46 protein-coding genes and 2 pseudogenes (1 of these 48 only partly in view) are annotated in these 57,671 nt (G+C 51.2%); 23 read left to right on the top strand and 25 right to left on the bottom strand.

Going from position 1 to position 57,671, the window contains the following annotated elements; all coding sequences use genetic code 11:
• Positions 1-21: 21 nt before the first annotated feature.
• The 5 genes from PSCS_RS10030 to PSCS_RS10010 all read right to left on the bottom strand — a co-directional run bounded on the left by PSCS_RS10030 (position 22) and on the right by PSCS_RS10010 (position 6,538).
• Positions 22-1,743 carry a SulP family inorganic anion transporter gene (locus PSCS_RS10030; RefSeq protein ID WP_068811969.1) on the bottom strand — a complete coding sequence of 574 codons (1,722 nt, stop codon included), beginning with the start codon at positions 1,741-1,743 and terminating at the stop codon, positions 22-24.
• A gap of 17 nt (positions 1,744-1,760) precedes the next feature.
• Positions 1,761-3,056: an NAD(P)/FAD-dependent oxidoreductase gene (locus PSCS_RS10025; protein WP_229694630.1), complete on the bottom strand. Its 1,296-nt coding sequence runs from the start codon at positions 3,054-3,056 to the stop codon at positions 1,761-1,763.
• Positions 3,057-3,069: 13 nt separating this feature from the next.
• Positions 3,070-3,951, bottom strand: coding sequence for an MBL fold metallo-hydrolase (locus PSCS_RS10020; RefSeq protein WP_068811993.1), 882 nt, complete (start codon positions 3,949-3,951; stop codon positions 3,070-3,072).
• Positions 3,952-4,172: 221 nt separating this feature from the next.
• Entirely contained in the window at positions 4,173-5,165 is a 993-nt protein-coding gene (locus tag PSCS_RS10015) for a cytochrome d ubiquinol oxidase subunit II (protein ID WP_068811968.1), read from the bottom strand.
• Complete coding sequence (locus tag PSCS_RS10010; RefSeq protein ID WP_068811967.1) at positions 5,165-6,538, bottom strand: cytochrome ubiquinol oxidase subunit I; 1,374 nt, start codon at positions 6,536-6,538, stop codon at positions 5,165-5,167. Before PSCS_RS10010 ends, PSCS_RS10015 begins: the two co-directional genes overlap by 1 nt.
• Before the next feature lie 204 nt (positions 6,539-6,742).
• Between PSCS_RS10010 and PSCS_RS10005 the strand changes: the two genes are divergently transcribed.
• Together PSCS_RS10005 and PSCS_RS10000 are read left to right on the top strand one after the other, a co-directional pair.
• Positions 6,743-8,050: a sigma-54 interaction domain-containing protein gene (locus PSCS_RS10005; RefSeq protein WP_068811966.1), complete on the top strand. Its 1,308-nt coding sequence runs from the start codon at positions 6,743-6,745 to the stop codon at positions 8,048-8,050.
• An 85-nt stretch (positions 8,051-8,135) separates the two neighbouring features.
• Positions 8,136-10,118, top strand: coding sequence for a sensor domain-containing diguanylate cyclase (locus tag PSCS_RS10000; protein ID WP_068811965.1), 1,983 nt, complete (start codon positions 8,136-8,138; stop codon positions 10,116-10,118).
• Here PSCS_RS10000 and PSCS_RS09995 read toward each other — a convergent pair whose 3' ends face one another.
• Entirely contained in the window at positions 10,119-10,775 is a 657-nt protein-coding gene (locus PSCS_RS09995) for a DUF2959 domain-containing protein (RefSeq protein WP_068811964.1), read from the bottom strand.
• A gap of 15 nt (positions 10,776-10,790) precedes the next feature.
• A complete protein-coding gene (locus PSCS_RS09990; RefSeq protein ID WP_068811963.1) occupies positions 10,791-10,991 on the bottom strand; it encodes a YqaE/Pmp3 family membrane protein in 201 nt (66 codons plus the stop codon).
• Positions 10,992-11,122: 131 nt separating this feature from the next.
• On the opposite strand from PSCS_RS09990, the gene cueR reads away from it, so the two are divergent.
• Positions 11,123-11,530 carry a Cu(I)-responsive transcriptional regulator gene (gene cueR / locus PSCS_RS09985; protein WP_397387303.1) on the top strand — a complete coding sequence of 136 codons (408 nt, stop codon included), beginning with the start codon at positions 11,123-11,125 and terminating at the stop codon, positions 11,528-11,530.
• Positions 11,527-13,974 carry a heavy metal translocating P-type ATPase gene (locus tag PSCS_RS09980; protein WP_068811962.1) on the top strand — a complete coding sequence of 816 codons (2,448 nt, stop codon included), beginning with the start codon at positions 11,527-11,529 and terminating at the stop codon, positions 13,972-13,974. The genes cueR and PSCS_RS09980 overlap by 4 nt, the downstream gene beginning before the upstream one ends.
• Positions 13,975-14,027: 53 nt before the next feature.
• Here PSCS_RS09980 and alkB read toward each other — a convergent pair whose 3' ends face one another.
• Positions 14,028-14,699 carry a DNA oxidative demethylase AlkB gene (alkB, locus tag PSCS_RS09975; protein WP_068811961.1) on the bottom strand — a complete coding sequence of 224 codons (672 nt, stop codon included), beginning with the start codon at positions 14,697-14,699 and terminating at the stop codon, positions 14,028-14,030.
• 82 nt (positions 14,700-14,781) lie between these two features.
• Here alkB and PSCS_RS09970 point away from each other — a divergent pair, with 82 nt between their 5' ends.
• The 5 genes and pseudogenes from PSCS_RS09970 to PSCS_RS09950 all read left to right on the top strand — a co-directional run bounded on the left by PSCS_RS09970 (position 14,782) and on the right by PSCS_RS09950 (position 20,161).
• Positions 14,782-15,897 (top strand): ABC transporter permease, encoded by a 1,116-nt coding sequence (locus PSCS_RS09970; protein ID WP_068811960.1) that lies wholly within the window; start codon positions 14,782-14,784, stop codon positions 15,895-15,897.
• Positions 15,891-16,661, top strand: a pseudogene (locus tag PSCS_RS09965) (ABC transporter ATP-binding protein); the annotation flags it as partial. The gene PSCS_RS09970 and the pseudogene PSCS_RS09965, both read left to right, overlap by 7 nt.
• Positions 16,662-16,760: 99 nt before the next feature.
• Positions 16,761-17,678, top strand: coding sequence for an MlaD family protein (locus PSCS_RS09960; protein ID WP_068811959.1), 918 nt, complete (start codon positions 16,761-16,763; stop codon positions 17,676-17,678).
• Positions 17,675-18,268: an ABC-type transport auxiliary lipoprotein family protein gene (locus PSCS_RS09955; RefSeq protein WP_068811958.1), complete on the top strand. Its 594-nt coding sequence runs from the start codon at positions 17,675-17,677 to the stop codon at positions 18,266-18,268. Before PSCS_RS09960 ends, PSCS_RS09955 begins: the two co-directional genes overlap by 4 nt.
• A 111-nt stretch (positions 18,269-18,379) precedes the next feature.
• Positions 18,380-20,161: a thioredoxin domain-containing protein gene (locus PSCS_RS09950; RefSeq protein WP_068811957.1), complete on the top strand. Its 1,782-nt coding sequence runs from the start codon at positions 18,380-18,382 to the stop codon at positions 20,159-20,161.
• Here PSCS_RS09950 and PSCS_RS09945 read toward each other — a convergent pair.
• From PSCS_RS09945 to nirB, 9 genes are all read right to left on the bottom strand, one after another.
• Positions 20,139-21,200 carry a methyltransferase gene (locus tag PSCS_RS09945; RefSeq protein WP_068811956.1) on the bottom strand — a complete coding sequence of 354 codons (1,062 nt, stop codon included), beginning with the start codon at positions 21,198-21,200 and terminating at the stop codon, positions 20,139-20,141. The genes PSCS_RS09950 and PSCS_RS09945 overlap by 23 nt on opposite strands.
• Positions 21,190-21,954 (bottom strand): pseudouridine synthase, encoded by a 765-nt coding sequence (locus PSCS_RS09940; RefSeq protein ID WP_068811991.1) that lies wholly within the window; start codon positions 21,952-21,954, stop codon positions 21,190-21,192. The genes PSCS_RS09945 and PSCS_RS09940 overlap by 11 nt, the downstream gene beginning before the upstream one ends.
• Positions 21,914-22,594 carry a molybdenum cofactor guanylyltransferase MobA gene (gene mobA, locus PSCS_RS09935; protein WP_157885689.1) on the bottom strand — a complete coding sequence of 227 codons (681 nt, stop codon included), beginning with the start codon at positions 22,592-22,594 and terminating at the stop codon, positions 21,914-21,916. The genes PSCS_RS09940 and mobA overlap by 41 nt, the downstream gene beginning before the upstream one ends.
• 4 nt (positions 22,595-22,598) lie before the next feature.
• Positions 22,599-23,813: an alginate export family protein gene (locus PSCS_RS09930; protein WP_157885688.1), complete on the bottom strand. Its 1,215-nt coding sequence runs from the start codon at positions 23,811-23,813 to the stop codon at positions 22,599-22,601.
• A 107-nt stretch (positions 23,814-23,920) separates the two neighbouring features.
• Complete coding sequence (cobA, locus tag PSCS_RS09925; RefSeq protein WP_068811954.1) at positions 23,921-24,718, bottom strand: uroporphyrinogen-III C-methyltransferase; 798 nt, start codon at positions 24,716-24,718, stop codon at positions 23,921-23,923.
• Positions 24,712-27,420, bottom strand: a complete 2,709-nt coding sequence (locus PSCS_RS09920) for a nitrate reductase (protein ID WP_068811953.1) — start codon at positions 27,418-27,420, stop codon at positions 24,712-24,714. Before PSCS_RS09920 ends, cobA begins: the two co-directional genes overlap by 7 nt.
• The gene (locus PSCS_RS09915; protein ID WP_082866593.1) at positions 27,420-28,736 is read right to left on the bottom strand and encodes an NAD(P)/FAD-dependent oxidoreductase; all 1,317 of its coding nucleotides are present in this window, start codon (positions 28,734-28,736) and stop codon (positions 27,420-27,422) included. Before PSCS_RS09915 ends, PSCS_RS09920 begins: the two co-directional genes overlap by 1 nt.
• Positions 28,737-28,740: 4 nt before the next feature.
• The gene (gene nirD / locus PSCS_RS09910) at positions 28,741-29,100 is read right to left on the bottom strand and encodes a nitrite reductase small subunit NirD (protein WP_068811951.1); all 360 of its coding nucleotides are present in this window, start codon (positions 29,098-29,100) and stop codon (positions 28,741-28,743) included.
• The gene (gene nirB / locus PSCS_RS09905) at positions 29,100-31,622 is read right to left on the bottom strand and encodes a nitrite reductase large subunit NirB (protein WP_068811950.1); all 2,523 of its coding nucleotides are present in this window, start codon (positions 31,620-31,622) and stop codon (positions 29,100-29,102) included. The genes nirD and nirB overlap by 1 nt, the downstream gene beginning before the upstream one ends.
• Before the next feature lie 642 nt (positions 31,623-32,264).
• On the opposite strand from nirB, the gene PSCS_RS09900 reads away from it, so the two are divergent.
• From PSCS_RS09900 to PSCS_RS09890, 3 genes are all read left to right on the top strand, one after another.
• Complete coding sequence (locus tag PSCS_RS09900; RefSeq protein WP_082866592.1) at positions 32,265-33,656, top strand: CmpA/NrtA family ABC transporter substrate-binding protein; 1,392 nt, start codon at positions 32,265-32,267, stop codon at positions 33,654-33,656.
• 126 nt (positions 33,657-33,782) lie between these two features.
• Positions 33,783-34,700 (top strand): ABC transporter permease, encoded by a 918-nt coding sequence (locus PSCS_RS09895; RefSeq protein ID WP_188619140.1) that lies wholly within the window; start codon positions 33,783-33,785, stop codon positions 34,698-34,700.
• Positions 34,701-34,729: 29 nt separating this feature from the next.
• Entirely contained in the window at positions 34,730-35,509 is a 780-nt protein-coding gene (locus PSCS_RS09890; protein WP_068811948.1) for an ABC transporter ATP-binding protein, read from the top strand.
• Between the two features lie 83 nt (positions 35,510-35,592).
• Here the strand turns inward: PSCS_RS09890 and PSCS_RS09885 are convergent, their stop codons facing one another.
• Positions 35,593-36,870: a nitrate regulatory protein gene (locus PSCS_RS09885; RefSeq protein WP_082866590.1), complete on the bottom strand. Its 1,278-nt coding sequence runs from the start codon at positions 36,868-36,870 to the stop codon at positions 35,593-35,595.
• A gap of 332 nt (positions 36,871-37,202) precedes the next feature.
• Here PSCS_RS09885 and PSCS_RS15990 point away from each other — a divergent pair, with 332 nt between their 5' ends.
• On the top strand, positions 37,203-37,358 hold the full coding sequence (locus PSCS_RS15990) for a hypothetical protein (RefSeq protein ID WP_188619137.1): 156 nt from the start codon (positions 37,203-37,205) through the stop codon (positions 37,356-37,358).
• Positions 37,359-37,382: 24 nt separating this feature from the next.
• Here the strand turns inward: PSCS_RS15990 and PSCS_RS09880 are convergent, their stop codons facing one another.
• Positions 37,383-39,812: an MMPL family transporter gene (locus PSCS_RS09880; protein ID WP_082866589.1), complete on the bottom strand. Its 2,430-nt coding sequence runs from the start codon at positions 39,810-39,812 to the stop codon at positions 37,383-37,385.
• A complete protein-coding gene (locus PSCS_RS09875; protein WP_068811946.1) occupies positions 39,799-40,680 on the bottom strand; it encodes an MlaA family lipoprotein in 882 nt (293 codons plus the stop codon). The genes PSCS_RS09880 and PSCS_RS09875 overlap by 14 nt, the downstream gene beginning before the upstream one ends.
• Before the next feature lie 422 nt (positions 40,681-41,102).
• On the opposite strand from PSCS_RS09875, the gene PSCS_RS09870 reads away from it, so the two are divergent.
• Together PSCS_RS09870 and hrpB are read left to right on the top strand one after the other, a co-directional pair.
• Positions 41,103-41,678 (top strand): TMEM165/GDT1 family protein, encoded by a 576-nt coding sequence (locus tag PSCS_RS09870; RefSeq protein WP_068811945.1) that lies wholly within the window; start codon positions 41,103-41,105, stop codon positions 41,676-41,678.
• A complete protein-coding gene (hrpB, locus tag PSCS_RS09865) occupies positions 41,678-44,203 on the top strand; it encodes an ATP-dependent helicase HrpB (protein ID WP_068811944.1) in 2,526 nt (841 codons plus the stop codon). Before PSCS_RS09870 ends, hrpB begins: the two co-directional genes overlap by 1 nt.
• Positions 44,204-44,211: 8 nt before the next feature.
• Here the strand turns inward: hrpB and PSCS_RS09860 are convergent, their stop codons facing one another.
• The gene (locus tag PSCS_RS09860) at positions 44,212-44,991 is read right to left on the bottom strand and encodes a DUF748 domain-containing protein (RefSeq protein ID WP_068811943.1); all 780 of its coding nucleotides are present in this window, start codon (positions 44,989-44,991) and stop codon (positions 44,212-44,214) included.
• Between the two features lie 253 nt (positions 44,992-45,244).
• Here PSCS_RS09860 and PSCS_RS09855 point away from each other — a divergent pair, with 253 nt between their 5' ends.
• Together PSCS_RS09855 and PSCS_RS09850 are read left to right on the top strand one after the other, a co-directional pair.
• Entirely contained in the window at positions 45,245-46,129 is an 885-nt protein-coding gene (locus tag PSCS_RS09855) for a dienelactone hydrolase family protein (RefSeq protein ID WP_068811942.1), read from the top strand.
• Between the two features lie 179 nt (positions 46,130-46,308).
• A complete protein-coding gene (locus tag PSCS_RS09850; RefSeq protein ID WP_082866588.1) occupies positions 46,309-47,472 on the top strand; it encodes a peptidyl-alpha-hydroxyglycine alpha-amidating lyase family protein in 1,164 nt (387 codons plus the stop codon).
• A 116-nt stretch (positions 47,473-47,588) separates the two neighbouring features.
• Here PSCS_RS09850 and PSCS_RS09845 read toward each other — a convergent pair whose 3' ends face one another.
• A complete protein-coding gene (locus PSCS_RS09845) occupies positions 47,589-48,218 on the bottom strand; it encodes a LysE family translocator (protein WP_317621802.1) in 630 nt (209 codons plus the stop codon).
• A gap of 88 nt (positions 48,219-48,306) precedes the next feature.
• Here PSCS_RS09845 and PSCS_RS09840 point away from each other — a divergent pair, with 88 nt between their 5' ends.
• Positions 48,307-49,239 (top strand): SMP-30/gluconolactonase/LRE family protein, encoded by a 933-nt coding sequence (locus PSCS_RS09840; protein ID WP_068811941.1) that lies wholly within the window; start codon positions 48,307-48,309, stop codon positions 49,237-49,239.
• Positions 49,240-49,324: 85 nt separating this feature from the next.
• Here PSCS_RS09840 and chrA read toward each other — a convergent pair whose 3' ends face one another.
• From chrA to selD, 3 genes are read right to left on the bottom strand one after another with little or no spacing between them, the layout of a single operon-like run.
• The gene (chrA, locus tag PSCS_RS09835; protein ID WP_068811940.1) at positions 49,325-50,548 is read right to left on the bottom strand and encodes a chromate efflux transporter; all 1,224 of its coding nucleotides are present in this window, start codon (positions 50,546-50,548) and stop codon (positions 49,325-49,327) included.
• A gap of 57 nt (positions 50,549-50,605) precedes the next feature.
• A complete protein-coding gene (gene mnmH, locus PSCS_RS09830) occupies positions 50,606-51,721 on the bottom strand; it encodes a tRNA 2-selenouridine(34) synthase MnmH (RefSeq protein WP_068811939.1) in 1,116 nt (371 codons plus the stop codon).
• A complete protein-coding gene (gene selD / locus PSCS_RS09825) occupies positions 51,714-52,811 on the bottom strand; it encodes a selenide, water dikinase SelD (RefSeq protein WP_106387102.1) in 1,098 nt (365 codons plus the stop codon). The genes mnmH and selD overlap by 8 nt, the downstream gene beginning before the upstream one ends.
• 285 nt (positions 52,812-53,096) lie before the next feature.
• Here selD and PSCS_RS09820 point away from each other — a divergent pair, with 285 nt between their 5' ends.
• The 5 genes and pseudogenes from PSCS_RS09820 to PSCS_RS09800 all read left to right on the top strand — a co-directional run.
• A complete protein-coding gene (locus PSCS_RS09820; RefSeq protein ID WP_068811938.1) occupies positions 53,097-54,035 on the top strand; it encodes a hydrogen peroxide-inducible genes activator in 939 nt (312 codons plus the stop codon).
• 71 nt (positions 54,036-54,106) lie between these two features.
• The gene (gene gmk / locus PSCS_RS09815; protein WP_068811937.1) at positions 54,107-54,733 is read left to right on the top strand and encodes a guanylate kinase; all 627 of its coding nucleotides are present in this window, start codon (positions 54,107-54,109) and stop codon (positions 54,731-54,733) included.
• A gap of 165 nt (positions 54,734-54,898) precedes the next feature.
• Complete coding sequence (rpoZ, locus tag PSCS_RS16460; protein WP_068811936.1) at positions 54,899-55,219, top strand: DNA-directed RNA polymerase subunit omega; 321 nt, start codon at positions 54,899-54,901, stop codon at positions 55,217-55,219.
• Between the two features lie 19 nt (positions 55,220-55,238).
• Positions 55,239-57,365: pseudogene (gene spoT, locus PSCS_RS09805) on the top strand (bifunctional GTP diphosphokinase/guanosine-3',5'-bis pyrophosphate 3'-pyrophosphohydrolase); the annotation flags it as partial.
• A 101-nt stretch (positions 57,366-57,466) separates the two neighbouring features.
• A protein-coding gene (locus PSCS_RS09800; protein WP_068811935.1) for a RidA family protein crosses the window boundary here: on the top strand, positions 57,467-57,671 show its 5' portion. Its footprint extends 182 nt past the window's final position; only the first 205 of its 387 coding nucleotides appear in the window; it begins with the start codon at positions 57,467-57,469; its stop codon lies off the right edge, out of view.

Here is a 57,671-nt window from a genome sequence, read left to right as displayed (position 1 = left end):
GAATGTATCAGCTTGTTTATATCATTGTGTATGCTTAATAATATATTGTTCAGCCTGATGTTGAGACAGCCATACCCTCCCACTCAGGTCTTCGATGAAACGGGTTCTTTCCAGCACATCCATCACCGGGCCTTTGATTTCGGAAAGGTGTAAATCTATACCTGAATCCATAAGTCTGTGATTCACGGATTCAAGAACCTCCAGGGCACTTAAATCTATTTCATTCACAGCAGTGCACATCAATATGACATGTTTAACTGTTGGCTTCTTCTCCAGCAGTTCATAGATCTGGTCCTCGATGTAAGTTGCATTGGCAAAGTACAGACTTTCATCAATACGGATCGATAGAATAGACGGATAAGTCACAACCTGATGCCGGTTCACGTTGCGATAATGCTCGGTTCCCGGCACTTCGCCAACCACAGCAATATGCGGCTGGGACGTTTTGAATAAATGCAGCGCAAGTGATGCCAGCACGCCACAGGCAACACCAGTTTCCACACCCATGGTCAGTGTCACCACAATCGTTGTTGTCACCGCGACAAAATCCGATTTGGCATACACCCAGGTGCGTTTCAAAATGGACAGATCGATCAGAGACAGCACCGCCACTATGATCGTTGCCGCCAGCGTGGCATTAGGCAGCCATGCCAGCAAGGGTGTTAAATACAAAGCGGCCAGGGCAATCCCGACGGCTGCCATCATGCCAGCTGCGGGGGTCTGTGCACCCGCATCAAAGTTCACTACAGAACGGGCAAAACCGCCCGTCACCGGGTAGCCACCGCTAAACGATGAAGCAATATTAGCCGCACCCAACCCGATCAGTTCCTGGTCCGGAGAAATTCGCTGGCGCCGTTTTGCCGCCAGTGTGTGTCCCACTGATACGGATTCTACGAAGCCAATGACAGAAATAAAAATGGCCGACACCAGTAATTGTCGCCAGGCAGGATGAGTCAAGTCCGGCACACTCAGCACCGGGAGGCCAACTGGTACCTGCCCAACCAATGCGACACCCTGTTCACCTAGCTGAAAGCGATAGGCAACAAAGCTGGACACCAGCACACCTGTTACCGGGCCAGTTTTGGCAATCAGGTTAGCGACATAGGCCGACAGACCAACTGCTCGCAGAACCCTGGCCAGACCACTGCGCACCCAGAATAAAAACAACACTACCGGAACACCAATGGCTACGGTTGCCAGATTTGCATCTGACAGATTACTTATCAGGCTGCTGATCAATACCGGCAGGTTTTCACCATGAGCTTCTATGCCAAGAATGTGCTTAAGCTGACTGCAAGCGATAAGGATACCTGACGCGGTTATAAATCCAGCTATGACCGGGTGAGATAAAAAATTTGCCAGAAAGCCCATGCGAAGCAACCCCATCAACAGCAGAAATGCGCCTGACATAAATGCCAGCAACATGGCTGCCTGCAGGTAACCTATCGTCCCGGTCTGAGCGATTTGGCCAATAGCTGTCGCTGTCATTAATGAAACCACGGCAACAGGGCCAACCGACAAAGTGCGGCTACTGCCGAAGATGCCATAAGCGATTAGCGGCAGCATGCTGGCGTATAAACCGACTTGGGCAGGCAAACCGGCCAGCAGCGCATATGCTAATGACTGAGGGATCAGCATAATAGTGACTATCACGGCTGCTAGCAGATCACTACTGACTGTCTGACGGTTATAGGTTCGCCCCCAGTCAAGTATGGGCATAAACTGTGCAAGGCTACGCTTCATTAAATGCGCTCACCGGATTACTTGCTGACCGGCTTGGGTTTTACTAATAATTCATGCCCCTTTAACATACCGTGCCAATACAGTGGCGGCATTAATTGTTCCTTCATCAGCCAGGCCAGTGACGTGGCTTTCTTGCCATTTAACACCCAGGTTGGAAAACTGGGCAGCAATTTTCCGCCGTACCCAAATTCAGCCAGAACAATTTTTCCACGCTCAACTGTCAACGGGCAGGAGCCATAACCATCGTAATGAGCCACGCCTGGTCCTTTACCCATATCAGCCATCATATTATTAGCAACAATCGGTGCCTGCTTACGTGCTGCTGCCGCTGTTTTTGCATTAGGTGCATTCATTACATCACCTAATGACCAGATATTCTCATAACGTTTATGCCGCAAGGTGAACTGGTCCACATCCACCCAGCCGCCCTCATCTGCCAATGGGCTGTTGCTGATAAAGTCAGGTGCCGTTTGCGGCGGCACCACATGAATCATGTCGAAGTCCCGGCTAACGGTTTCTGTATTTCCTTCACCATCACTGACTTCGAACCAGGCTGTCTTCTTCTCGCCATCAATCCTGATCAGTTTATGATTGAATTTAAGCTGAGCATGATATTTCTCGACATACTCCATTAATGCCGGGACATAATCTTTCACACCAAACAGCACGGCACCGGCATTGTAGAATTCGATATCAATGTTATTCAGACGCTGTTTTTTACTCCAGTAATCGCCCGACAAGTACATGGCCTTCTGGGGGGCACCTGCACACTTGATTGGCATCGGTGGCTGAGTGAACAGGGCCCGACCTGATTTGAGTTCCTGTACCAGCTTCCAGGTATAAGGTGCCAGATCAAATCTGTAATTTGATGTCACGCCATTTCGGCCCAGGGTTTCTGTTAATCCTTCTATGCCACCCCAGTTCAGCTTGATGCCAGCAGCAACTACCAGTCTCTCGTAGTGCACTCTGCGGCCATCAACCAGTACAACGACGTTTTCTTCCGGGATAAACCCTGCCACCTCAGCTTTGATCCAGTTCACACCATCCGGGATACAGGATGCCATCGTTCGTACTGTATCTTCAGCGGAGAAAATGCCACCACCGACCATGGTCCAGCCAGGTTGATAATAATGAACGTCTGCTGCATCAATAATGCTGATTCGGATGTTGCCATCACGCTTGCGCAAACTCGCTGCAACCGCCCCTCCGGCTGCGCCACCACCCACAATGACAACATCAGCAGATTCTTCCGCACGGCCATTCCGGGTCAGATCATGTGTTACTGTCGCTACTTGTTCAGTATTGTTTGTCATGTTGATTCTCCCGTTAAAGCACATTGAGTGGCAGCTTGAGATATACCGTGCCATTGTCTTCAGCATCTGGCAGATGGCCTGCGCGCATATTGACCTGAAGCGAAGGCAGAATCAGTCGTGGCATATCCAGCGTAGCGTCCCTTGCCTCGCGCATCTCAACAAACTGCTGCTCAGTGGTTCCGGCATGCACATGGATATTGGCTGCTTTTTGGGCACCTACCGTAGTTTCATATTCCACTTCTCGCCCACCAGGCATGTAGTCATGACACATGAACAACCTGACCTGGTCTGGCAACGACAACAACTTATCTATCGACTGATACAGAACCCGGGCATCACCTCCTGGAAAATCGGCTCGCGCCGTGCCTGCATCGGGCATGAACAAAGTGTCACCAACAAAGGCAGCATCACCCATCACATGCGTCATGCATGCGGGTGTATGACCAGGCGTATGGATAGCAAAACACCGCATTTCTCCGACCATATACTCATCACCGTCCTCAAAAAGATGATCAAACTGAGAACCATCACGAGCAAACTCTGTATCGGCATTAAAAATCTTTCCAAAGGTTTCCTGCACAACAGTGATCTTCGCTCCAATACCCAGCTTGCCTCCTACTTTCTCCTGGATATAGGGCGCAGCTGAAAGGTGATCAGCGTGGACATGTGTTTCAATTAACCATTCAACTTTCAGGTCATGACGCTTCACATAATCAATGATCTTATCGGCCCCATCCAGAGAGAGGCGGCCTGCGGCATAATCTATCTCCATCACGGAATCAACAATGGCACAGGCATTCGATGCAGGGTCTTTAACAACATAGGAAAAGGTGTTGGTATCCTCATCAAAGAAAGGAACGACCTCTGGCCTGCAATTCAGGTTCGTTTCGGGCATTGTGCGCATAACCATTACCTCGCTTATCTCAGTTAATCGTGATGTCTTAACAACTACCTATCAGTATTCGTACCAACTTTATTATTTTCCGAAAACAAACCTAACATATTGATATTAGATAAAATAATTACACATCTTTGTCTTCAGTTATATTTTTAGAGGCAACACTTGGTCTTCCGTATGTCAAAAATGACAGACGGTTATGACAAAACTGGCAATAATCAGTCGTAGCTGAGATCCGCCGCTTTACCGTGGAAAATGCGATAAATCACAATGGTATAGACGATGATGGCTGGCAGCGTCAGGGCTACACCGAACAAGGTAAAAAGCAATGACTTGACAGAAGCCGAGGCCTCCCAAATGGTCATCTGGCCAATAATGATATCGGGATACAGGCTGTACCCCAGCCCCAGGCTCACCAGCAGGCAGACAGCAACAGTGGCTGCATAGAGAATCCAGCCCTGCCCTTGCTCGACACGGGCTGGGTTTTTTAACAACCACAGCATGATCCCGAAACAGGCCGCTGTGAATATCGGAATGGGTGACATCATCAACAAATTTGGCCAGGTAAACCATTTATCGGCAATGGTCTGGCTGACCAGTGGTGTGGCAATTGAGATCAGCAGAAGACCAACACCCATTGGCAAAATAGCGACCCTGGCCCATTTAATCGCTTTCTGCTGAAGGTCTGCCTCCGTTTTCATCAACAGCCAGGCAGCACCAAGCACAAAATAGAGAGCGGGTAATGTCAGCGCGATCAATCCAGCAAAAAGGTAACTGGTCAGATTGGATTGCAGCCCTGTCACATACGCGCCGAGCATCCAGCCCTGGGAAAGTGATGCCAGCGATGAGCCAGCAAAAAAAGCCCGATTCCACAGCCCCTTGCGGTGGTCACCAGCTTTAACCCGCAAGTCAAACGCAACGCCGCGCAATGTCAGCCCGATTAGCATTAACGTTACCGGGATATACAGATGTGTCAGCACAATGCCATGTGCCATGGGAAAGGCAATCAATAATATCCCCACGCCCAACACGATCCATGTTTCATTGGCATCCCAAAATGGGCCAATTGACGCAATCATCGTGTCTTTTTCGTCTTCTTCTGCCCATGGCAACAACATGCCAACACCCAGGTCATAACCATCGAGAATAACGTAAATCAGCAGGGCAAGACCCATAGTCGCCATGTAGATAACAGGTAACCAGAATTCCATTATGCCCCCCCCTTTTGGGCTTGCTGACGACTATGACTATCCTCTGTAAATACAACGGGTCCCATGGCCAATGACTCAGCGGGTTTGGTCGCCAGACGTCTTACAGCTGCCACATACGAGATCAATAACAGCACATATAGCAATACATACCCAAACAGTGTACTGACAACAGTTGCAGCGCTGTGGCCAGCGACGACATCCTGAACCCGAAGCACACCGCTAACGATCCAGGGTTGTCGGCCAATCTCTGTCACATACCAACCGGCCAGCACAGCGACCCAGCCAGAGAATGTCATCAGGGAAAGCGCTCTGAGTACCAGGCGATCCGCGCGGTTGCCTTTTCGCAGCCGCCACGCCGCCCACCACGACACACAGAGCATCAACACCCCAACCAGTAGCATGACCCGAAACGACCAGAAGACCATCGCCACCGGCGGGTGATCACCCTCAAAGTCATTCAAACCCTGCACCTCGCCATCCATGTGATGAGTCAATACCAAGCTGGCTGCATAGGGCACTTCTACCGCAAAACGGTTGCTGCGAGCCTCTTCATCCGGCATCGCAACCAGCGTAAAAGGCGCACCACGCTCGGTTTCCCAGATAGCCTCCATGGCGGCGACTTTCGCGGGTTGATGCTCCAGGGTATTCAGTCCGTGCATATCGCCGACCAGAATCTGTAATGGCGCGGCAATGGCGGCCACCATGACACCGGTGCGCATGACCTTCCAGGTCGCCGGCCCATCGACCTTTTTCAATGCCCGCCAGGCACTCACACCCGCTATCAGAAAAGCACAGGTAAGTACCGATGCCAGTAACATATGCGTGAAACGGTAAGGAAACGAAGGGTTGAAGATAACGGCCAGCCAGCTATCAACCATGACCCGCCCATCTTCAATGAAATACCCGGTTGGTGTTTGCATCCAGGAGTTCAGGCTCAGTATCCAGAAAGCTGACAGGGTTGTGCCAAAGGCGACCAGAAACGTACTTATCAGATGAATGTTGTTCGATACCCGGTTTTTGCCATAGAGCATAATGCCAAGAAAGGAAGCTTCCAGGAAAAAAGCACTTAGTACTTCATAGCCCAATAACGGCCCAGCTACATTACCGGCCTTTTCCATAAATCCCGGCCAGTTTGTCCCGAACTGGAAACTCATGGTGATACCAGAGACCACCCCCATGGCGAAGGTGAGGGCAAAGACTTTTACCCAGAAAAAGTAGGCATACTCCCAGGCCTTATCCCCTGTTTGGGTAAAGCGAATGCGGAAGAAAAGCAGAAACCAGGCAAGACCAATTGAAATTGCCGGAAATAAAATATGAAAGCTGATATTTGCGGCAAATTGGATGCGAGCCAGCACAAAAGGGTCGATATCCACCAGTTCCTCCCGGATGCAGACGAAGCAAAGACATTGATACCTGAGCAATACAGCAATGCCTGTGCCATCCTACAACAATGGCTGGCAAATCAGTAAACACTATACGTTATCGACCTCTGCCCGCTTGCTCTGGATCATTCTGATTGTCTAAAACAGCGAGGTCATGTCATTATCGACAATATTACTGACAGAAATGACAAACTAATGAATGTAATTGCAAGCGACAGTGAACTGGACTTTCGTTCCTTGCTGGATGGTCTTGACCATCCCGCTATCCTTTTGACGCCTGACTATCAGATCCTGGCGAACAACCAGCTTTATCAGGACACCTTTGGTGAAATCACCTATGGGGATAATTGTTTCCGGGTTTCTCATGGGTATGACCGGCCCTGTGACCAGGCTGGCGAAAGCTGCCCATTGCTCGCCTGCACACAATCCGGCGAACGTGAACGTGTGCTGCATATCCACAACACACCGCGGGGACGTGAGCATATTGATGTTGAAATGCTGCCTCTCAAAGACAGGAAAGGGAAGCTGCGTTATTTCATTGAAATACTCAAACCGGTAAAAAATGCCAGCGCAGAAATCAGCAGTGAGCACATGGTCGGGCAAAGCCCTGCTTTCAACCACATGCTCGAATTAATCAACCTGGTTGCATCACATGAAACATCTGTTTTGCTGCTGGGAGAATCTGGCACCGGCAAAGAGCTGGCAGCCAGAGCTATTCATGACACGAGCCCTCGGGCCCATGGTGCCATGGTGACAGTGGAATGCGCTGGGTTAACTGATACATTATTTGAAAGTGAACTTTTCGGGCACGTCAAAGGCGCCTTTACTGGTGCGGTGAATCACAAACCCGGTTTACTCGAATCAGCTCGAGGCGGCACACTCTTTCTGGATGAAATCGGCGACGTTCCGCTTACTATGCAAGTCAAGCTGTTGCGATTACTGGAGACTGGCAGCTACCGTGAAGTCGGCAGTACACAACCAAAACTGGCCGACTTCCGACTCGTCTGTGCTACCCATAAAAACTTGTTATCCATGGTTGAAAAAGGCGAGTTCCGGGAAGATCTCTATTACCGGATCAATGCTTTCCCTATTACACTGCCGCCCTTGCGGGACCGTCGTGATGATATTTCTCTGATCGCCCAATCCATTATCAGAAAACTCAATCCTGGCGCCCGCTATCGTCTAACAGGCTCTGCAGTTAACCACTTACAGACACTCTCTTTTTCAGGAAACATTCGAGAACTTCGCAATATACTGGAACGCGCAACCATATTTGCACATTCCAATATCATTGATGAGTCAGTTATTGCTCGCTCCACGACACAGCAGCCTGGCATGTCAGAATTATCTGACACAGAAGAACATCTTAATTATCCTGATCTCAAATCAAGTGAAACCCGATACCTCGAAGAACTCTTACGTTATTGTGCAGGAAATAAGCATAAAGCAGCTCAAATAGCGGGTATAAGCGTACGCTCGCTCTATCGGAAACTAGCCGAATAAGCTGCCCCTCCATACGTTTTCAGCTTTGAGCAGCGTGAATAATTGTTATAACCTAACAAACTGATTCAATATTGGATTTCCTCCCATGGCCAAATCAAGCAAGACTGAGTTCGAATACCAGCCACTGTCTGCTTATTTCAGAAAATTTATACTTTGGTCAACAGGCTCATTGCTTATCTTGTTTCTGGTACTGGGCATCGTGCAGCGTGTGTTCGAGTCCGGCTTGCGTGAAAGAATGCTGGTCAGTCATGGGCATGGTCTGGACATGGCAGAACAACTGATCAATGTTGAATTGCTGCGCGCCGTCCAGGATGCCCACCTGCTGGCTGAGCTGAATGATATTGAAGCGTTCTTGCAGGCACCTGATAACGTTGAAGCACGAATGGCTTTGGAAAACACCCTGGCCACTTTCGCTGACAGCTATGGCTATTACGATCAAATCCGACTCATTTCACTGGATGGCATGGAAATGGTCCGGATTAATTATGAGGACTCAACTGCCCATGTTGTGCCTGTTTCCGAACTGCAGGATAAATCAGGCCGTGACTACGTTACCCAGGGCGAACAGCTCGCTAATGAAGAAGTCTACATCTCCCCCCTGGAACTGAATGTCGAACTGGGCCAGGTTGAAATCCCTTACCAGCCCGTCATTCGGATCGTAGAACGCGTAGCAGCCGATATCCCCAATACCAGCGCATTGCTGGTTCTGAACTATAAGGCCAATCATTTACTGAACAGTTTCCGTAGCCTGTTCCGCGAAGACGAACGTGGCATGCTTCTCAATACCGATGGCTACTGGATGTCCAACCACGAACGTGAAAATGAGTGGGGTTGGCAAACGGAGCAGCCTTCCTTGACGATGGAAGACTGGAAGTCACCATTGTGGAGCGCCATGCAATCTAATGACAATGGACTCTATAACGAAGGTGAACTGTCCTTCAGCTATCGACGCATCGAACCTGCCGGGGCAGATGAACAGACACTGGACGGACGCTATGCCACTGACCTGGGTGTTGTGCCCAGCATACAGAATGGTAGCTGGTACGCTGTGGTTCAGACCGATTTCTCCAGTCGTATGGACGGGACATTTTTCCGCAGCTGGGCGGGTTATTTACTCGTGACGTTACTGGTTGCCGCCTGTCTCATACAGGCATTTCTGGTGACACGGTATCGCGCGACGCGTACCCATTTCATCCGCGAGATGAAAGACCTCTATGACAACGCACCGATCGGTTATCTGACATTTGATGCGGATGGCTATGTCAAACGGGTCAATCGTGCTCTGGTGGACCTGGTAGGCTATAAGAAACAGGAAATGATTGGCAAAATGCGCTTGAGTGATTTATTGGACGACCCCGGCGCCTTTGATCTGCAAAAACTAAAATCAGGTGATCAACAGCCAAAGCGTATCAAGCAACGACGTTTGACCATCAAAGCAAAAAATGGTGCAGCCATTCCATCAGTTTGCTCCTTTACCCCTCGCTTCAATGGCAGTGGGGCATTGGTACTGAGCCGTTGCAGCGTCCAGGATTTCAGCGAACAGGCAGAACTGGAAGATGCCTTGAAGGAACAGGCACGGACTGATCCGTTAACCGGGGTCTTCAATCGCCGGTATTTCTGGGAGCTAGCCTCACAGGAAATGGGTAAAAAAGGTGTCGAGTCATCACCGGTTTCTGTATTGCTGCTGGATATCGATCATTTTAAACAAATCAATGATACTTATGGGCACACTGATGGTGATACTGCACTGGTATCTCTGACACACATCTGTGCCGAGAAATTACGTAAAAGTGATATCCTGGCACGTTTTGGGGGAGAAGAGTTTGTCGTGCTTTTGCCTGGTGCGAGTAAAGAAGAGGCCTTGCAAAAAGCTGAGAGCATACGGGAGCATATCGCCAATACCAACACTCGTCTCAGCAACGATGTGGCATTACAGATGACAGTGTCGATAGGCGTGGCAACGATGCCAAAGCGTGATATAGACGAACTTGATGAGCTGCTGAACCTGGCAGATACCCGGTTATATCAGGCTAAAGATGCCGGACGTAACCAGGTATGTTGCGAATGATCAGACCTGCATTTCACTGATAAACCGATCTGATTCTGCGATTGCGGCTTCCATGGCCTCAATCAATCGATCTACATCGGCATTGATGGTGTCCAGCTCACCGCGAATTGAAGCAATCGCTCGTGCATTCAGGTTGTGCTTTAAATAAAGCACATTGTCGCGCAAATTATCCATGACCGGATCAATGGTTGCCTCCGCGCGCTGCATGGCAGTCAACAAGCGTTGATAACGACGCTGCGTATCTGCTAACTGGCGCTCACTGTCACGACGCAGGCTTTCATTGGAATACAGATCCAGCTCGTCTTCCCACTCATCAAACAGCGCATCAGCCACATCTTCTACCGCACGAATTCGGTTTCTGATCCGGTCAGCCGCCGCTTCGCTGTCCTGGAACTCCGCATCCAGACGATCGTAAACTGACTGCAGCTCGCCACCGTCGAAATTAACCACACTACGGAATTGCTCCAGGGCATCCTTGAATTGTTCCTGACCTTCTTCCTGCGCCTCTTGCGCCTCGGAAATGCGGCTGACCATAATTTCCCGTTTCGGTACGCCCAACCTTTCCATGGTGCCGTAATAAGCTGACTGGCATGATGCCAGTGCAGCGGCGAGTGTTAATATCATTAAGCCTCGCAGGCCAAATTTGCGATTGATCATCGTTTAACGTCTCCCTTAGCGTTTATGACTGCCAACCGCCTTGATGATGCGATCGGCACGCTTGTCTTCCAGGTGATTGTGAACAACCAGCACGGCGTGAATCATGCCCGGTACCCAGAAGCACAGGGTCAGAATAATATTCAGAATACCCTGAAAGGGCTTGCCGCAAAGAAATACGGCAACCGGCGGCAGCAACAAAGCTAACAGGTATCGCATGTCATGTCCTCAATGGTACGTCCTGCCAAGTTTAACGGCATTTGCAAAACTTTGCTTGACCTTGACATAGTGTCAAGGTTGAAACTCAGTTCAACTATCAATCGTACCTGATTAACAGGTGAGGAATCACGATGTCGATGATCAACATTGGAGAGGCAGCAAGGCAAAGTGGCGTCAGTGCCAAAATGCTTCGCCACTATGAGCAGATCGGCCTGATTGAGCCGGCTACCCGCAGTGACTCAGGATACCGGCTGTACACGCCGGCGGCGATTTCTACTTTGATATTCATCAGACATGCACGCGACCTGGGTTTTTCCACCGCTCAGATAAGCGATTTGCTGCATCTGCGCAATGACCCTCAACGCGCCAGCAGTGAGGTGAAATCGGTTGCCGAAGATCACCTGCAGGAGCTGCATGAACAGCAACAACGACTGACACAAATGATTTCCATGCTGCAAGAAATGATCAGCCAGTGCCCCGGCGGCAATAATCCCGATTGCGCCATCTTAAAGAAAATCGATTCTATGGAGGCATCATGAGCCAGGATGTTCGTATACCCGTGCAAGGCATGCACTGCGCCTCTTGCGTCAGTCGGGCGGAAAAAGCACTGGCAGCTGTCGATGGTTTCAGCCATGTCGCCGTCAACCTGGCCAGTGAGACTGCCTCGTTCCAGTCAGAATTGTCCTCTGCAGCTACCCTGTCAAACGCTCAGCAAGCCTTGTCTGAGGCAGGCCTTGCGATACCAACGCAAACCCTTCGCCTGGAGATTGAAGGCATGCACTGTGCATCCTGCGTTAATCGCGTGCAGTCTGCACTGGAGAGCTTGGATTCAGTAGTATCGGCACAGGTCAACCTGGCTACAGAATCAGCAACCGTGGAGCTGCTTGCGAAAGCCCCTGACACTCAGTCATTGATCAAGGCCATTGCGGGCCAGGGGTATCAGGCGCACATCAAACGCTCTGAGCAAAACAGTCCCGGGCCGGATCGCCGAGAAGAGGAACAACGCGCTTTAAGACGGGATTTACTGGTAGCGGCCATACTGACTTTGCCCATATTCATTGCCGAGATGGGTGGCCATCTCTATCCGCCGCTACACCACTGGATTTTGCAGCAGCTGGATCAGTCTGCCTACTGGACAGTGCAATTTGCGCTGGCTTCCGTCGTCCTGTTTATTCCCGGCTGGCGATTCCTGAAGATCGGTTTGCCGCTGCTGGTTCGGGGCAGCCCTGACATGAACTCTTTGGTTGCGCTGGGCGCCCTGGCGGCGTGGAGTTATTCGACGATAGCTACTTTTGCCGGCCAGTTACTCCCTGAATCTTCGCGTTTCGTTTATTTTGAGGCATCAGCCGTGATCGTGACCCTGATACTGGCCGGACGCTGGCTGGAAGCCCGGGCCAAAGGACGCACCGGAGACGCCATCCGCCACCTGATGAGCCTCCAGGCACGGCAAGCCAGGGTTAAACAGGGAGAGGACTACTTGGATATTGATATCGCTGAGGTGCAAAGCGATGACCAGGTACTGATCCGTCCCGGCGAGAAAATCCCGGTGGACGGAGTGATCATTGAAGGCAGCAGCTATGTCGACGAATCCATGATGACCGGTGAACCTGAACCGGCTGCCCGTGGCGAGGGCGACAAAGTCGTTGGCGGTACCGTCAACCAAAGCGGCAGCCTGTTGATCAGAGCGACTGATGTCGGTGACGATAGCGTGCTGGCTGGCATCATCCGCCTGGTTGAAGATGCGCAATCGACCAGTCTGCCTGTTCAGGCACTGGTAGACAAAGTCACAGCTGTGTTTGTCCCTGTGGTCATGTCCATTGCTGTGCTGACCTTTGTGATCTGGTTTTGGTCAGGCCCTTCCCTGGCGATGGCCATGGTAAATGCTGTCGCCGTGCTGATCATTGCCTGCCCCTGTGCCATGGGTCTGGCCACACCAACTTCCATCATGGTCGGCATGGGACGAGCAGCAGAGCTCGGTGTGCTGTTTCGCAAAGGCCAGGCGTTACAGCAATTGCGAGAGGTGCAGGTCGTCGCCCTGGACAAAACGGGCACCGTCACCATTGGTAAGCCAGCCTTACAGTCATTGATTCCCATCAGCAGTGATGACAAATCCTCACTCCTCGGTATTGCTGCTGCCGTAGAACAGGCATCAGAGCACCCGATCGCACACGCTATCGTTCGCGCAGCTCAAAATGAGAACCTGACTCTGCCGCGAGCGACAGATGTTCAATCAGCGACAGGACAAGGCATTCAGGCCAGGGTTAACGGACAGGCCATAAACATCGGTGCCCCGCATTACATGACACAAGTCGGGATTGACCTGGGGAATGCTGATGAGACACTGGCCGCACTCAATGCTAAAGGTCAGACCACCGTCTGTCTGGCCGTGGACGGTGAATTAAAAGCGCTGATCGCGGTGGCTGATCCGATCAAAGACAGCAGTGCATCAGCAATTCAGTCCCTGCATGAACTGGGCCTTCATGTCGTCATGATCAGTGGTGACGCCCAGGCGACCACTGAGGCCATTGCATCTGAGCTTGGTATTGATGAGGCACTCGGCGACGTGCTTCCCGATGGTAAAGTCGACAACGTAAAACGGCTGCAGAAGCGCCACGGCACCATCGCTTTTGTCGGGGACGGCATCAATGATGCGCCAGCGCTGGCAGCCGCAGATGTCGGCATTGCGATTGGCAGCGGCACTGATGTAGCAATTGAATCAGCCGACGTGGTGCTGATGCGAGATGATCTGAATGGCGTAGTAAACGCCTTCGCCATCAGCCAGGCGACCTTGCGTAATATTCGCCAAAACCTGTTCTGGGCCTTTGCCTACAATACAGCACTGATTCCCGTTGCTGCAGGCATGCTGTACCCAGTGACCGGGCTGCTGTTATCTCCCATGCTGGCAGCCGGAGCCATGGCCTTCTCCAGCGTGTTTGTGATTACTAATGCACTGCGGCTGCGCCGCGTTTCTCTTGCCACGTGACACCTGTATGCCCTGCTGGTCCTGCTGGGAGAGCATACGGTGTTGATCGGCATTCACCTGCATGTATCCAGGCTGCCTGTTTGGCGAAAGGTGATGTTGATCCGGCAATCTTTGGTCAGTGGGTGCTCACCTGCCTTCAGCGGCGCCACTCCATGGAAACGCAAGCGATCTTCGCCACCCCAGACAACGGCATCACCATGTTCAAGAATAAATCGCTGAGTGGGGCCGGATCTTTGTAATCCACCCCAGATGAATGTCGCCGGCAACCCCAGTGATAGCGAGACAATGGGTGCTGTGACATTGCCTTCATCTCTGTCCTGGTGCAGCCCCATACGATCACCGGCGCGATATCGGTTGATCAGGCAGACATCAGGATTAAAATTGCCAAACCCTGCACGCGCAGCCAGACTCTGTGCAGTTGCCAGCAAAATACGCGGCATCACGGGCCAGGCATTACCGGTCAGTGGATCAGTGGTCTGATAGCGATATCCTGCATGATCAGATACCCAACCCTGACGACCGCAGTTGGACATAGCGACAGACATGCGCCGCCCGCCTGGTGTTATCAGGTGGCGAAACTCGGCCTTGGCCACAACATCGTTAACCGCCCGAATAATCTCGACGCCATCCTGGATGATCGCGCCTTTAAAACAAAAAGCGCCGGGGCCAATAGCCAGTTGCTCATCCTGGTCTGTACTAAGAAAAAAATCGCTCTGCTGTTGCATGTTAATCCTGCAATGTCTGTCTTGATCCCGTGATCATGCCCCGATACTATGATGATTCGATTGCATTCGGAAGTTGCCTTTCATGACGACAGCACCTCTGTCGACAGACCCTGCCAACCCGACACGACTCGTCATAAGCGGGGACTGGACATTGGACAACTATGTTCAACTCCACCGCCATGCTATTGTGCCAGACTCCACTATCAGCGCGTTGGATGCCAGTCAATTGACAGGCATTGATACAGCAGGTGCGGGGCTGCTGGTGCAATTGCTGGGGTCAGCCCGGGTGACTGAACTGGTCAGTGAATGTGAAAGTCTCTCCGCATCACAACGAGGGTTGTTACTTAGTGTCGCCCGCCATATGCCAGAAGACAAAGAAGCGAAAGTAAGTACTCGCTTTTCCTTGATTGATCAAATTGCTTCTCTAGGCGAACAGGTCATCAATGCCTGCCGGCAAACTATGCAATTCTTTGGTTTTTTTGGTCTGACCCTGACCCGGCTTGCTGTCACACTGCTCACACCGTGGCGCTGGCGACTGACAGCGCTGACGGTGCAAATGCACCAGGCAGGGCTGAATGCCGTTCCCATCGTTGCCCTGCTCAATTTTTTGGTTGGTGCCGTGGTGGCCTTTTTGGGGGCCACTGTCCTTGAGTCATTCGGCGCCACACAATACACGGTCGACCTGGTCGCCTACGCATTCATGCGTGAACTGGGTGTCATGCTGGCGGCCATCCTGCTTGCGGGACGGACCGCGAGTGCATTTACTGCTCAAATTGGTGCCATGAAAGTGAATGAAGAAGTCGATGCTCTGGAGGTAATGGGCCTGAACCAGATTGACATACTGGTCCTGCCCCGCTTCATCGCCTTGCTTATCGTCATGCCTTTGCTGTCATTCCTCTCCATTATGTCCGGGTTGGCAGGTGGTGCAGCAGTCGCTATCCTCTCCCTGGACATCAGTCTGGCCAGATTCCTCGGTATCCTGCAGGAAATCCCGATTCGCCATATGTGGCTCGGTCTTGCCAAAGCGCCTTTATTTGCAGCTATCGTCGCCCTGATCGGTTGCCTGGAGGGCTTTAAAGTTACCGGTAGTGCCCGCTCCGTTGGTGAGCGCACAACCTCTGCCGTGGTTCAGTCGATTTTCTTTGTCATTGTGGTCGATGCCATCGCCGCCCTGTTTTATATGGAGATGGGATGGTGAACCCGGACAACAATGCTATTGTCAGTATTCGTGGCCTCAGTAATGCCTTTGATGGCCGTTATGTTCACCGTGATCTTGACCTGGATGTCCGGCCTGGAGAAATCCTGGGTATTGTTGGTGGTTCCGGCACCGGCAAATCCGTGCTGTTAAGAAGCATTGTCGGCTTACAACGCCCCGTTGCCGGTGAAATCAGTCTGTTTGGCAGTGATATGGCCAGTGCCAATGAAACAGAACGGTTGCAGATTCGGCAACGCATCGGCGTCCTGTTTCAGCAAGGCGCTTTATTCTCTTCACTGACGGTGACAGAGAATGTTTCCTTGCCGTTGATAGAGCATCGCGGTCTGTCTACTCGGATGGCTGCTGATATCGCAGCTGTCAAAATTGCCATTGCCGGTCTGCCGCCGCATGCGGGTGACCTCTACCCGGCCGATCTGTCTGGCGGTATGATCAAACGGGCAGCACTGGCGCGAGCGCTGGCATTAGACCCGGATATTCTGTTTCTGGACGAGCCAACAGCCGGGCTGGACCCCATTGGTGCGGCTGCCTTTGATCAACTGCTGCTGACGCTGCGCGACGCCTTTGGCCTGACAGTACTGATGGTGACACACGACCTGGACTCCTTGCACGCAGCCTGTGACCGTATCGCCGTCTTGTCACAGCAACAGGTTTTAGTGGTCGGACCACTGGCCGAAGTTGCACAAACCGACGATTCGTGGATACAGTCATACTTTGCTGGCCCTCGCGGGCGGGCAACAGCAAAAAGTTACCCCACGGACGACAACACGGCATCTAGTGGGTCGCACGTGAAATCCGATGGCTTTGGCTCACCTCCACGGCGCACTAACGATTAGCAGGGTACATTCATGGAAACACGGGCACACCACATACTTATCGGCCTTTTCACCCTAAGCGGCATTGCTGCGCTGCTGGCAGTTGCGCTGTGGCTCAGCCAAAGCGATGGCGATCAGGCCTTTGACAATTACGATGTCGTATTCCGGGAAGCCGTCTCCGGATTAAGTGTCGGCAACCCGGTGCAATACAATGGTATCCGGGTCGGTGAGGTCAGCACCTTAAGCCTGGACCCCGAGGATCCCCGCCAGGTCTGGGCCCGCATCCGGGTGAATGGTCGCACCCCTATCAAAACAGATACCGCCGCCCGCCTGACACTGCTGAACATCACCGGGGCGGCCGGCATATCACTGTCCCAGGGCATGCCAGAGAGCCCTTTACTGTTGGAAACAACCAGCGGTGTACCGGTTATTGTTGCTGAACCTTCCTCTCTGGAACAGTTGCGCGGTGATGCGGATGAGCTGTTGATGGAGCTCTCTTCACTGGTCGGTCGCGGCAACAATATTCTTTCTGACAACAATGTCACTCATATCAGTGATGTATTAAGTAATCTCAGCGCCATGACTCAGTCCCTGGCGGCGGAACAGGAAAGTCTGCATGAAGCGCTGGACAGTATGGCCACCGCAGGCCGTGATATCAGTAAGCTGGTCACACAAATCCAGACAGAAACGGCAGGCCATACCAGTGCCATACTGGAAGAAACCCGAGCCTCCGTTGCCAGTGCCAACCAGCTGGTTGAACGGCTGGACCAGTTGGTAAATGAAAATGCCGAGGCGGTTAACGCCGGTATGCAAAGCCTGACCGGGCTGGACCCAGCCATTCGCGATCTGCGCGACACCATGGCCCGCTTTAACCGGATGGCTCGAGACTTTGAAAACAGCCCCGGCAACTTCCTGCTGGGCGGCGAATCCATTCAGGAATATACCCCATGATGTATCGATCAGGCCTTATCTTACTGGCGGTGTTACTCAGTAGTTGCTCTGTACTGCCGGAGCCGCAATCCGTGCGCCTTTTCACACTCGAACCAGCGAACTGGAATACTCGACCCGCAACACCCGAGCACGATGGCGGCCTGCGCATTGTCAGACCAGAAACCTCTGACATGCTGGCCACCAGCACCTTGCTGATTCAGGATAGCGAGCTGAGTTTTCAGGCCTTTGGCGGGGCACGCTGGCAAAGTGACATCCCATCATTATGGCGTGAATGGCTGCTCAACATGTTCTGGGAAGATCAGCGTATTGCTGGCATAAGTAGCGATAGTGATGGGTTGCAAGCCGATCGCGAACTGAATAGCCGGCTGTCTGCTTTTCACGTCAGAAGCGATCAGCAGCCCTGGCTGGCGATTATTCAGCTGGACACCATGCTGGTGGATACCAGCACCCGGCGCATTATCGCCAGCCGACGCTTTCGAGCCGAAGCCCCTCTATCCGGTAACAGTGCAGAAGACGCTGCCGAGGCATTGTCCCAGGCAAGCAAAGAGATTGCTCCGGCACTGACACAATGGGTAGCAGACTCTTATTAGCACTTAAATAGCCACTTTTTCGGAATTCGTCAGCTTATTTCGACTTCCCGCAAGCCCTGCTGCTTCCGGTCATGGTTAAATGGTGCTGTGTAAAACTGAAAGCTAATAATAATGATGTTACCGCACAGCACTGATCACCAGCGAACAACCATTGTCTGCCGTCCGGCAGCAATAGCCATTCACTCTGTATTCACAGCAGTACTCGCGCTGTGCCTGTTATTTCTGTCTCCGGCACCACTCCACGCTGAAGACTTCGGGTTGCTGGATCAGCACGGTAAGTTTCACCAGCTCAGCCGCTACAGCAATGACAACCTGGTTTTGATCATGCCGGTATCCATGAATGATCCGGACAGCCTGGTTAACGCCCACGCCATGCAGTCTCTTGCTCATGAAATGGCAGACCAGGGTATCGTCGCTCTATTTCTGGAATCAGATGCGGCAGCACTACACGATCCGGAAACCCGAACCCAGGCAATAGCAGACTGGGCAAGCGCACAGGATCTGACGCTGCCCGTGTTAATTGATGGTTCGCAAACCGCTGCAGCGACACTGGAAGTCGAAGCGCTGGGGGAAGTCATTGGCATGGATCCCGGCGGGCTGTCCCCCTATTTTCGTGGCCAGTGGGATGAAACCGCCGTACGCACAGCCATCAGCGACATCCTGGCCGGGCGGCCTGTCCGCCCCACTTTTGCTGAACCAGCAGGGCCGACACTGACATACCATTACCAGGAAACATTTACCGAACGGGGCATTTCCTATGTTGATGATATCGCCCCTTTACTGACAGAGCGCTGCGCCTTTTGTCATATCGAAGACGGACTGGCTCCCTGGGCCATGAATCGCTATCTGATGGTGATGGGCTGGAGCCCTATGATGCGAGAAACCCTGGTCACCAAGCGCATGCCGCCCGGCCAGATTGACGGCCAGGTTGGCAACTGGCAGAAATCGCACGAACTCAGTGATGAAGAACTGGCCATGCTGGTGACCTGGATCGATCAGCGCGCCCCTCGCGAAGGGGAGGAGGACCCCTTGGCTGAGCCTCGACCGGAGCCTCCGGAGTGGGAAGCGGGAGAGCCGGATCTTATTGTCGACCTGCCAGCACAACAGATTCCTGCCACCGGTACAGTTGATTTTATGGTCGAGCGAGTACCGTTGTCATTACAACAGGATCGATGGTTATCCGGTATTGCCTATAATGTTGGGGAAAAAAGTGTACTGCACAGTGTGCTGGTTTATACCATCGACAAAGCCAATGGTACAAATGATCCTGTCGAGCTGATCAGTCCTGACAATTCAGACTATTTCAGCGTCTTCGTGCCAGGTGAAACAGTTGATAAGTTCTCACCGGACACCGGTTTTCTGTTGAAGGCCGATCAGGATTTGGTCGTGAAATTGCGTTACCTGACCTCAGGCCGGGAGGAGCTGGATGAAACCCGGCTTGGCCTGTATTTCCGGGATACGCCACCGCAGCGGCGTTTACGCACTATCACACTGCAGGATGAAGAGCTGGCCATTCCACCTAACACGGCCAACCACAAAGTGGTGATGCGCAGCGAAACGCTCAGTGAAGATGTTCGCCTGGAAAGCTACTCTCCCCATGCACATAGTCGCGGCACCCAGATGCGACTTTATCTGGAAACGCCAGAACAGGGTGACGAAGATGAATTACTGATCAATGTCGCAAATTTTAATTTCAACTGGCAACTCGATTATCGCCAGGCTAATGAAAACTGGCTGCCCGACGGATCACGTTTACGGGCGGAAACCATTTACGATAATTCAGAAGCCAACCCATTCAATGCCGACCCGGATCAAGAGTTGTCACATACCTATAGCGATCAGGGGGAAATGTTCAGTCACTTTATTCGTATCAGCGAGGCGAGGCCGGACTGAGCAGAAAAACCTTGAACCCGTCAGCAGCCAGTAGTTCCCGACAGGTAGGAAAGTACTTCTCTGCCACTTTGGGCAGTGGAATAAACTGATTCACAACAAAGCCAACGCGGGTATCACGCCGGCAAAGTCTGGCTGCAGCAGCAACAAATTTTTCAGTCATGGAGTCACTGACTGAAAAACCCTGATGGAAGGGCGGGTTGCACAATATCAGATCAAACCGGCCACTGATCTGACTGGCGCAATCATCGGCAACGCATTCTACGGCCATGCCCGCTTCTTTAAAGTTGTATGCTGCGGTACTGACTGCTGCAATATTATTGTCAGTGGCAATGCGACGCTGGAACGGCATATCAGCCGTCGCCAGCATCAGGTAGCCCCAGCCACAACCCAGGTCGAGCACATCATTCTGCTGCTTTTGGTATTTGCAAATCTCGGGCAGCATGGAAACCAGTAGTTCACTGCCCCGGTCAACCTTGTTCCAGCCAAACACACCGGGTTTGCTATGGAATGACACGCCTCGATGCGACACTTTACGCAGCTTTGTATAACTGTCATCAGGCAATCCGGGGAAATCCGGCTGAGCATGCAGGCGCTGGTAAAGGCTATCCTCCATTGTGCAGGTGGCAACATAACTGGTGCCGTGCTTTTTAATCCGGGTTTTGCTGCCGTAGATTTTATCCAGATTCTTTACAATGGATTTAATGCCATCCTGTTTGCCACCGAGCAGAATCAGCTCACCACCTCGTTTCAGATTTCGCAGTGATTGGTTGATGCAGTGATGAGCCAGTAATTTCTCCTTGGATATACGATAGACAACTTTTGAAGAAGCTGCCATTTCGTCCAGATTGAAATCACTGAAATTGACTTGTGTTTTTTTCAATCCCAGCGCCTTATTCAGGTCACTTCGATTTGTCACTGCTTGCAACCCGGTCGGCAAATGCAAAACACCGATATCGTCTGCCGTCAGATTTTCATCCACCAGCCATGTGACGCCATCTGCCAGATAAGTCACAGCAAGTGACAACAGATTATCTTTCATTTAAAGATACCTGGCTCTTAAACACATCTGAAACTTCCTGCTCACTCAAGTAACGGCTTTGTCCTTCCTGCAGTTCGCTGTCCAGCACAACATGACCAATGCGTAATCGATGTAATTTCAGCACTTTTAATCCGCAGGCGGCAAACATGCGTTTAACTTGGTGGTAGCGGCCTTCGATCAGTGTCACTTCGACCTGATAATCTGTCCCGGTCTCATCCTGCCCAATCACCGCCAGGCTGGCCGGTGCTGTTGGATGTTTCTCACTACGCAACATAATACCACTGGCGAACTGGTCAATAACCGACTGATCCGGCTTGCCATCAAGGGTGGCGAGGTAGGTTTTCTGGCAACTGCGACGGGGCGAAATGATACGATGAATCCAGTCACCGTCATCACTAAGCAACACCAGACCCGTCGTATCCAGGTCCAGTCGACCTGCCACTGATAAACCTTCCGGATTATCCAGCAGATCCATCACGGTGGGATGTTCACCATCCGTGTTGGCGCAAACAACACCATAAGGTTTGTGCAACATCAGATAACGCGGTCTGGCAAGGTGGCAACGCTGACCATCCAGCTCCACAATATCCTGCTCGGGGTCGACCTGTCGGTCGGATTTTTTGACAACCTCCCCATTTACCGTCACACGGCTGGCATGCAGTAAACGCCTGACTTCTTTGCGGCTGAATGGGCTGGCATGACTGAGGAATCGGTCAAGGCGTTGCTGGGATCTGGCGGAATCTGATGCTTTCATGCCGCGGATCATAGCCGAAATACGCCTGATATGCACTGTCGTCATTGATATTGACGAAGTGCTGAGGCTGGCCAGCGTAGCGGACCTCTCTGACTTCATGCTGTTTCAGCCACTGAAAAACGCCACGCCCCCCCTTGTCCAGAAAGGCTGTCAGATCATGTCTTACCGTTGATGGATAAAGTGCCATGCATAAGGGCTGGGCGCGCTCGCCATCATTGGCAATAACGACCGATTCCTTGGGGCTGTTCAACAGCTGCGTCAGCAACCGTGTAGCAAGGTCAGCTGGCAAGTCTGGCATATCACAGGGGATGACCAGTAAAGGCAGATCCGGATCGGCAGCCAGCAGCACGGCTTCCAGGCCGGCTAATGGCCCCAGGAAACCGGCGCGTTGATCAGCAACAACCTTGGCACCTAATGCTTCGTATTGATGCAGGTTACGATTGGCGCTGATAATCACGGCAGGCTCTGACAAAATCTGGCTGCAGAAACGATGCATGGCTCTCTCGACAAAACTGCTGTCTCCGGATGACAGCCACCCCTTGTCCACGCCACCCAGCCGACTGCCCTGGCCACCGCAAAGGATGGCCAGTGTATAAATCAGGCATGAAGGCTGGAAATTTGAACAGCGAGCTGATCGCATGGCATTAAAACCCGGTCGCAATAGTAACCCAGAGTTTACTGCTGTCCTGGCTAAACTCATCAGCCTGATAATCAGCGAATTTCAACGCCAACGAATAACGATCAATCTGTTTCGCAATCTGGAAGTTCCACTCACTGCCAAGCTCCATACCACCGGTATCACTGCGATACTGGTGCCAGTGCAACTGTGTATTCGCACCAAACAACGTACCGCTGATTGTGAATTGCGTATCCCTGATACCAAACCCAGGCGTTGTCAGAAAACGATCAGCCCAGCCCTGGAAGGCATGTAACGTTGCCAACGGTGTCTGAAATGCACGATTCGCATCTTCATCAGCACCCAGGCTGGTTTCTGTCACTGCAACAGTGAAGCTGTCCAACTTGGCCGACAATGATGCAAGCCAGTAGCTGGCAGAGTAGTCAAATGGATTACCGGCACTATCACTTTGTTCAGCAGCCGTTAACCGATATCCCCAGATGTCTGCAAACCCGCCTTTAACATCCAGTCCGACTGTTCGGCTGGATAATGCCGCTGCGTCAGAAAAATCCAGATCATATGAGAACAGTGCAACATTAACACTGTCCGAGATTTTCCAGTCCAGATTCATGACGTGATGATCACTCTCCAGTGATGCAGGGGGACTCCCTTCATCAGGGCCAAATATGCGCTGTGTTTCATCTATCCAGCCGTACTGTAGCTGAATATTGTCACCCCATTGTTGTTGCCATGTCAGAGCGTCGTAAGTCTGCTCATTCTGGCGCCAGCCAACACCGCCGATAAACCGTTGGTCTGCGTGAAGAATACGTTGCCGACCCGCTTTCAGTGTTGTGCCATTGTTGTTGTACTGAACATACAACTGATTCAGGTCACTGCCTTTCGGGTCTGCAATAACCGGATACTGCACCTGACCGTTGCGTGTATTGTTAAAACGTTCATCACCCAGATAAGTGACATTATCCAATTCGACTGCCACAGATAGTTGATTCCAACTGGCACTATCAAATCTCAACCGGGTTCGTAGCGACGGGGCGAATGCATCTTCCGATACGCCCTCATCACTGACATGTTCAGTCCGGGCTCGGAAATTGATGGCAAAACGACTGGCATTTTCTGCTGCCGTTTCGCCATCATTTTGCGCCGACACCGACAGGCTGTTGATGAGCGCACTGGCACCCAATACGGTGGCTAAGGTCAGTCGCTGTGATATTAAGCCTGACAAAATCTTTCCTTTGATATTTATACTGTTCATCTGTTCCCCGCTTACTGTCGTATGCTTAGTGATACTGATTCTCCACTTTCCACTGGGGGCTGTTGGTATCGTATTTTTTATGCAGCAGTTGACTGTCTTGTGTTTAGTTTCTGACGATTTTCTGCTGCCATTGCGGTGACTTCACCGACAACAAGCAGACAGGGTGTTTTCAGCTGTTTCGTTTTTGCTGTTCTGTCAATATCAACTAGCGCACAGTGAATAACACGTTGATTTTTCTTACTGCCATTTTCAATCAGCGCTGCTGGTGTCGACGCCGCCAAACCATGCTTGACTAACTGTTTCCGAATTTCTGCCAATGAAGACAGGCCCATGTAAAATACCAGCGTGCGATTTTTATCGGCGGCCAGCGATGCCCAGTGACTGTCCTCAGCACCTTCACTATGGTGGGCTGTGCTCAGACAGACATTGTCGGCAACCCCGCGCTGAGTCAGCGGAAACCCTGCGGCAGCAGCACAGGCTGAAGCAGCCGTGATACCCGGCACGATATGTACTGGAATACCGGCATCTTCCAGTCGCATCATTTCCTCGCCAACCCGTCCGAACACAGACGGATCCCCGCCTTTGACGCGAACAACCGAGCGACCTAACCTGGCTTGCTCTACCAGAATACTTTCGATTTTTTCCTGCGGTACCGGATGATGCCCAGGCTGTTTGCCGACATAGATGCGAATTGCATCAACGCGCGCTTCATCAATCAGTTCAGGTGCAACCAGCCGATCGTAAACCAGAACATCAGCCTGGCGAATCAGTTTCAGCCCTCGCACACTGATCAAATCGGGGTCCCCAGGACCTGCGCCAACCAGCCATACTTCGCCACCAGGCAATCCGGGTTTGTGTTCTGCCAGGGTCAACATAGGACCTCCTCCTGCTCATCGCTGTTAACACGAGTTAACAATTTTCGAATTTCCGGGATACAGGAGCCACAAGTGGTACCCGCCCTGGTCTTTTTACCGACACACTCTACAGTGCTGCATCCTTTGCTAATCGCTTCAGTAATGCGGTCTTCATCAACCTGATTACATGTGCAAATCTGAGCACTGCCTTTATTTAAACGGGCACCTAATGGCATACCCAGTAACAGCGCTCGCATTGACGTTTCCGGATTCTTAATGGCATCCAGTAACCAGTCTTCGTTCCATTGCGGCATTTCTTCATGTAATGCCATCCATAGTGTGGGCCTTCCCTGGCGGCTACCTACTAAACGCATCATGGCCTGATCACCGGCATCAACTTCTGCCCACTGATCGCATTGCTTGCGCCACTGTTTCTTCATTTGCTTGATATCCAGGCGTGCGTTACCGGCCAGGATATACATATGCCAATCACCCAGCGCTCGATATGCCCAGTAGTCATTGCCTGGCAGCGGCAGCCGTATACTGAATAACAGAATTGCCTGCCACCTGACTTTAACGGACTTGATCTCAACGGGTGTCTGTTTAAATGCGGGTTGACCGGAAATTGGATCGCAGATGGCAGCTACCAGGGTGTCAGTACGAGCCGCAGAAGCGAAACTGTCACTCCAGTGAATCGGCATAAAGACATCGCCTTTTCTTAGCCCGTCATGCTCACTGACCCGAACGGTACAGCTACCCTGTGGACTTGATACTGAGGCCAGTTGACCAGACTGCAGCTCCAGCGCCTTCATATCATCCGGATGCATTTCAACAAACGGTTCGCTGTAATGCTTCTGCAGCCGCCGACTCAATCCGGTCCGTGTCATGGTGTGCCACTGATCACGGATTCGTCCGGTATTGAGCATGAAAGGAAATGCACCCTGTCTTCTGGGTGAAGTGTCCAGCACTACATCATGAAATTTAGCTTTTCCTGATGGGGTGTAAAATAAACCATCGGTGAACAATCGTTTGGTCGATACAAAGTTGCCGTCACTGTCACGATCAATGACCGGCCACTGAACAGGCTTAAGTTGATCATAATCCATATCACTCATGCCAATCATACCGCCGATATTAAATGCCCGGTCTCCTTTGTTTTTATAAGCTGACAAGCGGGCATGCTCACGGAAAATGTCCGCGGGCTTGGCAAAGTTGAAATCTGAAGCGAACCCCAAACGCTCAGCTACCTGGCAAATGATCCACCAGTCCGGTTTCACTTCAGCAGGTAAATCGAGGAAGCTTCGCTGACGTGAAATCCGGCGCTCGGAATTTGTCACTGTGCCATCTTTTTCACCCCAACCCGCTGCCGGCAATTTGATGTGAGCCAGGCGAACCGTGTCGGTCTCTGCCATACAGTCAGAAACCACAACTGTCGGACAACGGCTTAACGCGCTTTTGACCCGCTCGGCTTCGGGTAGTGAAACAACCGGGTTAGTCGCCATGATCCAGACAAACTTGATCGTCCCCTCTTCAATCTGCCGGAACATATCAATCGCTTTAGCGCCGGGTGACTGACAGATTGTCGGGCTTCCCCAGAACGTCTGAACAATTTCTTTATGCGCTTCTGATTCAATATTCATGTGGGCCGCCAGTTGATTGGCCAGACCACCTACTTCTCGGCCACCCATGGCATTGGGCTGTCCGGTAATCGAGAATGGACCACTGCCTTCCTGCCCGATACGCCCGGTTAACAGGTGGCTGTAAAGAATCAAACTGGCCTGATCGACACCACGTGAAGACTGATTAATACCCTGGGAGAATACAGATACGGTTTTCTCGGTATTGGCAAACCATTGATAAAATCGCTTCAGGTTCTCAAGAGAGATATCACACGTTTCTGCAATGTCAGACAGATTCGAACTTCGCTCTATGATTTGCTGGCAAACAGATTCATAGTCTTCGGCATGCTTCTTAAGGTATGCCGAATCCTCATGCCCTTCGTTGATCAGATAGGCCAGTAAACCATCGATTAACTCGATATCAGTGCCGGGTTTAATCGGCAAGTGCAGATCAGCCAGTTCTGCTGTAGAGGTACGACGAGGATCAATAACAACAATTTTCAGTTCCGGCCTGGCCGCTTTTGCTGCCGCAATACGCTGATATACCACCGGGTGTGTCCAGGCCATGTTAGAGCCGTAAAGAATAATCAGATCTGCCGATTCAAGGTCTTCATAACTGGTGGGTACTGCATCGGCACCAAATACCCGTTTATGCGCCGCCACTGCCGTTGACATACACAGCCGGCTATTGGTATCGATATTGGCAGAACCGATATAGCCCTTCATCAGTTTATTGGCGACGTAATAATCCTCGGTCAAAAGCTGACCGGAGACATAAAATGCCACTGCATCCGGTCCATACTTTTCGATGGTTTCCTGTAAGCGTTGCGCTACCCGGTCTAAAGCACTGTTCCAGTCCGTCTGTTTGCCATCAACTTCCGGGTGCAGCAATCTGCCATTCACCCCGATTGTTTCGTGCAGTGCGCTGCCCTTAACACACATACGACCGAAGTTAGCCGGATGATCCTCGTCACCAATCGGCATATCCTGATTTCGCTGCCGACTAAGTGTGACACCGCAACCAACTCCACAGTACGGACAAGTGGTATGAACACGCGAAGAAGACACTGAAGCACTCAGATCCTGAACCGGGATATTACGCATCAGGAACTTACCTCCTGCTCAGGAGAAAGCTCTGCTTCCAGCCCTGCGGGATCCAGTAGCACCTGCATTTGCGGGGCTACATTTTTTTGTTCCGCAATCATGTCCACATAACATTGGCTGTCTTCGGTATCGCCAAACATGACTGCGCCGATCAAGCGGTTGTCCTGCCACCACAGGCGGCGGTACCCCCCCTGATCATCGCGCATGGCCATAGACACCGGAGAGCTTTTGTCGTCAATAGTATTGTTTTCTGATTCAACCAGAGTGCCGGCTGAGAACACATGTACGCCACTGACTTTCAATTTTGTTGGCAGCGCCTGTGTGACATACCCCTGGCAGTCTGCTAGTAACAGTAATCGTCTTGCTTCACTTTCTGTGTTGGCATAAACCGCAAATACATTGGCAAGTACCGCTGCCTGCTGGTAAATCGGTGCCACCAATCCAAATAATTCTTCTTCAATCTGACAACACTCGCCAATGGCAAACACATCGTCAACTTGTGTTCGCAATTTGTCGTCAACAACAATGGCACGCTCACAGGGAATGCCGGCAGCTTTTGCCAATGTGATTTCCGGAACAACGCCAACAGCCTCTACCACCAGTTCACAAGGAAAAACCTGGTCATCTGCCAGGGCAAGCCCTGCCACTGCCCCCTGTTCATCTTCCAGATAGCGTTCACATTGTGCATCCGCCACAAAGGTTACGCCTTTTTCATGTAGTGCTGTAACCAGCCTTTCTCCGGCCTCACTATCCAGCTGTCGATTCATAGGCCAGGAGGCATTGTGAACAACTGTCGTATCGATGTTATGCGCTTGCAGTGCACAGGCAGCTTCCAGTCCCAGCAAACCACCACCAATCACAACAGCTTTTTTAATGCTGGAAATACTGCCTAACAATCGTTCTGCATCAGCCATGTTACGCAGCGCTTGTACACCTTTCAGCGACTCTCCAGGCAATTTCAGTTTGCCCGGTCGTGAACCTGTTGCGAGTACAAGATAATCCCAGGCCAGCCGCTCACCTGATGCTGTTGTGGCGCGTTTTCGGTTTGTATCCAGAGATGTAACGGGATCACCAGTAATGACCCGGATACCATTCGTTTCATACCAGGCACTGTCATGAAGTGCGAGATTATCTGAAGGTATCTCACCAGCCAATAAAGGGGAGAGCAGGATTCTGTTATACGCGGCCAGAGGTTCTTCACCCACCACGATAATTTCAAAAGCATTTTCTGCTTTATCAATAATCTCTTCCAGTAACCGCCCGGCTGCCATGCCGAACCCCACTATAAGAATGACTGGTTTATTACGACTTACCATTGGTTTATTCCGCTATTCCTACCAGAATTCGTTCATCTCGTAATGTCACCGGATATGCTCTTACATTGACTGTCGCATCCTCCAGGCACTCACCGGTTTTGAGACAAAAATGCTGTTTATAGACTGGCGAAGCTACACAGATCCTGCCCTTCATATCTGCCAGCAACCCTCTGCTCAGCACATTGGCGTCACTGAATGGGTCGAGATTATCAATGGCATAAATATTTGTTTTATCCCTAAACACCGCAATTTGTTTGTCTCCTAAACGGGCTGGAGCACCTGTTCCTGGAATAATGTCGTCAACACCTGCAATATCAAACCATTCAAGCGCTTCTGACCGTTCTGCATTCGATGCCATACTCATCACGCAATCTCCTTGACTTTTAACTGTTGTTTTTCTTCAGCACGAGCCGGTCGTTTCTGTCCGCGTTCACGCACGTACACAATGTCTCCATCAGGCGTATCATCATTCAGGAAGGGTTCAAAACGCTTCAATGCAGCCGGATCATTAATCGTTCTTTTCCACTCACATTCATAGGTATCGATAATGCCCTGCATTTCTGTCTCGAGTTCTTCACCGATTCCCAGTGAATCGTTAATCACTACATCCTGTAAATATTCGAGCCCACCTTCCATGTTGTCGCGCCATACAGATGTGCGCTGCAGCCGGTCAGCCGTTCTGACGTAAAACATGAGGATGCGGTCGATATATTTGATCAAGGTTTCATCATCGAGATCACTGGCGAAAAGTTCAGCGTGGCGAGGACGCATGCCGCCGTTGCCGCATACATAAAGATTCCAGCCTTTTTCTGTCGCAATGACACCCACATCTTTACTCTGTGCTTCAGCACACTCGCGCGTACATCCTGAAACGGCCATTTTTATTTTGTGCGGCGAACGCAGTCCGCGATACCGCTTCTCAACATAAATGGCCATGCTCACCGAGTCCTGCACACCAAAGCGGCACCAGCTAGAGCCGACACAGGATTTGACCGTTCGTAAGGATTTTCCGTAGGCATGACCTGATTCAAATCCAGCGTCTGTCAGGTCTTTCCAGATTGCAGGCAACTGATCAACACGGGCACCGAACAGGTCGATACGCTGACCACCTGTTATCTTGGTATACAGGTCATACTTAATCGCAACATCTGCCAGGACAGCCAGCATCTCTGGACCAATTTCACCGCCCGGAATCCGGGGAACAACCGAGTAGCTACCATCTTTTTGCAGGTTGGCCAGGAAATTGTCATTCGTGTCCTGCAAACCGACGTGTTTAGGGTCCAGGATAAAATCGTTCCAGCATGAGGCGAGAATAGAGCCAACAGCGGGTTTACAAATCTCACAGCCATTGCCACTGCCAAAGCGTTCTAGCAGTTCTTCAAAACTGCGAATACCGTGCATACGGACCAGGTGATACAACCCCTGGCGCGTGTAGGAAAAGTGTTCACAGATATCATTATTGACTTCGATGCCCTGGCTTTTTAGTTCGGCGTCGAGAACCTGTTTGACCAGCGTGGTACATCCGCCACAGGTAGAAGAGGCACGAGTTTCGGTTTTAATCGCGCCCATGGTTGTGCAACCTGCTGCAATCGATGCACAGATATCGCCCTTACTGACATTATTGCAGGAACAGATTTGGGCTGTGGCTGGTAACGCATCAACACCCAGCACAGGTTTATCACCGGACTGAGGACTGATCAGGCTGATCGGCTCCTCAGGTAAGTCGATATCATTCAGGCTATATTGCAGCAGCGAATCGTAGTCTCCTGTGTCGCCAACCAGCACAGCTCCCAGCAGTTTTTTACCATCGTTGCTGATGACCAGTTTCTTATAGACTCCACGTGAGGCATCTGAGATAGAACAAATGCGTGACCCTTCACTCCGGGCGTGGGCATCGCCAATTGAACCCACTTCAACGCCTAACAGCTTCAGTTTCGTGCTCATGTCAGCACCCGAAAATGTTTTGGCTTCATCCGTCAGTGTGGAAGCCAGATTCCGGGCCATCTCATAACCGGGCGCTACCAGTCCGTAAATTTTCCCTTGCCACAGGGCGACCTCACCAATGGCATAAATACTGTCATCACTCGTTTTGCAGTGATCATCAATAATAACGCCGCCTCGCTCACCAATACTTAATCCACTGCTGCGCGCCAGTTCATCACGCGGGCGTATACCCGCGGAGAAAACGATCATGTCTGTTTCCAGATCACCTTCTTCAAAGTTCAACCGGTACCTGGCTGTCGTTCCTGTACCGATGTTTTGAGTGGCTTTCCCGGTATGCACTCGCACATCCAGTGCTTCAATTTTCTCTCTCAGTAATGCACCGCCAATATCATCAAGCTGCACTGCCATTAACTGAGGCGCAAATTCCACAACATGTGTCACCAGGCCACTATCTTTGAGTGCCTTTGCAGCCTCAAGGCCAAGCAGGCCACCACCGACAACTACCCCGCTCTGACTTGAGGAAGCTGAAGCCTGTATGGCTTCGAGATCCTCAATGGTGCGGTAAACATGACAATGCGCTTTATCATTGCCAGGGATTGGCGGTACAAAGGGATATGACCCCGTTGCCAATACCAATGTGTCGTAGCAAAGTTCCATACCGGTATCAGTCTTAACTATTTTTGCAGTACGGTTAATGGAGACTGCCTTCGTCCCGGTCAAAAAAGTGATGCCGTTATCATGAAAAAAGTTTTCATCACATAGCGTCAACTCTTCGACCGTTGTACCGGAGAACCAGGCGCTAAGCTGAACACGGTCGTAAGCAGGGCGAATCTCCTCACCTATGACTGTAATGTCATAGGCCTGCGTTTTGGCTACCAGCTCTTCCAAAAATCGCTGGCCTACCATCCCGTTGCCGATAACCAGCAATCGTTGCTTACTCATGGGTCACTCCTGTTTGCTGTCTCTTGCTGACTCGCTCATTAACGTTTCGGTCAGCCATAAAAAAAGCGCCTGATACCCGAGCGATGCTCGAGTCCCAGGCGCCTTTGCCTTGATTCTGTATTAAGCCCTTTAAATCGCCGTTGGTTCTGGGCTGCTGTCCCGCTGCCATAGCGCGACATTAAAGTGTTCAGCAAAAGGTGTGCCAGGCATTCATAACACAATTCATGAATTAACATATCTCATTGAATATTAAGATTTTATTAAGGGTATCTTATTAGAATAACTATACCGAATCACAAACCGTTCAACGGCTAAAGGTAACCGTCCTGTGCCAGCAAAGAGTGCACAGCGCACTGAAATGATGCACAAAAGTTATCCGATAGCTCATATACACAAAGTGCTGTGCAGTGCCCGCAAACGGATAAAAACTGTTGTAAATAAAGGGGGTTAGAGAATCTTCAAGGTCGCAACAATAATTTGGCACACTAAATGCATTACCCTTAGCGAACCGATGTATCTCACGCCCAAAGACGGGTGACATGATACGTTTTAGGGCAATGGCGTCCATTTCTTTCGGCTACTAATCCGGCCGATCATAGAAGTGGGCGCTTTTTTTTGAGCTAACGATAGAGGGTGATATCCATGAGCAGCGTACTTAAAGCAACCAAACATCAACTCACTAGATGTCTGCAAGCCGCGTCACTGGCAATTGGCACTTCTGTCATCATGGTAACGGGCACCCAGGCAGAAACAGGTTGGCCCGAGAAGGAAGACCTGACTATCGGTTTTATCAAACTTACGGACATGGCACCGTTAGCGATCGCCTATGAGAAAGGTTACTTCGAAGACGAAGGCTTATATGTCACGCTTGAGGCCCAGGCAAACTGGCGTGTTTTACTTGACGGCGTCATAGATGGCCGACTTGATGCAGCCCACATGCTGGCTGGCCAACCTCTGGCCGCTACCATCGGCTATGGCACTCAGGCTGATATCGTTACGCCATTAAGTCTGGATCTCAATGGTAATGCCATCACTGTTTCCAACGACATCTGGGATGCCATGCTGGAACACATACCAACTGAGGACGGTGAGATTGTCCGTCCGGTTTCAGCTTCATCCCTGAAACCCGTTGTAGAGGAATATAAAGCTGCAGGCACCCCCTTTAATATGGGCATGGTGTTCCCGGTATCAACGCATAACTACGAACTTCGCTACTGGCTGGCTGCTGGCGGCATCCACCCTGGCTACTATGCACCGCACCTGGGTGATATATCCGGTATGCGACAGGCTGATGCGCTACTTTCTGTGACACCGCCACCACAAATGCCAGCAACGCTGGATGCTGGCACCATTCTCGGGTATAGCGTGGGCGAGCCCTGGAATCAGCAGGCTATTTATCGTGATATCGGTGTGCCCGTTATCACTGATTATGAAATCTGGAAGAACAACCCAGAGAAAGTTCTCGGTTTGACGGCATCGTTTATCGAGGAAAACCCCAATACTTCTGTGCGACTGGTTAAAGCCGTGTTACGTGCCAACAAGTGGCTGGATGACAACAACAATGCTAATCGCGAAGAAGCTGTAAACATCCTTTCTCGCAGTGAATATGTTGGCGCCGATGAGGAAGTTATCGGTAATTCCATGACGGGTACATTTGAATACCAGAAAGGGGAAGTACTTGAGGTACCTGATTTCAATGTTTTCTTCCGATACAACGCTACCTACCCATACTACTCTGACGCTATCTGGTATTTAACCCAGATGCGTCGCTGGGGTCAGATATCTGAACCAAAGAGTGATGAGTGGTACTTTGATACCGCTAAAAAAGTCTACCGACCTGATGTGTATGAACTTGCCGCAGAGGAACTGATTGCCGAAGGATTAATGTCGGCAGAGGACTTTCCGAATTTCGACACAGAAAGCGGTTATCGCCCAGTGCAGGACGACTTTCTCGATGGTATTCCTTATGACGGTTCCAAGCCCAATGCTTATCTTGAGTCACTGGATATTGGGTTAAAAGACGAAACGCTCTAATTGAACATCTTAAGTTTAGACAGTATTTAACAGGTTGATATTATGGAAGCCATTTTGAATAAAATCCGACTGACACTGCCATCGGCAAATAGTTTTGACTTTGCTTCTGGTAGCGCTATTACCAAGATGTTTCGCTCCTGGATTTTAGCCGGCACAGGCATCCTGGTCTTTCTCTTCATGTGGCATGTGGCTGCCAGTAATATCAATACATCGCTTGGTCAGTTCCCGGGCCCCACCCAGGTCTGGGAGCAGGTTGGTTCACTCAAAGCTGATTATCAGCGCGAGAAGCAACGCGAACGCGACTTCATGGTTCGTCAGCAAGAAAGAAATGCTGAACGTCTGGCCGTAGATCCTGACTATGATGCCCGCATACGACCTTATACCGGAAGACCGACGTTTGTAGATCAGGTTCAAACCAGTTTGCTTACTGTAGGATTCGGATTTTTCATTGCCACAATTATCGCCATCCCCCTGGGAATCATTTGTGGTCTGAACTCATCCATTTACAGTGCCATCAACCCGCTGATTCAGGTTTTCAAACCAGTTTCACCACTGGCCTGGCTGCCACTGGTCACCATGGTTGTCAGTGCCCTTTATGTCAGTGACAGTGAAGTATTTACAAAGGCTTTTGTCACATCAGCTATCACGGTGTCACTGTGCAGTCTGTGGCCGACATTGATTAACACCACCGTTGGTGTCACCAGTGTTGATAAAGACCTGATTAACGTTAGCCGTGTTATCCAGCTTCCGGCTCATTTACATGTAACCAAGATTGTACTGCCTTCCGCTGTGCCAATGATTTTTACGGGGATGCGTATGTCGCTGGCGACTGGCTGGATGGTACTGATTGCTGCCGAAATGCTTGCACAAAACCCTGGGCTGGGTAAATTCATCTGGGACGAGTTCCAGAATGGAAGTTCTGATTCACTTGGAAGGATTATGGTCGCTGTCATTGCAATCGGCCTAATCGGTTTTGCCCTGGACAAAATCATGTTGTTGATTCAGCGCAAAGTCAGCTGGGATAAAACGGCTGTCCTACGTTAAATCAATCGTATTGTATTTGGAGAATAACCATGCAGTGTTATCTTGAACTGAGCAATGTTGGCATCGAATTCAACACCAATAATGTCCCATTCAAAGCGCTCAGCAATGTAAACCTGAAAGTCAATAAAGGTGATTTCGTATCGCTGATAGGACACTCCGGTTGTGGTAAATCCACTATCCTGAACATTATTGCCGGCCTGCACCAGGCAACAGAAGGTGGTGTCATTCTGGAGGGTCGTCAGGTAGATTCGCCCAACCCTGATCGCGCTGTTGTCTTTCAAAATCACGCGTTATTACCCTGGCTGACTGTCTACGAAAATGTGGAGCTGGCTGTTAAACAGGTCTTCAAAGGGCGTCGCCCGGCATCAGAAGTCAAAGGCTGGGTTGAACACAACCTGGACCTGGTCAGCATGACACACGCAAAAGATAAACTGCCTCATGAAATTTCTGGGGGCATGAAGCAACGCGTTGGTATTGCTCGCGGTCTTTCGATGGAACCCAAAGTGCTACTAATGGACGAACCGTTTGGTGCTCTGGATGCATTAACCCGCGCACACTTACAGGATGAGTTGATGCGTATTCACAGTTCACTCAATAATACCGTCATTATGATTACGCACGATGTCGACGAGGCCGTGTTGCTGTCTGATAAAATCGTTATGCTGACTGTCGGACCAGAAGCTTCCATCGGGGAGTTACTGGAAGTCAATCTGGAAAGACCCCGTGACCGCTTGGCATTGGCTGATGATACGGCTTACATTGGCTATCGAAATGATGTCCTGCGATTCCTGTATGGTGGGACCCATTAATACTAAGACGCATTAATACTAATCAGGCGCTGCTGAAAATGGTACCGGCAGCAGCGCTTTTTGAGAGCCTGCCCTCTTCATTTCTACCCCTTCCATAAAACTGACATTTCGATGAGAGAACGCGCCACATCAATTAACCGGCGGCTTTGATTCATCGCCGTCTGCCTCATCAGCTGATACGCTTCATCTTCTTCCAATCCACGATGTTTCATTAAAATATATTTGGCCCGTTCCATTATCTTACGTTCTTCCAGAGCGGTTCTGGCCAAATCCAGTGATTGCTCTACTTCCTGTAAGCGTTTGGATTGGTACTGCACAAGATCCATCAAAGTACGGGATTGGCCTGGAGATGTTACATTATTGTTAACCGGTGTCCGGAGCAGCGAAAACGTTTCAATCGAGCTGGTAGGTTCTTCTTCGTTCAACGACATAAAATGCTGAACAGCATCTTCATTGGCTGACAGACGATTCTCAGCCTCTTCAAGTCTCAGTTGGCATTGCATTGACAGGGCTTCATAACATGCTATTTCCAGCTCCCTGATCTTATCCTGCTTTTCACTTTGTACCGTGAACCATTGCCGCGCCAGATCCTCACCGGTCAAACGACCTTTGGCTGTTCCACAAAGATGATCTCGCAAGGCTGCTATCTGCAGGCAACATGGTGAAGACTCTAATGCACGCCAGACGGCTACTGCCTGCTGATCAACATGTTGGAGATAGGTCGAAAAACAGGTTTCCTGATAATCGATAAGATGTTCAATTCTGGATTTGATTTCAACCGGCGCCATGCCACTGGCAAAGGCGAGTGAACCCGCCGCTCTTTCCTGACCCGCCAACTCCTTCCCCTGCATCAGATTAAACAGACCGACCAGAATCTCTGTGAGTTTTGGATCGCGAGCAATGTCAGCAGCCTCAAAAACGACCGCTAACAGCGAGCTGATTATTGCACTATAAGCCTGGGTCAGGGCCTGACCATCCCAGGCACATTGCCAGGTTTGCGTCCGTAACGTGTGAATTTCTTCCATGGCCTGTATGGCAAGAGAAAGGCGGCTGAAAAGCACCGCAGAAGACGCCCCCATCCCCTGGATGGCAGGTATACTTTGATCCAGACTGTGCTCCAGCACCGATCGCTTCTGGTCAGACTCTTCCCTGATTGCGATCAGTTCCGCCTGGTAGTCACTGCCCTGACTGCCAACAAATAAGTTACTGGCACCTCTCTCTCGCTGCAATGAATGTACGAGATCGCCGATAACGGATATCAATCCGCTAATAACGTTAAAGTCCCTTAATCCTTGAATTTCGCACCGTTTCGATGCGATAAGAAACTCTACCGCGCGATTATTGTGCAGTATATCAGGCATACCTCCCCCATGAAGTGCACCAAAATCACTGTAATTTTCAGTAATATGTAGCTAATTGGCTGTTATATGTCCCCATAATCCGCCCGGGAGCACAAACAACTCTTCCCTTTAGAAAAGTCCGGCAGCAATTACCCCTGCTGTATACTGGTGCACAGCTGCAAGCTTCAGGCCATATCCCATTATACGCTGTTTGTTGTTTGGAATAGATGAGTGTCGCGCTCGTTATCAAGGGTAGAGCCTTAGGAACTATCAAGAATGTCACTGGACACTGAGTCCAGGATACGTTTAGATAGATGCGCAAGGCCAAAATTCAATCACTAAGGAGAGTTGTGATGAAATCGATGACAATACTGAGTTTATTCAGCCTGATGTTGGTGCTGGGAGCATGTAACGACGGTCCTGCAGAACAAATGGGAGAGGATATTGACGAGGCTGCTGCAGATATGTCTCGTGCAGCTGAAGATGCTACTGAAGAAATCACTCAGTAAGTTGAACCGGCAAAATCCGCAGCATTATTTGCTGCGGATGTACCGGGTCAGTAACCAGGGAAGGATGGTCAAATCCGCCAGCAATGCAACCAGCATAGCCAGTGCGGTTAACAGACCAAACGTCATACTCGGTACAAAGTCTGAAAATGCAAGCATGGAAAAGCCACCAGCAACAAGAATTGATGTGTATAACACAGCCATACCAACGGAACGGTAGCTATTATCAATCGCTTGATTTGCTGGCTGGTTTTTTCGCTCTTCCAGGTAACGATGTACAAAGTGGATAGTGTCGTCAACCGCGATACCCATGACAATCGCAGCGATTGTTACACTCATTAAGTCCAGCGGTATCCCCAGCCAGCCCATGACACCAAAGATCAGCGCCGTTGAAATGATATTTGGCACAATGGCTATCAGCGCGACTTTGAAAGACTGAAACAAGACCAGGAAAGTCAGCGTCAGCACCACATAGACAATACCCAGTGTCATGACCTGACTGTCAGCCAGTCGCGACATAATGTCCTGATATAACACAAACAAGTTGCTTAATTGATAACTGTCCCGAGGTACATCAATAGCAGCCAGTTCCTGTTGCATATCCGCCAAAAACGCTTCTCTGTCCAGGCCTGGTGTCAGGTCTTCTATCCAGACATTGAACCGCACTTCCTGACGCTCTTCGCTAAAGAATGAACCAATCAGATCCTCTCTGAAATTTTCATCCATCATCCAGTAAACAGCTGTCAGCTCATATTCTGTCAGCGGTTGTCCGTTATTCACTTCTCTTGCCAAATCCGTAAGATTAACCGGAGAAAGAATGCGACCTGTTGCCTCATAATCTGCCAGCACCGCCTGTATCTGTTGCAGCTTCAACACAGATTCGGCCGTCATAATCAGATCCGGATTATCCGGTTTGTCGGGCAAAGGGTAGACAATATCCATCGGCGTAGAACCACCAAATGCCTGATCAATATAGGCAAGCTCCTGATGAATCTGCGTATCTTCAGCAAAATAGTTGATAAAGCTATTCTCTGCACTTAGCCGCATGGCACCAAGCCCACCTGCGATCACAGCGGCGACACTGCCTAAAATAACCAGGGGAGCGCAGCGTTTCGTCAGTCTCTGAAAACCATTAACAACACTTTTCAACAAGCCAATATCATCGCGCTGCTTGTCTGAAGGTATTAAGGTAACCAGCACTGGAAACAGAATCAGGCTTACCATGATTGAGAAAAACATGGCGATAATCATCATCCAACCGAAACTGATGACCGGCTGGATCCCACTGAAAATCAAAGATCCAAACCCGACTGAAGTTGTGATACCGGCAAAAAAACAGGGTCCGATTTTTCTTCGTAATGTTTCTTCTATCAGCTTTTGATGTTTTTTACTGCTGTCAGCTGAGGACAATTCCCGGTAGTCCACGATCAAGTGTATGACAATGGCCAGGGTCAGGATCAATTGCAATGCGATAAAGTTTGATGAAATCACCGTGGCTTTAATATCCAGCAATGCAAACAGCCCCATGGTTGGCAAGACACTGCAAATACAACAGAGTACTGGAATTGTTACCCAGCGAAAGCTGCGGAAAAGAATAAATAACAACAGGCAAATCATCGCAGCAATTGCGCTACCGAAGACGACCAGGTCGCTGCTGATGATGTCAATCAGCTGATAGGCCAGCACATGGACACCACCCATGTGCAACTGTGCACGTGCCTGGTAGGGCTCTAAAATTTCCCGAATCGCTTCAACTTCCTGCTGACGTTGTTGAGACAACTCTTGCAGCAACGGCTCGCGCTGTGACTCCAGTCGTTTCAGTTCAGACTGTTCGCTCTCGCTAAGCCCATCCTGCGCCATTCGCTGGGCGTTCAGCGCAGTGATATCCTCATTAAGTGATTGCAATTCGGGATTGGATTGAAACAGCACCTGCATGGCTGTGGCATCCATTGCCGAGTTCACCAGCAAATTGGTGTATACCGGATGATCGGTGAAGGCCTCCTGTAACGTTGCCTGATCGAAATCACCTCCGGCGATGGTGAGATCACTCAATGAACCTCTCAGCCCGTCTATGGAAGTATTCTCGGTAAAGATGGGTACGTTGAGAATCGAGCGGACAGAGTTGACCCGATCGAGCTGCTCAATGGCATCACTGATCGCTGCAACATCATTTAATGTGCTTTGCGAAAACAGATTTGCGCTATCTGGCTGGTAGGTCACCAGCAAAAATTCCTGGGGGGCATACTGTTGATTAACCTGCTGGGTTTGGACGTACAGCGGGTTATCTCGTGTCAGTAATGTATCGGGTGAAGCGTCAATCTGAAAGTTCTGCGCCTGCCATCCCAACGCACCAACAATCAGCAGAAAGACTGCCAGCACTGCCAAAGGGAATCTGAGTAACGCATGTATCGCTGAAGTCAGAAAGCCCTTCGGTGCATCACTTTCACTGTTCGACATTCGCAGCCCCTTCCGTGCTCGCTTTTGATGGCTGCTCAGGATACTGCTGATCACGCAATAGTCCCTGCACATGCAGGTTTCTCATGAACAAATACAAGTCTTCACTCTCTTCACGTAAATCGGTGTAAGACATGATCGTAGGGCCGTACTCCTGGAAATTATCAAAAATACGTACCCCGGTGTCTTCGGGACTATCCATCAGATACTGAATTGGGTTGAGCTGACCATCAATGAACATCCCGACCCCGCTGCGCGCATTACTGGGGCCTATGAATGGCAGCACCAGATAGAAACCATAACCCACACCATAGCCTGCCATCGTATCACCGGCCCGTGCCAAATCCTCTTCTATCTCAAACCAGTTTGTGGCTGGATCACCGAAGCCGGCAACGCCTATCGTGGTGTTAATAGCAAATCTGCCGATATCACGCCCGGCACCTTTAATGTCACCGCGAAGCAAATGATTGATCAGATAGATCGGCGTTTTGATGTTGTCAAAGAAATTGCCTATGCCTCGCTCAACAGGGTCAGGTGTAACTGAAACGTAAGCATCAGCCAGAGGAATAAGCACATAACGATAAGTCACATCGTTAAATTTATGCATGACCCGGTTGAAAGGCATGAGGGGGTCAGCAATGACAAGTTGATCGGTTGTTGCGACAAATTGGCTGCCACTTCCATCAGGCGAGTCATTATCCGATTCAGATTCAGGAAAGCCGACAACATTGGGCTCAATGTTCTCAACGGCCTCTGCCTGCGACTCTTCAATATCTGACCCAGACCCATCATCCGGTTGTGCTGAGAGTGTGCCAGACAACAGAAGACCAGCCAGCCACAGATACCTATACTTGCATTCCCTTTTTTTCAATGCTCGCCTCCTGAATTTTATACTTCAACGTAGCAGGCGAGTGTTTATTCTCTATGACGCCTGTCTCGCCTTGCGTTTCCTGAACATACGCCTGGTGTCCTGCCGGATTCGACGGAAACTCATCCAGGTACCTGTCGCTACCAGACAGGTTACACCGAAAAGCAGGACAATCACTAGCACGTCCCACACAGGACGTGACTTAAGTCCCGGATAATCCAGTCGCTCGCCTTCATCTATACTGGTTTTGATAACAGGCAGATCAATCGGTGTTTTATGTTCTTAGTATTAGATGTCCTCCTCTGTCATCAACAAGTTGGTATTAGCGCTTCTTGCCCGGCCACTCTGACCTCAGTATCATTGCCGTCTTTTCCTGATCATGTGCTGCTGACAATGTTTAACGCTATCGATTATTGGGGCCTGCCATGGATGCCTTTCTGATTTCTACCGGTCTGGTGACCTTGGCAGAGATGGGCGATCGGACTCAGCTTCTGGCTTTTTTACTGGCCGCTAAATTCCGCCGCCCTGTCCCCATCATGCTGGGCATACTGATCGCTACGCTGGCCAACCATGCTTTTGCCGGTTTCATTGGTCAGTGGTTTGCTGAACTTCTTACCCCTGAAATCTTGCGCTGGGTGCTGGCGGTGACGTTTTTCGCCATGGCTGCCTGGATGATGATTCCGGACAAACTGGACGATGATGCACCGGATGCCAGCCAGTACGGAGTGTTGTTAACTACCATCATTGCATTTTTTCTGGCCGAAATTGGCGATAAAACCCAGGTGGCCACCGTCGCGTTGGCAGCACGTTTCGATGAGCTGCTCTGGGTCATTGCTGGCACCACGGCGGGCATGATGATCGCCAACATCCCCGCCATTTATCTCGGCGACAAGTTTGCTGATCGCTTACCAGTTCGCTTGATCCACCTGGTTGCGGCCCTTGTCTTCGTTGCCCTTGGCTTGTTGACCCTGCTTGGTGTCGGCGAAAAGCTGGGATTCTGATGCAGTTCCCGGTTGATGACGTCCTGGACGATATCAATGCCGCTTTAAAGACGCATAACCGTTGTTTGCTGATTGCCACACCAGGTGCCGGTAAAACCACGCGCGTCCCCCTCGCTTTGTTAAAGGAGCTGCCCACAGGTAAGCGCTGGCTATTGCTGGAACCCAGGCGGGTCGCCGCTCGGCTGGCTGCGACTTATATGGCAAAACAACTCGATGAGCCTTTGGGCCAGCGAGTCGGTTACCGCGTTCGCGGCGAACATAAGGTCAGCTCGCAAACACGACTGGAGGTCGTCACCCAGGGCATTCTGACCCGCATGCTTCAGGATGACCCCATGCTGGAAGGTATCCAGGGCATTATCTTTGATGAATTCCATGAACGCAGCCTGGATGCTGATGTCGGCCTGGCTTTGTCACTGGATGTTCAACAGGGATTGCGAGAGGATCTGCAGATTCTGATAATGTCGGCAACCCTCGACAGCAACAGCCTGCTGGCTGTGCTGGGATCGGACACGCCGGTTATCGAAAGCAGTGGCAGACTGTATCCAGTCAGTACTCACTACCGCTCTGCCCGCCCGCAGGAAAACAGTACTGAACATCAGGTTCGTGTCATACAGGAAGCAATCCTGGCCCACGATGGCGACGCGCTGGTTTTCTTACCCGGGCAGCATGAAATTCGTCAGCTGGAGCGCGCTCTGTTCGCCAAACTGGCTGGCGCTATAGACATCATGCCTTTACATGGCCGGCTGTCATTGTCACAGCAACAAGCCGTGCTAAGCCCTGATAAAGACAATACGCGACGGATTATCCTGACTACCGCACTGGCAGAATCCAGCCTCACCGTGCCGGGTGTCTCAATCGTTGTTGATGCTGGCTGGGAGCGGCGTGCCGACTATCAACCCCGCAGTGGCATGACGCGCCTGATCACCACACGTGTCAATCAGGCCAGCGCTGATCAGCGACAAGGTCGGGCGGCCCGCACCGGGCCTGGGTTTTGCTATCGGCTGTGGCCCGAGGAAAGTATGCTGGCCGCCCACCGTACGCCGGAGATTGACTGCAGTGATCTGGAAAGCCTGCAATTCGAGCTCAGCCGCTGGGGCGTTGAGGATGCCCGCAGTCTGTCCTGGGTAACACCTCCACCCAGTGCCGCCATGCAATCTGCAAAAGATGCACTGTTTCGTTTACACCTTCTATCCGGCAAAGGCACGCTTACCCCCTTAGGCAATCGCTGCACAGCCTGGCCCACCTCACCGCGACTGGCAATAGTTTTGCAAACCGCTCTGGATGCTGCCCACAGTCACCCTCAACAACAAGATATGCTCAGCGAACTGGCATGCCGACTGGTCACTACGCTGGAAACACCGGGCAGCTTGACAAGTGAGGACCTGGGCTCAGTACTGGATCTGGACACAAACGCCAATACCAGGCAACCCAACCTTCGGCAATGGATACGCACCTTCCAGCAATGGCAGACTCGTTTTCAGCGCCAGCTGAACCAAAAGCCATCGCCATCATCTCCTCCTCAGCAACATGAAAAAAGCGCCCACGCCTGGCTTGCCCGGCTACTATTACATGCCTGGCCAGAACGGCTGGCCGTTAAGCGCCAGCCTGGCATCTTTCAACTGGCAACGGGTCATCAGGTAAAACTAGATCCTCACCATCCCCTGAGTCGACATGAGTTGCTGGTCGTCCCTTCGCTAAATGGAAATTTGCAAGGCGCCCGCATTTACCTTGCCATTGGCATAGAGGCGGAAACGCTGACATCGCTGCAGCCGGAGACAGCAAATTGGTCGCTGTCAGCTGGTTGGGATGAACGACTGCAACGAATTGTTGCCAGAGAAAGTCGCTGTTATCGTTCAGGTAATGACTCACTGACGCTACAAAGCCGAACCGCCTCGTCGGGACTGCACGCGGTTGATAGTGAAGCCAGGCAAAATGCCTGGATGGAAGGCATCCGAATTCATGGCTTGCCCTGGCAGGATGCCGATTTTCAGACGATACAGCGTCTGCGCCTGGCACACCGGCACCTGGATGGCGACTGGCCGGATATTCAGCAAGCCGAACTGGAGGCAAGCGCCAGACACTGGCTGCTACCACACCTGGCATCACTCAGCCGATTTGAGCAGCTCAATTCACTGTCTTTGATGACCCTTTACTTGCAGCAACTGGACTGGTCACAGCAACAAACGCTCAATGATTTACTGCCTCTGTATATGAGAGTACCCAGCGGTTCAAATATCAGAATCGACTATAACCATGACACACCGGTGCTGGCTGTAAAACTGCAGGAAATGTTTGGCCTGGATGATCACCCCAGCCTGATGGCTGGTCGCCTGCCACTCAGCGTTCACTTATTGTCTCCCGCCAGAAGGCCAGTTCAGGTCACCCAGGATTTACCAGGGTTCTGGCGCAGCAGCTACTTTGCGGTCAGAAAGGATATGCGGGGCCGATACCCCAAGCACCCCTGGCCGGAAGATCCGCTTGAGGCGCCAGCGACCGCTGGCACCAAGCGGAAACAGGGGCAATGACCCAGCACTTAAAAGCCTAAACGATCCCGTAAGGCTTCGGCAGCTTCTCTGACTTCCGGATCAGCATTTTGCAGCTCCTCATCCACCCTGTTACGCACATCGTCTGTCGCTTCGTTAACACGGTTTCTGATTTCTGCTTCAACTGCACCCGAAGCAACCTCTTCAAGCGCATCGCGCGCATTGCCAGCCAGCTGGGCCATGATGGAACGTGCAATCTGCTGGGCCAGTACGTCGGGTGTACCTTCCACGTTGGTAACCTGGACATTGCCGAAATTCACATCAACGGCACGGGGCAATTGGTCAGATTGCAAAGTACCCTGAATACCATTGATGGTCAGATCATCAAGTGCAATAACGGGTGCGGGTCCTGATGATTCCGCTGGCGGCTCGGATGATGCTGGCGGAAAACGGTCGCGAATCGCCTGTATGTTGGATCGTGTACCCTGCAACTCGAAACGCGCATACGGATTGGTCGAGCGAATGGTATTAATTCGGATGACATCGGAACCGATACTGGCCAGATCCAGCGCAACATGCAGCTCATCAAAACGAATCATGTCTGCATCTGAGAAGCCATCCGGGTTCGCTACCGTGAAACCGTTAATTGTCGCCGTGCCGCCACGCAGGTCCAGCGCGACAGAGTCTACCCGCACGTCCGTCCCCAGTGTTGAGGAACCTTCTGATTCAATGACCTGTTTCAGGATGCTATCCAGATTGCTGGCCAGGTAATAAAAAACCCCGCCTAATGCAACGACAACCACCACTAAGCCGATCAGTACTTTTTTCATGGGTCAGACTCCCTGCCTTCCATTCTTTTTTGGTCAATACACAATACTATGGGCGTATGTCGGGAATGCGTCAAGCTGCGCCATTTTAGTGCATCACATAGGTTTTCAGTCATTAGCGGCAGACGAACCAGTGCCTGTTTGTATTCCCCTGCTGCCAACATGTGCATTTTATCGCATCTCCTTTGCGGCTGTTTCAGCAATAAGATAATCTGCTGACCAGCAAGGCAAAAACAACAACCCGGAGACCGAGAACATGTGTGATCAGGATACCGTTAATGAAAATGATGCCTATTTAAAGCGAAACCCTTTTCAATCCAGTATGAATCGCCGTCAATTCGGCAAACTGACTGCAGGGGCTGCCGCTGCTTTCATGCTGCCGCCATTGGCCAATGCCCAGGATGTTGTCGAAAATGATGTCATGATCGAAACGCCTGATGGCACAGCTGATTGCTACTTTGTCCATCCGGCCAATGGCAGCCACGCTGCTGTGCTGATGTGGCCTGACATTCTGGGTCTGCGCCCTGCATTTCGCACCATGGGCAAACGGCTGGCCCAATCAGGATACTCTGTTCTGGTTGTAAACCCATTTTACCGTAGCGCCAAATCCCCTGTTGTCGAAGAAGGGGAAAGTTTCGGTGATCCGGAAACACGCGAAAAAGTCATGCCAATGGCCCGGGCACTCAATGCCCAGACACATGTCACGGATGCGCACGCCTTTGTCGACTGGCTGGATCAGCAATCAGCAGTGGATACCAGCCGCAAGATCGGCACTATGGGTTACTGCATGGGCGGTCCCATGGTAATGCGCACGGCAGCTGCCATCCCTGAACGAATTGGTGCTGGCGGTTCTTTCCATGGTGGCGGCCTGGTGACCGACAACGCTGACAGCCCGCATCTCGGTATCGAGAATATGGAGGCCCACATGTGGATCGCCATTGCCGAAAACGACGATGAGCGTGACCCGCAAGCCAAAGAAGTACTGATGGACACATTTGAGGAAACCGGTGTCATGGCTGAAATCGAGGTGTTTGAAGGTGCCATGCATGGCTGGTGTGTGATTGACTCAACCGTTTACAACGAAGCTCAGGCCGAACGAGCCTGGAATCGAATGCTGGGCATTTTTGAAACAGCGCTCTAGCCCCCCTGCCTCTAAATCCGACTGGATGGCCAACAACTTGCTTAGATGGCCATCCAGCCCGGTTTTACTTGACTTTAGTCCCCCAAACAGACATTTTCATGAGCCTGATTCCGGCCGTCATATACGGCTGGCAGTAAGACTTGCAAGGAAAATCAGACCAATAAAATAGAGGTAATTTGATGAACATGTTCCCATCATCCAAACGCAGTACTCTGCTCCGTTCGGTCATCGCCAGCGCCCTGCTGGCGGGTTCAAGTCTCGCCCTGGCTCAACCAGGTGCCACAGGCCCGGAAGAACACGCTGACGTTGAGCCGATCAATAACCTGCCCAACCCTTACGAAACTGTCCGCAACTGGGGTACGCTGCCTGATGGTCGCGAATGGGGCTCAGTCAGCGCCATTCACGTTGATATCGACGGTGAACATATCTGGGTCGGTGATCGTTGTGGCGCAAACTCTTGTGCGTTGTCCGATGTCGACCCGATCGTGAAAATGGACCAGGATGGCAATGTCGTCCAGTCATTTGGTGCCAACCAGATCACCTGGCCACACGGTATGGATGTAGACGCTGAAGGCAACGTCTACGTAGTTGATGCTCGCAGCCCTAACGATCGAGAGCTGGAAGAAAACCCCGACGCTTTCATGGGCGGACATCAGGTTGTAAAATTCAGCCCGGAAGGTGAAGTACTGATGGTGCTGGGTACACCAGGTGAAGAAGGCAACCCGCCTACGCATTTCACCGCACCTAATGATGTGCTGGTTGGCCCTGACGGCTCTATCTATGTCGGTGAGTCACACAGTGCCCAGTTCATGGATCAGGACGGCCCTAATGCCGTTAGCCGAATCTCCAAGTTTGACGCTGAAGGCAACTTCATCAAGAGCTGGGGTGTATTCGGCTATGACGATGGTGAAATGCGCTCACCACACGCACTGGCTATGGACTCCCAGGGCCGTATATTCGTCGCTGACCGTGGTAACCGTCGTATCCAGATTTTTGACCAGGACGGCAATCACCAGGACACCTGGTACCAGTTCAGCCGTATCAGCGGCCTGTTCATCGATGACAATGATGTACTGTATGCCATCGATTCCGAGTCTGACGAAAACTACAACCCAGGCTGGCGTAAAGGCCTGCGCATCGGTAGCGCCAAAACCGGTGAGGTATGGTTCTATGTGCCAGAGCACATGTCAGCACGCCCATCCGGCATGGGTGGCTATGGCACCATGGGTGAAGGCGTTACTGTCGATGCACACGGCAACATCTTCGCCGGCGAAGTGGGCCCAGTACAAGGTGTGACCAAGTTTGCGCCTCGTATCCTGCCAGAGAGCTTTCCGAACCATTAAGGCTGAATCACCAAGGCCTTTGCAAAGTTTAGGCGGACCTTCCTGAGTCTCAGGAGGGTTCGCAAAACACTAGCGCTACACGCCAGTCTGATCACATCCCTGTGGCGGGCTGGCGCTCAGCTCAATTGATCGACAAGGTCCAGTACGACTGGCACCATTGAAAGAATCAACAGCATGGCCATGGACAGGTTGAAAATGCGCAAATTGCGCGGATCCTTCAACAACTTCTGTAAACCCACACCAAAAAGCAACCAAGTCCAGGCGCTGGGAATGGCAGCAAGCATAAATACCAGTGTTAACTGAATCACTTGCCAGTGCATATCATCTGCGGGTCGCGTAAATGCGGCTATCGCTCCGGTTGCCATAATCCAGGCTTTGGGATTTACCCACTGAAAGCCTGCTGACTGTAAAAAAGTAATCGGCTGCGTATTCTGCTTTTCTTCAGGTGCACCAGCGTTGGCAATTTTCCAGGCCAGTACCGTCAGATAAACCACACCAATGACAGTGATAACCAGGTGAATCGTGGGAAACTGCTGAAAAAGACTACCCAGACCGAGACCAATGGCCAGAAACATCAGAGGAAAGCCAATGCATACGCCCGCCAATAAAGGTAGACTGAGCCTGATGCCGAAATTTGCGCCTGAACTCATCAGAAACACGTTATTTGGACCTGGTGTGATGGCTGCTGCCAGGGCAAACAGAAAGGCGGATACGACAAGTTCTGGACTGATAGTGGGATTCCTCAAGTCGATACAATCAAGTTGTTAGCTGACAGGAGCCTGCCAGCCGGAAGATTCGGCAGTATACATTCAGTAACGTTTATGGAGAAACACGATGTTGCGCAATTCCCTGACCCTGTTTATTTCTGGTGCCTGCCTGCTGGCAAGCGCCTCTGCTGTGTCACAAACTGGCGAGTTCATGGCCGGTCAACCGCTGAGCACGGTTAATGAAGCTGGTGAAGCACGCACGATGTCTGCCAATGTTAAAGTATTTGGCAGTTTCCGGTTTGCAGAAAGCTGTACGTTTGATGCCGACAAGAATTTGATTCTGGCGATGAACGCGGGCGTCTCAGAGGAGATGGAGCCCAATGACGGTTATGTTTCACTGATCAACCCGGATGGTAGTGTTCACACCGCTAAATGGATCGGTGCAACCCGGGATGGTCTGACTTTAAACCATCCGCTGGGCAGCACCATCGCTGGTGATGTACTCTACGTTGCTGACCGTGACCATGTCCGGCTGTTTGATCTGGCCAGCGGCGAACCATTACGGTCTGTTTCACTGGCCGATCTGGATGCTTCCGTATTGAACGGCATTGCTGCCACAGAAGATGGCACCATTTATGTTTCCAACACCCGTCCTCCACAGCGGCTCTACAAAATCACGCCTGACGGTGAAACCAGCATACTGGTTGACGGCGCCCCCCTGATGGCACCCAATGGGGTGGCAATGGATAACGACGGTAATGTGGTTGTCATTAATGTCGGCAATAACCACGTGATGACTTTTTCACCCGAAGGCGAACTGCTGAATACGGAATACGCCGCAGAAGGTGGCAACGATGGCGTTGTGGTCACTACAGACGGCACCAAGTATGTCAGCAGCGTACGTTATGGCAGCATTTCCCGTATCCGGCCGGGTCAGGAAGCGGAAATCATTGCAGAGGGCATCCCCAGCGCTGCTTCCATTTGCTACGACTCTATCCAGAATCAACTGGTTATTCCCATGAACAACAACAATGCGCTGGGTTTTCTACCGCTGGATTAGGTCTGTCATGCCACGTTAACTAACAACGTGTTCCTTAACCACGCCGTCTGATCCTGTCACAGCCTCCGGGATCATCGGCGCTGGTTCAACCCAAGAACACAGCGCCAGCACCCGCCATGGCAATCACGACCAGCCAGACCGGTAAGCGCAGCACAAACAGGGCAGCACAAGCCAGTAACAGCAGTACGAATGACGGCTGTCCACTGATCGCCGAAGTCCATACCGGCTGATACAAAGCGGCTAACAACAGACCAACGACGGCCGCGTTAACACCCAGCAATATCTGTCTTACCCACTGCAACTGCCTTAACTTTTCCCAATACGGCAAAATGCCTCCCACTAACAGGAACGAAGGCAGAAAAATAGCGAGCAGACAAACCAGGGCAGCCAGCCAGCCTGGATACGGTTGATTGGCAGCGGCACCCACAAACGCTGAGAATGTAAACAAGGGTCCAGGCACGGCTTGTGTTAAACCATAGCCAGCCAGAAACAGGTCTTCACTAATCCAGCCAGTTGGCACCAGCTCAGTCTGCAGCAAGGGCAAGACCACATGACCACCACCAAAAACCAGGGCCCCTGTACGATAAAAGATATCGGCAAGATTCAACCAGGCCAGACCTGTGGCATTTGCCACAACGGGCAACATAAAGAAAATCAGCACAAACAGAGCCAATAATATAGCCGATAGCCTTGCTCCCTTGCGGGTAGCCCATGACCCTTTTACCTGACCCTGTTCTGCTGGTGCCGGTATCTGGGCTGCAGGTAAAAGAAATCCCGCGCCAGCAGCCAATAGCAACACGCCCAGTTGTACTGCAGGTATCGGCAACATCAGCACAATAGCAGCGGCAAGTAACATAATGAGTTGGCGCGGCCGGTCAGGGCAAAGGTTTGGCGCCATAGACCAGACAGCTTGGGCGACCACCGCCACTGCTGCTATTTTCAGTCCACTTAACAAACCGGAAGACAAACTATCGGCTTGTGCAAACCCATAAGCAGCAGCGACCAGGAATATGGCAGACGGCATGGTGAACCCTAACCAGGCTGCCATAGCACCGCGATACCCGCGCTGTGACATACCTAGTGCCAGACCAACCTGACTGCTGGCCGGCCCCGGTAAGAACTGGCACAGTGCCACCAGGTCTGCATACTGATGGTCTGACATCCATTTTCGACGGGCGACAAACTCTTCGCGAAAAAAACCAAGATGCGCGACCGGCCCGCCAAAGGAAGTTAAACCTAAACGAAGAAAGATGAGGAACACCTGCCAGGTGGAATCGGTGCAAGATGGTGGGTTATGGCTCTGATCCATACGTGATCTCAACTCCTTTCTTTACTATTATCGTTGTTGTTCCTGTGCTGCAGATATTCAGCGTGCTTTGGGTTGCCCGCTTTGTTGCTTTAGCCATGATTCAACTGCCTTGCTGTCACCGCGAAATACTATCTGATCCTGACGTTGTCGCAACTGCCAACGGTACATTGGATCATAGTAATCACTCAGTAATGTGTGAATCCAGGGTTTGTGAGCACTTGCATTACCTTGTTCGTGCGCTTGAATGGCGGCTTCCATCATCTTGATCAGCTGCTGGTATCGCTCACCTCCCAGCCTTTTCCGAATACGGTACAGTGCGTTGCGAATATCCTCAGCAAATGCCTTGAAACCGGCCTCTTTACCCAATAATTGCTGCCACTCTTCAGATTTCTGAACGATGTAGTTTTCCCAGGAATGATGGACTCGTTCATCCAGTTCGCTATCCAGTACCACCAGGGAAGCACGTTGCATGGCCTCTCTTAACGACAGCGGCAGCGCACAACGCCCAATTAATCGGCTTTCATCTTCCAGGACGACAGGTTTCCCAGGCGATTTTTCATTGGCTTTTAACAAGGCAATGGCCAGGGTATTCTCAAAATTGATTTGTGTTGGCTGTCCGGCGGGCCTGCGCCCGAATGCACTGCCACGATGGTGTGCCAGCCCCTCGAGGTCTATGGCAAAAGGCAGCTGATGCAAAAACCGTGTTTTTGCAGCACCGGTATACCCGGCCAGGATAATGAAGTTATTTTGCTGACAGCAACTTTCAAGATACTCAATCAGGAAACGGCGCATGGCTTTATAGCCACCCTGTACTCGCGGATAATTCAACCCTGCCTCTTCCAGCCACTGCTGACAGATTTGCGAACGCAGTCCACCCCGAAAACAATACAGATAGCCCGCCGGATTTTGCTCGGCATGAGCAAGCCACTGTTCGATACGTTGTTCTTTCACCTGCCCGGCAACCAGCTGCTCCCCTAGCGCCAGAGCAGCCGCCTGCCCTGACTGCTTGTAACAGGTGCCAACCTGTTCTCGCTCCTGATCCGACATCAGCGGTAAGTTGGTAGCGGCAGGAAAAGCCCCATTAGCAAATTCAACCGGGGCACGGGTATCTATCAACGGGACATCATTCAGGAAAAGTTGACGATAATCCGTTGTATCCTTTCGTTTAGCCATCAAATCGAATCCGTTCCTGCTTGCCAGCCTGAACCTGCAGTTTACCGATCGGACGAATCAGCGCCGGATCCACCTCTTCCGCACGTAACACAGCCTCAACTGACTCTCTGGATTCAGGCTCTACCGCAATCAGTAGCCCCCCACTGGTTTGCGGATCACAAACAATGGCCTGCTGCGATGCGGAAAGCGTCGCCAGCCGGTCGCCATAGCTTTGCACATTACGCTGAGTCCCTCCCGGAACACAGCCCTGTTCAATATAGGCGTCAACACCACTAAGTGCCGGTAATGCAGACAAATCAATCACTGCGTCCAGTCCACTGCCTTCACACATTTCCAGCAGGTGACCGGCCAGACCAAAGCCCGTCACGTCGGTCATGGCCCTGACACCCGGCAGCGTCGCCAGTGTCTGGCCCGCTTTATTGAGCTTGCACATCTCGTCTCGCGCCAGCCCTTTATGTTCTTCTGCCAATAATCCACGCTTCTCCGCTGTGGTAAGCACACCAATACCCAGGGGTTTGGTCAAATAAAGCAAACAGCCTTCGATGGCCGTGTCATTTCGCTTCAGCTTGTCGCTGGTAATCAGGCCGGTAACGGCCAATCCAAAGACCGGCTCCGGACAATCAATACTGTGCCCTCCAGCCAGTACCATACCGGCATCGGAACAAGCCTGACGCCCGCCATCAACAACCTCCGCCGCCAGTTCGGGCGGCAATTTGTCCAGGGGCCAGCCCAGAATCGCGATAGCCATCAGCGGCCGTCCCCCCATGGCATAGATGTCACTGATGGCATTGGTGGCAGCGATGCGCCCGAAATCAAAGGCATCATCAACAATCGGCATGAAAAAGTCAGTGGTGCTGAGAATAACTTGCCCATCACCCAGATCATAAGCGGCTGCATCATCGCGTGACTGGTTACCTACGAGCAGTGAGGGGTCAGGCGCAAACTCTCGTTGCGACGATAATATTCTGTCCAGAATGGCTGGGGCTATTTTGCAACCACACCCTGCACCGTGGCTGTATTGGCTGAGCCTGATATCCGACAGTGATTCGGATGGGTTATCGTTTGCGACTTTCTGGCTTGCAGTTGTCATGACTGGCGTGAATTCCTTGCGCTGTTTATTACTTGTTTTATACCTGTTGAATTACCCGCTACACACCATCGCATGAGCGGCATACACTCTGACTCAATCGCACAGAGTATAGCGCCGGGGCCTTGATTGGAATGATCTACTATCTGAATCATGATGATCTAATCGATTCATTGGCGATTTGTGAAGCACAACTATAATCTACGCACTCGATCGAAATTATAATTTTCATCTACTGTCCTGATCGGATTCTGAACGACCAGGACACACAAAAGCGATTAATTGGATATGGCTCACCCCCCAACTTTGCGACAACTGAAGTACCTTTGTGCGATTGGTGAACACTTACACTTTGGTAAGGCTGCTTCAGCCTGCCATGTTTCACAATCAACCCTCAGCACGGCACTTCAGGAGCTCGAAAGCAACCTGGGTGTCAGTCTGGTTGAGCGATCACATAAAGCTGTGATTGTCACACCGGTGGGACAGGATATTGTCGAACGCAGCGAGTTCATACTGGGCCAGATTGAAGACTTACTGGCGGCAGCAGATGCCTCAAGACAACCCTTTACCGGTGAACTGAGAATCGGTGTCATACCTACGGTTGCCCCTTTTTTGCTGCCTGACCTGCTCAGTGAAATTCGTCATCGCCACCCGGGTTTCCGCCTGTTTATCCGTGAAGATCTCAGCCATAACCTGACTCATGCATTGGAAACCGGTGAACTGGATTTACTGATCCTGGCATTGCCCTTTAAGGCAGAGCGCGTTGAAACACAGCACCTGTTTGACGACGCTTTTTTTCTGGCCTGTGACCCCTCTCATCCCTTGAGCAAACGACAGTCAGTGGCCACCAAAGATTTAAAAGGTAAGGACTTACTGCTTCTGGAGGACGGTCATTGCCTGAGAGATCATGCGTTAGAGGCTTGCCGCCTGACGCTCAATGATGTGAAAGTGCCATATCATGCCACCAGCTTGAACACTATTGTACAAATGGTCGCCAGCAACATTGGCATCACCCTGATTCCCCAGCTCGCACTGGACAAGCAGATCCTGTCAGGCACAGATATTTGTGTACGCGAACTGAGTGACAAGAAGGCCCAGCGCTCTATTGGCATGATGTGGAGAAACAAATCGCCAAGACGCACAGAGTTTCAGTTGTTTGGCGAGCTGATTGTCGAAATTCAACAACGTATCAGGCAGTCATGCTGTAGACAGCCAAACGCTGATTGACTATAGTTCCCGCCGCTCAGTTCTGTTTTTTGGCGGGACTCTTCTGGTCTCTTTCATGGCGCAAGGCAACCATGGCTCAAGGTACACTTTATACAATCTCAGCCCCTTCCGGCGCAGGCAAAACCAGCCTGGTTGCTGCACTGCTGGAAAACTCAGGGCAGCAAATCTGCGTTTCCATTTCACATACAACCCGTAAACAGCGACCAGGCGAGCAGAATGGGGTGAACTACCATTTTGTCAGTCGCGACGAATTTATTGCATTGCGAAGTGATGACCGTTTCCTGGAATGGGCTGAAGTGTTTGGCAACTTTTATGGCACATCGCGTGACTGGGTGACCGAGCAGCTTGAACAAGGTCTTGACGTTATCCTGGAAATCGACTGGCAGGGTGCGGAGCAGGTTCGCGCAAAAATGCCAGACGTACGCAGCATTTTTATTTTACCGCCTGACCTGGATGCATTGCGTGAGCGTCTACAGAACCGGGGCCAGGATGACCAGGAAACCATTGATCAGCGCATGCAGCTCGCTCATGATGAAATTTCCCACTATGGGGCCGCAGACTACCTGGTTATCAACGATGACTTTGATACCGCACTGATTGATTTGCAGGCAATTTTTCGTTGCGTGCGCCTGGAAAAAGACCTGCAATTGAAAAACCATCCCCGATTGTTGGCTCAGTTACTGGAAACGACTGTCTGAGAATTGACCCGGCACCGTTTCGGTTTGTCCGCGCATCCTCGTTTTCCTGGCTAATTTCCAGCACGTTACATGCTATTTCTCTTAAAATCCGTTATGATATCTGGTTCATCACCTGATACACTGTCAGTAACTCTCAATTGCATTGTTTGAAGCAGGTTCAACGATATGGCACGTATTACCGTCGAAGATTGTCTGGATAAAGTCGACAATCGTTTCCAACTGGTTATGATTTCCAGCAAACGCGCACGTCAGATCCAGACGGGAGGCAAAGACCCGTTGGTTCCCGAAGATAACGATAAGCCAACTGTTATCGCATTGCGCGAAGTTGCTGAAGGACTGGTTGATTCCAGCATCCTGGTAGCTCGCCCGGCACCTACGCGTGAAATTCCCGAAGCAGAGCTGGACGCGACTGCAGCCATGATGGGCGCAATCGTCGCTGAAACTGACACGGAGAGCAGTGACGACAGCGTTAGCAGCGACGAGTAAGCGCTGGAGGAGTCGGGAGGTGGAAGCAGCAACTATCGACTCACTCGCCAGTAACCTCAACGGTTATCTGGCTACCGACCAGGTTGATCATGTGCGCCGGGCGTATTACTACGCTGAACAGGCGCACGATGGTCAGTTTCGGCGTAGTGGTGAACCCTACGTCACACACCCCTTAGCCGTTGCCGGCATTCTCAGCGACATGCACATGGACCATCAGAGCCTGATGGCAGCCATGCTTCATGACGTTATTGAAGATACCGGCATCAGCAAAACCGCTATCAAAGGCCAATTCGGTGAAACTGTTGCCGAGATGGTCGATGGTGTCAGCAAGCTCAACAAAATCGCTTTCAGTAGCCGGGCCGAAGCCCAGGCTGAAAATTTCCAGAAAATGGCGCTGGCCATGGCACGCGACCTGCGTGTCATTCTGGTAAAACTTGCGGACCGCTTGCATAACATGCGTACGCTGGATGTACTGAGTCCGGAAAAGCGTCGCCGTATTGCCAAAGAAACCCTGGATATCTACGCCCCTATTGCTAACCGGCTCGGCATGAATGCAGTCCGGGTAGAGTTTGAGGAGCTTGGCTTCGCTGCACTTTATCCGATGCGGGCCCGCCGAATTGACGCTGCAGTACGATCCATTCGCGGCAACCGTAAAGAAATCGTTTCACAGATTCAAAGCGCTATCGAGGCCTGTCTGTCCCGGGAGGGCATGCCGTCCCGCGTGTTTGGGCGCGAAAAACATCTATACAGCATTTACGAGAAAATGCGTATCAAGCGCAAATCCTTCTCGGAAATCATGGATGTCTATGCGTTTCGCATAGTGGTTGATTCCGTTGACACCTGCTATCGTGTTTTAGGTGCTGTTCACAACCTTTTCAAACCAGTTCCAGGTCGTTTCAAAGATTATATTGCCATCCCGAAAGCCAACGGCTATCAATCACTGCACACCACCCTGTTCGGTATGCATGGCGTACCTATCGAAATCCAGATCCGCACTGAGGAAATGGAGTCGATGGCCAACAATGGTATTGCGGCGCACTGGTTGTATAAATCCTCGGATGACACACCCAGCAATGCGCATATTCGTGCACGACAGTGGATTAATGGCCTGCTGGAAATGCAAAAAAATGCAGGTAACTCCCTCGAATTCATTGAGAACGTGAAGATTGACCTCTTCCCGGATGAAATTTACGTATTCACGCCCAAGGGCAAGATCATGGAACTGCCGGCTGGTTCAACCGCCGTGGACTTTGCCTACGCGGTACACACCGATGTGGGAAATTCCTGTGTCGCCTGCCGTATCAGCCGACGTCTTTCGCCTTTGAGTGAACCACTTGAAAGCGGGCAGACCGTGGAAATCATCACCACGCCAGGTGCACAACCTAATCCTGCCTGGCTCAGTTTTGTCGTCACCGGCAAGGCGCGCAGCAACATCCGGCATTTCCTCAAGAATCAGCGACAGTCCGAATCCATTTCCCTGGGTCGGCGCCTGCTGAACAAAATTCTTGCTGGTCACGGCACGCAACTGGAAAAACTCGAAGCTGATGAAGTGCAATCTGCACTGGAGGCGTTGGGTGTGGAGTCAATGGATGCCCTGTTGAGCGATATTGGTCTTGGCAATCGCATGGCCCACATGGTGGCACAGAAACTGTTGCCGGAAGAGCCTGTGGTCGCCACTCCATCCTCCGCCAAAGAGGCCCGTCAAAGCTTCTTGGCGATTCGTGGCTCTGAAGGTATGGTGATGAGTTTTGCCCGATGCTGCCATCCGATTCCCGGCGACCCGATCGTTGGTCATATCAGCTCCGGACGCGGCATGGTGATACATACCGAAGACTGCAACAATATTTCCGAAATCCGACATCAACCTGACAAGATTGTCTCGGTACGATGGGACCCTGATGTAGAGGGTGACTTCGCCGTTGAGGTTCGAGTCGAGGTGGAAAACGAACGCGGCATTATCGCCAAGCTGGCCACCGCGATCACCAGCAAAGAAGCGAATATTGAACGCATCAGCACCGTTGAGAAAGATGCCCGTTTCAGTATTGTAAATCTATTGCTGACAGTGAAAAACCGAATCCACCTGGCACGCGTAATGAAACATATTCGTTTGATCAAACCGGTGACCCGTGTTGCCCGCGTGAAAAGTAAAAAGCACGTTAAACCGATCAAGGGAAACATTGCACCTGAAGCATTACAACGGCAACCCAGGGCGTAAGTGCTCACCGACCTAACCCAAGGAATCTTGCTATGGCAAAAAAGGAAGCTCTCCACAGCGATAAAGCCCCTAAAGTGATAGGCCCTTACTCGCAGGCCATCAAATCTGGCTCCATGGTGTTTTTGTCCGGCCAGATTCCGCTGGATCCGATATCCATGGAGCTGGTCTCTCATGATATAGCCGAGCAGACCCGGCAGGTGCTCGACAACCTGACAGCTGTCGCCAATGCTGCCGGCG

The organism is Pseudohongiella nitratireducens, from assembly GCF_001642735.1.
Classification (GTDB): domain Bacteria; phylum Pseudomonadota; class Gammaproteobacteria; order Pseudomonadales; family Pseudohongiellaceae; genus Pseudohongiella; species Pseudohongiella nitratireducens.
The sequence above is the reverse complement of the archived record's forward strand: the minus strand, read 5'-3'. Positions and strand labels throughout refer to the sequence as shown.

Excerpts from the sequence above, each read along its gene's own strand:
- PSCS_RS10030 (WP_068811969.1), bottom strand. The coding sequence starts at position 1,743 with ATGAAGCGTAGCCTTGCACAGTTTATGCCCATACTTGACTGGGGGCGA.
- PSCS_RS10025 (WP_229694630.1), bottom strand. The coding sequence starts at position 3,056 with ATGACAAACAATACTGAACAAGTAGCGACAGTAACACATGATCTGACC.
- PSCS_RS10020 (WP_068811993.1), bottom strand. The coding sequence starts at position 3,951 with ATGCCCGAAACGAACCTGAATTGCAGGCCAGAGGTCGTTCCTTTCTTT.
- PSCS_RS10015 (WP_068811968.1), bottom strand. The coding sequence starts at position 5,165 with ATGGAATTCTGGTTACCTGTTATCTACATGGCGACTATGGGTCTTGCC.
- PSCS_RS10005 (WP_068811966.1), top strand. The coding sequence starts at position 6,743 with ATGAATGTAATTGCAAGCGACAGTGAACTGGACTTTCGTTCCTTGCTG.
- PSCS_RS10000 (WP_068811965.1), top strand. The coding sequence starts at position 8,136 with ATGGCCAAATCAAGCAAGACTGAGTTCGAATACCAGCCACTGTCTGCT.
- PSCS_RS09995 (WP_068811964.1), bottom strand. The coding sequence starts at position 10,775 with ATGATCAATCGCAAATTTGGCCTGCGAGGCTTAATGATATTAACACTC.
- PSCS_RS09990 (WP_068811963.1), bottom strand. The coding sequence starts at position 10,991 with ATGCGATACCTGTTAGCTTTGTTGCTGCCGCCGGTTGCCGTATTTCTT.
- cueR (WP_397387303.1), top strand. The coding sequence starts at position 11,123 with ATGTCGATGATCAACATTGGAGAGGCAGCAAGGCAAAGTGGCGTCAGT.
- PSCS_RS09980 (WP_068811962.1), top strand. The coding sequence starts at position 11,527 with ATGAGCCAGGATGTTCGTATACCCGTGCAAGGCATGCACTGCGCCTCT.
- alkB (WP_068811961.1), bottom strand. The coding sequence starts at position 14,699 with ATGCAACAGCAGAGCGATTTTTTTCTTAGTACAGACCAGGATGAGCAA.
- PSCS_RS09970 (WP_068811960.1), top strand. The coding sequence starts at position 14,782 with ATGACGACAGCACCTCTGTCGACAGACCCTGCCAACCCGACACGACTC.
- PSCS_RS09960 (WP_068811959.1), top strand. The coding sequence starts at position 16,761 with ATGGAAACACGGGCACACCACATACTTATCGGCCTTTTCACCCTAAGC.
- PSCS_RS09955 (WP_068811958.1), top strand. The coding sequence starts at position 17,675 with ATGATGTATCGATCAGGCCTTATCTTACTGGCGGTGTTACTCAGTAGT.
- PSCS_RS09950 (WP_068811957.1), top strand. The coding sequence starts at position 18,380 with ATGATGTTACCGCACAGCACTGATCACCAGCGAACAACCATTGTCTGC.
- PSCS_RS09945 (WP_068811956.1), bottom strand. The coding sequence starts at position 21,200 with ATGAAAGATAATCTGTTGTCACTTGCTGTGACTTATCTGGCAGATGGC.
- PSCS_RS09940 (WP_068811991.1), bottom strand. The coding sequence starts at position 21,954 with ATGAAAGCATCAGATTCCGCCAGATCCCAGCAACGCCTTGACCGATTC.
- mobA (WP_157885689.1), bottom strand. The coding sequence starts at position 22,594 with ATGCGATCAGCTCGCTGTTCAAATTTCCAGCCTTCATGCCTGATTTAT.
- cobA (WP_068811954.1), bottom strand. The coding sequence starts at position 24,718 with ATGTTGACCCTGGCAGAACACAAACCCGGATTGCCTGGTGGCGAAGTA.
- PSCS_RS09920 (WP_068811953.1), bottom strand. The coding sequence starts at position 27,420 with ATGCGTAATATCCCGGTTCAGGATCTGAGTGCTTCAGTGTCTTCTTCG.
- PSCS_RS09915 (WP_082866593.1), bottom strand. The coding sequence starts at position 28,736 with ATGGTAAGTCGTAATAAACCAGTCATTCTTATAGTGGGGTTCGGCATG.
- nirD (WP_068811951.1), bottom strand. The coding sequence starts at position 29,100 with ATGAGTATGGCATCGAATGCAGAACGGTCAGAAGCGCTTGAATGGTTT.
- nirB (WP_068811950.1), bottom strand. The coding sequence starts at position 31,622 with ATGAGTAAGCAACGATTGCTGGTTATCGGCAACGGGATGGTAGGCCAG.
- PSCS_RS09900 (WP_082866592.1), top strand. The coding sequence starts at position 32,265 with ATGAGCAGCGTACTTAAAGCAACCAAACATCAACTCACTAGATGTCTG.
- PSCS_RS09895 (WP_188619140.1), top strand. The coding sequence starts at position 33,783 with ATGTTTCGCTCCTGGATTTTAGCCGGCACAGGCATCCTGGTCTTTCTC.
- PSCS_RS09890 (WP_068811948.1), top strand. The coding sequence starts at position 34,730 with ATGCAGTGTTATCTTGAACTGAGCAATGTTGGCATCGAATTCAACACC.
- PSCS_RS09885 (WP_082866590.1), bottom strand. The coding sequence starts at position 36,870 with ATGCCTGATATACTGCACAATAATCGCGCGGTAGAGTTTCTTATCGCA.
- PSCS_RS15990 (WP_188619137.1), top strand. The coding sequence starts at position 37,203 with ATGAAATCGATGACAATACTGAGTTTATTCAGCCTGATGTTGGTGCTG.
- PSCS_RS09880 (WP_082866589.1), bottom strand. The coding sequence starts at position 39,812 with ATGTCGAACAGTGAAAGTGATGCACCGAAGGGCTTTCTGACTTCAGCG.
- PSCS_RS09870 (WP_068811945.1), top strand. The coding sequence starts at position 41,103 with ATGGATGCCTTTCTGATTTCTACCGGTCTGGTGACCTTGGCAGAGATG.
- hrpB (WP_068811944.1), top strand. The coding sequence starts at position 41,678 with ATGCAGTTCCCGGTTGATGACGTCCTGGACGATATCAATGCCGCTTTA.
- PSCS_RS09860 (WP_068811943.1), bottom strand. The coding sequence starts at position 44,991 with ATGAAAAAAGTACTGATCGGCTTAGTGGTGGTTGTCGTTGCATTAGGC.
- PSCS_RS09855 (WP_068811942.1), top strand. The coding sequence starts at position 45,245 with ATGTGTGATCAGGATACCGTTAATGAAAATGATGCCTATTTAAAGCGA.
- PSCS_RS09850 (WP_082866588.1), top strand. The coding sequence starts at position 46,309 with ATGAACATGTTCCCATCATCCAAACGCAGTACTCTGCTCCGTTCGGTC.
- PSCS_RS09840 (WP_068811941.1), top strand. The coding sequence starts at position 48,307 with ATGTTGCGCAATTCCCTGACCCTGTTTATTTCTGGTGCCTGCCTGCTG.
- chrA (WP_068811940.1), bottom strand. The coding sequence starts at position 50,548 with ATGGATCAGAGCCATAACCCACCATCTTGCACCGATTCCACCTGGCAG.
- mnmH (WP_068811939.1), bottom strand. The coding sequence starts at position 51,721 with ATGGCTAAACGAAAGGATACAACGGATTATCGTCAACTTTTCCTGAAT.
- selD (WP_106387102.1), bottom strand. The coding sequence starts at position 52,811 with ATGACAACTGCAAGCCAGAAAGTCGCAAACGATAACCCATCCGAATCA.
- PSCS_RS09820 (WP_068811938.1), top strand. The coding sequence starts at position 53,097 with ATGGCTCACCCCCCAACTTTGCGACAACTGAAGTACCTTTGTGCGATT.
- gmk (WP_068811937.1), top strand. The coding sequence starts at position 54,107 with ATGGCTCAAGGTACACTTTATACAATCTCAGCCCCTTCCGGCGCAGGC.
- rpoZ (WP_068811936.1), top strand. The coding sequence starts at position 54,899 with ATGGCACGTATTACCGTCGAAGATTGTCTGGATAAAGTCGACAATCGT.